General features: G+C 51.5%; 54 protein-coding genes (1 of these 54 only partly in view). 26 read left to right on the top strand and 28 right to left on the bottom strand.

Features of this window, described 5'->3' with window-relative positions; genetic code table 11:
* Positions 1-849, top strand: the 3' portion of a protein-coding gene (hemN, locus tag PsWM33_RS22855; protein ID WP_063295656.1) for an oxygen-independent coproporphyrinogen III oxidase. The gene continues 501 nt to the left of window position 1, outside the view; 849 of the gene's 1,350 nt are visible here — the last part of the coding sequence; its start codon lies off the left edge, out of view; its stop codon occupies positions 847-849.
* A gap of 151 nt (positions 850-1,000) precedes the next feature.
* Here the strand turns inward: hemN and PsWM33_RS22850 are convergent, their stop codons facing one another.
* From PsWM33_RS22850 to PsWM33_RS22830, 5 genes are all read right to left on the bottom strand, one after another.
* Complete coding sequence (locus PsWM33_RS22850; RefSeq protein ID WP_063287338.1) at positions 1,001-1,720, bottom strand: Crp/Fnr family transcriptional regulator; 720 nt, start codon at positions 1,718-1,720, stop codon at positions 1,001-1,003.
* A gap of 235 nt (positions 1,721-1,955) precedes the next feature.
* Positions 1,956-2,291 carry a response regulator gene (locus PsWM33_RS22845; protein WP_063295744.1) on the bottom strand — a complete coding sequence of 112 codons (336 nt, stop codon included), beginning with the start codon at positions 2,289-2,291 and terminating at the stop codon, positions 1,956-1,958.
* A gap of 172 nt (positions 2,292-2,463) precedes the next feature.
* The gene (locus PsWM33_RS22840) at positions 2,464-3,066 is read right to left on the bottom strand and encodes a response regulator transcription factor (RefSeq protein WP_181952038.1); all 603 of its coding nucleotides are present in this window, start codon (positions 3,064-3,066) and stop codon (positions 2,464-2,466) included.
* A 52-nt stretch (positions 3,067-3,118) separates the two neighbouring features.
* Positions 3,119-4,225 (bottom strand): two-component system sensor histidine kinase NtrB, encoded by a 1,107-nt coding sequence (locus PsWM33_RS22835; RefSeq protein WP_063295655.1) that lies wholly within the window; start codon positions 4,223-4,225, stop codon positions 3,119-3,121.
* 533 nt (positions 4,226-4,758) lie between these two features.
* On the bottom strand, positions 4,759-5,484 hold the full coding sequence (locus tag PsWM33_RS22830) for a hypothetical protein (protein ID WP_063301744.1): 726 nt from the start codon (positions 5,482-5,484) through the stop codon (positions 4,759-4,761).
* Between the two features lie 159 nt (positions 5,485-5,643).
* Between PsWM33_RS22830 and PsWM33_RS22825 the strand changes: the two genes are divergently transcribed.
* Positions 5,644-9,177, top strand: a complete 3,534-nt coding sequence (locus tag PsWM33_RS22825; protein WP_208994714.1) for a PAS domain-containing hybrid sensor histidine kinase/response regulator — start codon at positions 5,644-5,646, stop codon at positions 9,175-9,177.
* A gap of 85 nt (positions 9,178-9,262) precedes the next feature.
* Here PsWM33_RS22825 and PsWM33_RS22820 read toward each other — a convergent pair whose 3' ends face one another.
* A complete protein-coding gene (locus PsWM33_RS22820; RefSeq protein WP_014284470.1) occupies positions 9,263-9,937 on the bottom strand; it encodes a response regulator in 675 nt (224 codons plus the stop codon).
* Between the two features lie 473 nt (positions 9,938-10,410).
* On the opposite strand from PsWM33_RS22820, the gene PsWM33_RS22815 reads away from it, so the two are divergent.
* The 3 genes from PsWM33_RS22815 to PsWM33_RS22805 all read left to right on the top strand — a co-directional run bounded on the left by PsWM33_RS22815 (position 10,411) and on the right by PsWM33_RS22805 (position 12,926).
* Positions 10,411-10,707: a hypothetical protein gene (locus PsWM33_RS22815; protein ID WP_208991760.1), complete on the top strand. Its 297-nt coding sequence runs from the start codon at positions 10,411-10,413 to the stop codon at positions 10,705-10,707.
* Positions 10,704-12,416, top strand: a complete 1,713-nt coding sequence (locus tag PsWM33_RS22810) for a sodium:solute symporter family transporter (protein ID WP_063301743.1) — start codon at positions 10,704-10,706, stop codon at positions 12,414-12,416. The genes PsWM33_RS22815 and PsWM33_RS22810 overlap by 4 nt, the downstream gene beginning before the upstream one ends.
* A 147-nt stretch (positions 12,417-12,563) precedes the next feature.
* Positions 12,564-12,926 (top strand): hypothetical protein, encoded by a 363-nt coding sequence (locus PsWM33_RS22805; RefSeq protein ID WP_063301742.1) that lies wholly within the window; start codon positions 12,564-12,566, stop codon positions 12,924-12,926.
* A gap of 13 nt (positions 12,927-12,939) precedes the next feature.
* On the opposite strand, the gene PsWM33_RS22800 is transcribed toward PsWM33_RS22805, so the two are convergent.
* Positions 12,940-13,344 (bottom strand): secondary thiamine-phosphate synthase enzyme YjbQ, encoded by a 405-nt coding sequence (locus PsWM33_RS22800; protein ID WP_200962363.1) that lies wholly within the window; start codon positions 13,342-13,344, stop codon positions 12,940-12,942.
* Between the two features lie 204 nt (positions 13,345-13,548).
* Here PsWM33_RS22800 and PsWM33_RS22795 point away from each other — a divergent pair, with 204 nt between their 5' ends.
* Positions 13,549-14,514 carry an alpha/beta hydrolase gene (locus tag PsWM33_RS22795; RefSeq protein WP_063301741.1) on the top strand — a complete coding sequence of 322 codons (966 nt, stop codon included), beginning with the start codon at positions 13,549-13,551 and terminating at the stop codon, positions 14,512-14,514.
* Positions 14,515-14,583: 69 nt separating this feature from the next.
* Complete coding sequence (locus tag PsWM33_RS22790; protein WP_063301740.1) at positions 14,584-15,453, top strand: acyl-CoA thioesterase; 870 nt, start codon at positions 14,584-14,586, stop codon at positions 15,451-15,453.
* 62 nt (positions 15,454-15,515) lie between these two features.
* Here PsWM33_RS22790 and PsWM33_RS22785 read toward each other — a convergent pair whose 3' ends face one another.
* The 3 genes from PsWM33_RS22785 to PsWM33_RS22775 all read right to left on the bottom strand — a co-directional run bounded on the left by PsWM33_RS22785 (position 15,516) and on the right by PsWM33_RS22775 (position 17,500).
* On the bottom strand, positions 15,516-16,040 hold the full coding sequence (locus tag PsWM33_RS22785) for a hypothetical protein (protein ID WP_063301739.1): 525 nt from the start codon (positions 16,038-16,040) through the stop codon (positions 15,516-15,518).
* A gap of 143 nt (positions 16,041-16,183) precedes the next feature.
* On the bottom strand, positions 16,184-16,807 hold the full coding sequence (locus tag PsWM33_RS22780) for a 2-hydroxychromene-2-carboxylate isomerase (RefSeq protein ID WP_063295648.1): 624 nt from the start codon (positions 16,805-16,807) through the stop codon (positions 16,184-16,186).
* Positions 16,808-17,107: 300 nt separating this feature from the next.
* Positions 17,108-17,500, bottom strand: a complete 393-nt coding sequence (locus PsWM33_RS22775; protein ID WP_057464953.1) for a DUF4440 domain-containing protein — start codon at positions 17,498-17,500, stop codon at positions 17,108-17,110.
* A gap of 350 nt (positions 17,501-17,850) precedes the next feature.
* On the opposite strand from PsWM33_RS22775, the gene PsWM33_RS22770 reads away from it, so the two are divergent.
* Complete coding sequence (locus PsWM33_RS22770; protein ID WP_063301738.1) at positions 17,851-20,379, top strand: ligase-associated DNA damage response DEXH box helicase; 2,529 nt, start codon at positions 17,851-17,853, stop codon at positions 20,377-20,379.
* A 68-nt stretch (positions 20,380-20,447) separates the two neighbouring features.
* Complete coding sequence (pdeM, locus tag PsWM33_RS22765) at positions 20,448-21,119, top strand: ligase-associated DNA damage response endonuclease PdeM (RefSeq protein ID WP_193778452.1); 672 nt, start codon at positions 20,448-20,450, stop codon at positions 21,117-21,119.
* 65 nt (positions 21,120-21,184) lie between these two features.
* On the opposite strand, the gene PsWM33_RS22760 is transcribed toward pdeM, so the two are convergent.
* The 3 genes from PsWM33_RS22760 to PsWM33_RS22750 form a co-directional block, all read right to left on the bottom strand.
* Positions 21,185-21,970: a TIGR02186 family protein gene (locus PsWM33_RS22760; RefSeq protein WP_063287329.1), complete on the bottom strand. Its 786-nt coding sequence runs from the start codon at positions 21,968-21,970 to the stop codon at positions 21,185-21,187.
* Positions 21,967-22,896 carry a sulfite exporter TauE/SafE family protein gene (locus PsWM33_RS22755; protein ID WP_057465030.1) on the bottom strand — a complete coding sequence of 310 codons (930 nt, stop codon included), beginning with the start codon at positions 22,894-22,896 and terminating at the stop codon, positions 21,967-21,969. Before PsWM33_RS22755 ends, PsWM33_RS22760 begins: the two co-directional genes overlap by 4 nt.
* Positions 22,897-23,053: 157 nt before the next feature.
* Positions 23,054-27,637, bottom strand: coding sequence for a peptidoglycan-binding protein (locus tag PsWM33_RS22750; RefSeq protein WP_063301737.1), 4,584 nt, complete (start codon positions 27,635-27,637; stop codon positions 23,054-23,056).
* A gap of 477 nt (positions 27,638-28,114) precedes the next feature.
* On the opposite strand from PsWM33_RS22750, the gene PsWM33_RS22745 reads away from it, so the two are divergent.
* Positions 28,115-28,561 carry a MerR family transcriptional regulator gene (locus PsWM33_RS22745; RefSeq protein WP_057464950.1) on the top strand — a complete coding sequence of 149 codons (447 nt, stop codon included), beginning with the start codon at positions 28,115-28,117 and terminating at the stop codon, positions 28,559-28,561.
* A gap of 139 nt (positions 28,562-28,700) precedes the next feature.
* Here PsWM33_RS22745 and PsWM33_RS22740 read toward each other — a convergent pair whose 3' ends face one another.
* Positions 28,701-29,009, bottom strand: a complete 309-nt coding sequence (locus PsWM33_RS22740) for an antibiotic biosynthesis monooxygenase family protein (RefSeq protein WP_063287327.1) — start codon at positions 29,007-29,009, stop codon at positions 28,701-28,703.
* Between the two features lie 29 nt (positions 29,010-29,038).
* Positions 29,039-29,359 (bottom strand): NIPSNAP family protein, encoded by a 321-nt coding sequence (locus tag PsWM33_RS22735; protein ID WP_063287326.1) that lies wholly within the window; start codon positions 29,357-29,359, stop codon positions 29,039-29,041.
* 135 nt (positions 29,360-29,494) lie between these two features.
* Between PsWM33_RS22735 and PsWM33_RS22730 the strand changes: the two genes are divergently transcribed.
* The 7 genes from PsWM33_RS22730 to PsWM33_RS22700 all read left to right on the top strand — a co-directional run bounded on the left by PsWM33_RS22730 (position 29,495) and on the right by PsWM33_RS22700 (position 37,496).
* Complete coding sequence (locus PsWM33_RS22730) at positions 29,495-30,175, top strand: ArsR/SmtB family transcription factor (RefSeq protein ID WP_063301736.1); 681 nt, start codon at positions 29,495-29,497, stop codon at positions 30,173-30,175.
* 245 nt (positions 30,176-30,420) lie between these two features.
* Positions 30,421-32,217 (top strand): acyl-CoA dehydrogenase C-terminal domain-containing protein, encoded by a 1,797-nt coding sequence (locus PsWM33_RS22725; protein ID WP_063301735.1) that lies wholly within the window; start codon positions 30,421-30,423, stop codon positions 32,215-32,217.
* Positions 32,218-32,317: 100 nt separating this feature from the next.
* Positions 32,318-32,956, top strand: coding sequence for a glutathione S-transferase family protein (locus PsWM33_RS22720; RefSeq protein ID WP_057464945.1), 639 nt, complete (start codon positions 32,318-32,320; stop codon positions 32,954-32,956).
* A gap of 21 nt (positions 32,957-32,977) precedes the next feature.
* The gene (locus tag PsWM33_RS22715) at positions 32,978-34,186 is read left to right on the top strand and encodes an acetyl-CoA C-acetyltransferase (protein ID WP_063301734.1); all 1,209 of its coding nucleotides are present in this window, start codon (positions 32,978-32,980) and stop codon (positions 34,184-34,186) included.
* Between the two features lie 14 nt (positions 34,187-34,200).
* Positions 34,201-36,414 (top strand): 3-hydroxyacyl-CoA dehydrogenase NAD-binding domain-containing protein, encoded by a 2,214-nt coding sequence (locus PsWM33_RS22710; RefSeq protein WP_063301733.1) that lies wholly within the window; start codon positions 34,201-34,203, stop codon positions 36,412-36,414.
* A 238-nt stretch (positions 36,415-36,652) separates the two neighbouring features.
* Positions 36,653-36,985, top strand: coding sequence for a plasmid mobilization protein (locus PsWM33_RS22705; RefSeq protein WP_063301732.1), 333 nt, complete (start codon positions 36,653-36,655; stop codon positions 36,983-36,985).
* A 16-nt stretch (positions 36,986-37,001) separates the two neighbouring features.
* On the top strand, positions 37,002-37,496 hold the full coding sequence (locus PsWM33_RS22700; protein ID WP_063301731.1) for a GNAT family N-acetyltransferase: 495 nt from the start codon (positions 37,002-37,004) through the stop codon (positions 37,494-37,496).
* Here PsWM33_RS22700 and PsWM33_RS22695 read toward each other — a convergent pair.
* A complete protein-coding gene (locus PsWM33_RS22695) occupies positions 37,462-38,004 on the bottom strand; it encodes a GNAT family N-acetyltransferase (protein ID WP_063301777.1) in 543 nt (180 codons plus the stop codon). The two genes, PsWM33_RS22700 and PsWM33_RS22695, sit on opposite strands and share 35 nt — an antisense overlap.
* Positions 38,005-38,121: 117 nt before the next feature.
* On the opposite strand from PsWM33_RS22695, the gene PsWM33_RS28180 reads away from it, so the two are divergent.
* Together PsWM33_RS28180 and PsWM33_RS28175 are read left to right on the top strand one after the other, a co-directional pair.
* Positions 38,122-38,436, top strand: a complete 315-nt coding sequence (locus PsWM33_RS28180) for a hypothetical protein (protein WP_208994713.1) — start codon at positions 38,122-38,124, stop codon at positions 38,434-38,436.
* A 45-nt stretch (positions 38,437-38,481) separates the two neighbouring features.
* Positions 38,482-38,928: a hypothetical protein gene (locus PsWM33_RS28175; protein ID WP_208994712.1), complete on the top strand. Its 447-nt coding sequence runs from the start codon at positions 38,482-38,484 to the stop codon at positions 38,926-38,928.
* 9 nt (positions 38,929-38,937) lie between these two features.
* Here PsWM33_RS28175 and PsWM33_RS22685 read toward each other — a convergent pair whose 3' ends face one another.
* The gene (locus PsWM33_RS22685; RefSeq protein WP_208994711.1) at positions 38,938-40,740 is read right to left on the bottom strand and encodes a GNAT family N-acetyltransferase; all 1,803 of its coding nucleotides are present in this window, start codon (positions 40,738-40,740) and stop codon (positions 38,938-38,940) included.
* 209 nt (positions 40,741-40,949) lie between these two features.
* Here PsWM33_RS22685 and PsWM33_RS22675 point away from each other — a divergent pair, with 209 nt between their 5' ends.
* Positions 40,950-41,222 carry a DUF6460 domain-containing protein gene (locus tag PsWM33_RS22675; RefSeq protein WP_063301730.1) on the top strand — a complete coding sequence of 91 codons (273 nt, stop codon included), beginning with the start codon at positions 40,950-40,952 and terminating at the stop codon, positions 41,220-41,222.
* Between the two features lie 26 nt (positions 41,223-41,248).
* Here the strand turns inward: PsWM33_RS22675 and PsWM33_RS22670 are convergent, their stop codons facing one another.
* Together PsWM33_RS22670 and PsWM33_RS22665 are read right to left on the bottom strand one after the other, a co-directional pair.
* A complete protein-coding gene (locus tag PsWM33_RS22670; RefSeq protein WP_063301729.1) occupies positions 41,249-41,812 on the bottom strand; it encodes a TetR/AcrR family transcriptional regulator in 564 nt (187 codons plus the stop codon).
* A gap of 157 nt (positions 41,813-41,969) precedes the next feature.
* A complete protein-coding gene (locus PsWM33_RS22665; RefSeq protein WP_063301775.1) occupies positions 41,970-42,809 on the bottom strand; it encodes a histone deacetylase family protein in 840 nt (279 codons plus the stop codon).
* 282 nt (positions 42,810-43,091) lie between these two features.
* Here PsWM33_RS22665 and PsWM33_RS22660 point away from each other — a divergent pair, with 282 nt between their 5' ends.
* Positions 43,092-44,423, top strand: a complete 1,332-nt coding sequence (locus tag PsWM33_RS22660; protein WP_063295635.1) for an MATE family efflux transporter — start codon at positions 43,092-43,094, stop codon at positions 44,421-44,423.
* A gap of 73 nt (positions 44,424-44,496) precedes the next feature.
* Here the strand turns inward: PsWM33_RS22660 and PsWM33_RS22655 are convergent, their stop codons facing one another.
* The 4 genes from PsWM33_RS22655 to PsWM33_RS22640 form a co-directional block, all read right to left on the bottom strand.
* Positions 44,497-45,534, bottom strand: coding sequence for a zinc-dependent alcohol dehydrogenase family protein (locus tag PsWM33_RS22655; protein ID WP_063301728.1), 1,038 nt, complete (start codon positions 45,532-45,534; stop codon positions 44,497-44,499).
* A 127-nt stretch (positions 45,535-45,661) separates the two neighbouring features.
* Positions 45,662-46,261, bottom strand: a complete 600-nt coding sequence (gene wrbA / locus PsWM33_RS22650) for an NAD(P)H:quinone oxidoreductase (RefSeq protein ID WP_063295633.1) — start codon at positions 46,259-46,261, stop codon at positions 45,662-45,664.
* 214 nt (positions 46,262-46,475) lie between these two features.
* Complete coding sequence (locus PsWM33_RS22645) at positions 46,476-47,582, bottom strand: quinone-dependent dihydroorotate dehydrogenase (protein ID WP_063301727.1); 1,107 nt, start codon at positions 47,580-47,582, stop codon at positions 46,476-46,478.
* Positions 47,583-47,924, bottom strand: coding sequence for a DUF952 domain-containing protein (locus tag PsWM33_RS22640; RefSeq protein ID WP_063301726.1), 342 nt, complete (start codon positions 47,922-47,924; stop codon positions 47,583-47,585). It abuts the gene before it with no gap.
* Positions 47,925-48,136: 212 nt separating this feature from the next.
* Between PsWM33_RS22640 and PsWM33_RS22635 the strand changes: the two genes are divergently transcribed.
* The 3 genes from PsWM33_RS22635 to PsWM33_RS22625 are packed head-to-tail and all read left to right on the top strand — an operon-like array spanning position 48,137 to position 50,899.
* Positions 48,137-48,781 carry a S24 family peptidase gene (locus tag PsWM33_RS22635; RefSeq protein ID WP_063301774.1) on the top strand — a complete coding sequence of 215 codons (645 nt, stop codon included), beginning with the start codon at positions 48,137-48,139 and terminating at the stop codon, positions 48,779-48,781.
* A gap of 15 nt (positions 48,782-48,796) precedes the next feature.
* Positions 48,797-49,693, top strand: a complete 897-nt coding sequence (locus tag PsWM33_RS22630; protein ID WP_063301725.1) for a thermonuclease family protein — start codon at positions 48,797-48,799, stop codon at positions 49,691-49,693.
* 36 nt (positions 49,694-49,729) lie between these two features.
* Positions 49,730-50,899, top strand: a complete 1,170-nt coding sequence (locus tag PsWM33_RS22625) for a calcium:proton antiporter (RefSeq protein WP_063295629.1) — start codon at positions 49,730-49,732, stop codon at positions 50,897-50,899.
* Here PsWM33_RS22625 and PsWM33_RS22620 read toward each other — a convergent pair.
* Together PsWM33_RS22620 and PsWM33_RS22615 are read right to left on the bottom strand one after the other, a co-directional pair.
* Positions 50,837-51,613, bottom strand: coding sequence for an SGNH/GDSL hydrolase family protein (locus PsWM33_RS22620; RefSeq protein WP_063295628.1), 777 nt, complete (start codon positions 51,611-51,613; stop codon positions 50,837-50,839). The two genes, PsWM33_RS22625 and PsWM33_RS22620, sit on opposite strands and share 63 nt — an antisense overlap.
* A 34-nt stretch (positions 51,614-51,647) precedes the next feature.
* Entirely contained in the window at positions 51,648-53,309 is a 1,662-nt protein-coding gene (locus PsWM33_RS22615) for a lysine--tRNA ligase (protein ID WP_063301724.1), read from the bottom strand.
* 257 nt (positions 53,310-53,566) lie between these two features.
* Between PsWM33_RS22615 and PsWM33_RS22610 the strand changes: the two genes are divergently transcribed.
* On the top strand, positions 53,567-53,989 hold the full coding sequence (locus tag PsWM33_RS22610) for a TerB family tellurite resistance protein (RefSeq protein WP_206599027.1): 423 nt from the start codon (positions 53,567-53,569) through the stop codon (positions 53,987-53,989).
* 78 nt (positions 53,990-54,067) lie between these two features.
* Here PsWM33_RS22610 and apaG read toward each other — a convergent pair whose 3' ends face one another.
* The 3 genes from apaG to PsWM33_RS22595 all read right to left on the bottom strand — a co-directional run bounded on the left by apaG (position 54,068) and on the right by PsWM33_RS22595 (position 56,149).
* Positions 54,068-54,460: a Co2+/Mg2+ efflux protein ApaG gene (gene apaG, locus PsWM33_RS22605; RefSeq protein ID WP_057465027.1), complete on the bottom strand. Its 393-nt coding sequence runs from the start codon at positions 54,458-54,460 to the stop codon at positions 54,068-54,070.
* Positions 54,461-54,568: 108 nt separating this feature from the next.
* The gene (locus PsWM33_RS22600) at positions 54,569-55,195 is read right to left on the bottom strand and encodes a CDP-alcohol phosphatidyltransferase family protein (RefSeq protein WP_057464930.1); all 627 of its coding nucleotides are present in this window, start codon (positions 55,193-55,195) and stop codon (positions 54,569-54,571) included.
* Between the two features lie 153 nt (positions 55,196-55,348).
* The gene (locus tag PsWM33_RS22595; protein WP_063301723.1) at positions 55,349-56,149 is read right to left on the bottom strand and encodes an ion transporter; all 801 of its coding nucleotides are present in this window, start codon (positions 56,147-56,149) and stop codon (positions 55,349-55,351) included.
* Positions 56,150-56,554: 405 nt separating this feature from the next.
* Here PsWM33_RS22595 and PsWM33_RS27465 point away from each other — a divergent pair, with 405 nt between their 5' ends.
* Positions 56,555-56,710, top strand: a complete 156-nt coding sequence (locus PsWM33_RS27465) for a hypothetical protein (RefSeq protein WP_193778450.1) — start codon at positions 56,555-56,557, stop codon at positions 56,708-56,710.
* Positions 56,711-56,763: the final 53 nt, after the last annotated feature.

The following is a 56,763-nucleotide window of genomic DNA, read 5'->3' as shown; positions in this document are numbered from 1 at the left end:
GACTTTGATGAAGACGTTCAGAAACAGATTGGCCGCATTCAGCCCTACAAAACAGTGATGAAGGCTGTTACCGCTCTTCGTAATGTTGGATTGAACGATATCAACTTTGACTTGATGTACGGGTTGCCGGGACAATCTGAGCAGACAATTCGCGAGACAGTTGAGTACACCAAAGAACTTGCGCCGGGCCGTGTTGCTCTGTTCGGTTACGCGCACGTGCCTTGGTTCAAGAAGCACCAGCAGTTGATCAAGGAAGAGAACCTGCCGGGCGCGAACGAGCGTATCCGCCTTTCTGACGTTTCTCGCGATGCTCTTGTCGATGCAGGCTATGAAGTGATCGGTCTTGACCACTTTGCTCTGCCAACGGATGAGATGGCAATCGCTTTGAAGGAAGGCCGCCTACGCCGGAACTTCCAAGGTTACACCACCGACACAGCTGATACCTTGATCGGCTTCGGTTGCAGCTCCATCGGCTTCTTGCCACAGGGCTATGTGCAAACGACACCATCAGCTCGCGAATGGGAGCGTATGGTTGTTGATGATGTACTGCCGATCAAGAAAGGCATTGCCGTTGATCAGGTTGATCTGTGTCGTGCTGAAATCATCATGCAGCTAATGACCTACTATGAGGTCGATTACGCAGCCACTGCAGAAAAGCACGGATTGCCAGTTAGTGAGTTTGACAGCATTCCAGCTGACATGCAGGATATGATCGATGATGGCGTTGCGACCCTTGAGGGAACGGTTGTTACGGTGACTGATGCAGGCCGACGCTATGTTCGCGTCGTGGCAGCGGCGTTTGATACTTACCTTGCAACTCAGCAAGCACGGCACTCTGTCGCGGTTTAATCCCGATCGGATCCAAAGATGAAAGAAGCGGCCTTTATGGGTCGCTTTTCTTTTATCCGGACAACAAAAAAGGCGCTGAGTTTTCAGCGCCAGTTTCATTCATGTACTGCGGATGCCTTAGTCGGACAACTTCAATCTTACAGTGAGCTTCTTAGTGCATGCCAGTCAGCTGACAGATGCCACAGATGTTGGTGATGTGGATGCTGTCCTGCTTTTCAACCTTGATCAGACCGCGACGCTTCAACTGAGAAATCACGCGACTTACGGTTTCAATGGTCAGACCTAGATAGTCGGCAATTTCCTGACGGGTCATGGACAGAGCAACAGTCTTGGTATCTGGTCGACCCTCTTCATTCGGGCCTGAGCAGCCGTGTCCACCACGATTTGGCACCAAGCTCATCAGGAAGGTAGAAACGCGCTCTAGTGCGGATTTACGGCCCAGCAGAACTGTATGTTCGTGAAGGATCTCCATCTGGGAGAGCAAGCAACGATTTACATAATGCTGCATCATCGGAGAAGTAGAGATCTCGCGGCTTTCAAAAACCTGCAGCTCAACTTCGGTCAGCGCTTCAGCTGTGCAGTCAAAGAAGTCACGGTTGGAGAAACCGAGCATATCGCCTTCACGCAGAATATAGACCACTTGGCGACGACCATCCGGAAGCAGCTTGTAGAGCATCATAACCCCACGCACGACTTCATAGAGGCGCTCTGCCTTATCACCTTCATAGAAAAGCACGTCATGCGCAGACAAACGCTGCTTACGACCAAGATGCTTTCCCGCGGCTTCTGGTTGCTTGAAGTTTTCCTGACAACCGTTGAATGGTGCCTGGCCATCAAGGTCGCTAAGCTTTGTCAATGTGGCCGATACCATAATCCCTCCTCGCGGACATCTCCGCAAACATCGTGCCTGGGCAAGTAGCGAGAACTATTCGTCTATTCTCTAAATGCCTCTTGGCCATGGCAAACATCCGTCATTGTTTGCCTGACCTGTTGATGCAGATTTACTGATTAGAATGCAACGTCAAAATACGCATTAAAACTTATGGAGCAGGTTCATATCTCAGTAATTTGATCTGAAACAATCGAATTTTTGCGTTAGATCAAGTTTATACGTACACCAATAAATCCTGTTCTTTCAATGGCTTACGAACAACAGGCGTTGTGGTGATTTTTGGTAAATCGCGCGTGATCTTCCAGAGAGGCTGGCCGCTGATTGCGACAATTTGTGGCGCCTCATCCAAAGCAGCAACCTTCTCAATCAGATCAGATCCTGCCAATCCGGGAAGATGCAGATCAACAAAGACAGTGTCATCTATACGAGGTGAAGCATCTGAGAGAAACGATTCTCCATCTGCAAAAGCGGTGCATGAGAGTTCGAGACTCTCAAACATCCTAGCAATTGCATCTCGCACAGATACATCATCTTCGACAATATAGATCACAACAAACCCCAGCGTTGTTCTCGTAGCTCATGAGACAAAGCACAAAGGTGCAGCACTTTGTCTCACCAGTCACCATAACCAAGCGCCGGGGTCTTGTAATGCGTAGTAACACTCGGGAATAACAAGATTGGCCGAAAGTATAGCCAGTCATTCCCTATGAAGTTGCGCTACATCAAGCAGCTGGTGGCTCACCCGTGAGGACGATACGGACGAGATCCGCAGCATTACGTGCACCAAGTTTTTCCATGATGCGCGCGCGATGAACTTCAACAGTACGTGGAGAGATCTTGAGGTTTCTACCAGCTTCCTTGTTGGAGGAACCGGCAGTGATCTCAGTCAACACCTGACGTTCGCGTGGCGTTAAAGTTTCTGCGCCTGGGAATGTCAGCGTATTTGCACCACTCGCCTGAGCGTTTCTGGAAACAGCTTCACGCACACGGGAGATGATGGATTCAACGTCAAATGGCTTTTCAATGAAGTCGTAAGCGCCAGATTTGATCGCTTCAACAGCCATTGGGATATCGCCCTGACCGGAAATGATAAAGATTGGTGCAGGGAAATTCTCACCATTCAGGCTTTTCAGAATATCAATGCCTGAGCGTCCTGGCATATGAACGTCAAGAAGAACACAGTTCGGTGTTTCTTCTTCTACCCCACCAAGAAACTCTTCAGCATTCGCAAAGGATTTTACGCGAAACCCTTCTGTTTCAAACAGCAGAGAAAGCGCGTCGCGAACCGCTGGGTCATCGTCAACAATATGGATCACAGACGGCATGGTCATGATTGCTCAGGTCCTTATTCTTGTTGTTCTAAGCAACAGCTTCAGCTTAGCTCGTTGCTTTTGAGTTTACCGGGAGCCTCAAAGTGAAGGTTGCACCTTTACCTTCCTCATATGGCTCTACAAGTAAATCGCCACCATGGTTTTGGGCTATACTCCGAGAAATCGCAAGTCCAATACCTAAACCGCGCCGCTTTGTCCCAGTAAAGGCCTTGAAAAGGTGCGACACTGCTTCCTCATCCAGCCCTGGTCCGGTGTCCATAACCTTAACAAACACATTGTCATCGTCGCGTTCGACAGAAACAACTACTTGCTTAACAGGTTGATCCTTTACGGCTTCGCCTGCATTTCGGATCAAGTTTACAAGAATCTGTTGTATTTGTACGGAGTCCAACTCAAGCTGGTAGTTATAGTCCACGAAAGTAGAGATGAACTCGACATCATCCGCTTCGTGCCCTACCCGAACAAGCTCAAGGCAATCATCAATGAGTGTTGCAAGGCCGGTTCCGATGCATTGCGGAGCCTGTCGTTCGACAAAGTTACGCATCCGCTGGATGATCTGACCAGCACGTTCAGCTTCCACCACAGCCTTATCCATCAGGCTGATCATGGGATCATCTGGCTGATCGGCAGCTCTTGCACGGCGCGCTGCCGTTTGCAGATAGAGCATCAGAGCCGTGAGTGGCTGATTAACTTCGTGAGCAATCGCTGCGCCCATTTCGTCCAACGCGTTCACGCGGGTCATCGTCACCAGGTTAGATTGCAGCACACGAAGGCGTTCTTCATATTCCTTGGTTGCCCTAAGATCTTTCAGGACGCCAATGAACTGATGACCGCTTTCTGTCTGAGCTTCGCCAACGGACAGTTCTATTGGAATTTCGGTTCCGTCTTTATGGCGACCGACAACTTCGCGGCCAATGCCGACAACTTTCGGGTCTCCGGATTTCAGATAGTTCCGAATGAACTGGTCATGCTGCTTAGCAATGGCGCTCGGCATCAATGTGTTGACATTCTTGCCAACGACTTCGGCGCTCTTATAGCCAAACATGTTCTCGCAAGCACGGTTATAGATCAGGATAGTTCCGTTATCATCTATGACGATGATGCCATTAACGGCTGTATCCAGAACACTGTGCAAGCATGAAGAGGAGACCATAGTAGTTTCCTAGTTGTTGTAGGCGTACCCGTACGCTTATCTAAACGGGTATCAGATGGGTATTTTGACTAATCAGCTATCCCATGGCCTGAGCTAGGTCAATCACCTAGCCTGCGACTGATTTAACGATTAATTTCCGCTAATTCATTGATATATTATGTAGGAGACAAGCGTTCTCTAAACCTGAGCGTGTAAGTTTGAAGTGTGAAGACATTGAAAGCGAGGCTGATCCCCGGCTGGATAATGCATTTACTTATTGTAAAACCCAGAGAACCCTTAGGTTAGTTTATATATAATATTATTTTACAAGTTTCGGGTCGCAACGCAAAATCATTGCGTAATTTGGAATAAGACTAAGTAGAGCAAACCAAAAGTAGTAAGCGTGTTCACCTATACGGCGCGTATATGTCGCAGGATATATCATACTCTGAGCCCAGGTTTTCCACCGAAGCACAACGTTTCTGGCTCTTTTCGTCCGGTATTGAAGTCTCCTCCTTGAGTCGCGTGCGGCAATTGAAATTTTATTTCGCCACTCACAAATCGGGGTCAGGAGATCGGGTCTGATGGTTTTGTGCCAGTTCTGTAAGTGCTTTGAAGTTGGCACGTATTGAAAACTCATGCTGCAGTTGCAAAAGGTTCAAGCGCAATCCGTTGAGAAGCAACAGCTCATCATGACCATGCAGGCGTTTGTGAACCGGTAAGCTACAAAAGATCTTCGAGACTTGTGTAGCCGCAATGTCTACAACACTGCGGGCTGGCACTAAAGCATCCGTGCGCATTTTGGTTGACATGTTCTGAGCTAATGCATTCCATTCCTGCGCCGAACAAACGGAAGCGTCCTGATGTTCGACCAGGATTTCCTTAAGCAGTTGCCCGATCATGCCAGCAAGATCCTGCGGGTCCATTCTCGTTTTTTGCCGCAACACAATGAGAGCCATTTCGCCGACGAGCTCAACAGTGATGGAGAAGGAGCTCCAGCGGGAGGCTTCCAGAGCCTGCTGAAAATCTTCCTCGCCAAGCAATGCATTCCAATGGACTCCAGCCCGAGAGCGGGAATATTCCTGCACATTCTTATAAGTCAGATACGCCGCACTGCGCCCAAGATACACCTTCAGCTTAACAAGGGTATCCAAGTCAGATCTATAAAAGAAGAAAGCATAGATGCGCTTCAGCCAGCTTGGACTGTCGAGAGATACATTCTCGATGTTTTCAAAGGCACCCAGCAGGTTCTCTTTGGTGGAATTGCGCTGCTGTCCCAACTTATAGCCTTTCGTCGTGGTCGGAAAAATCTACAGTTACAAAGACGCAATAACTCGTATTGAACTCTTGCCTTTCATAAAAGATCGGTCAACTGTGCAACATTGAGAGACAAAAAACACTTAATGGAAGTAACGGACTACCAGTCCGGCGGGGGAAGCATGCTTCAAGGTTGGATCGTAGTCCTTGTCGCTTTGGCATATATACTGCTCTTATTTGTTATCGCGAGTTACGGTGACAAAGTCGCCAAGAACCGCGTTAAGAAGACAAGAGGGCGGCCACTCATCTATGCCCTCTCACTCTCCGTTTACTGTACATCATGGACATTTTTTGGATCTGTCGGATCTGCCTCGAGAAATGGTTTCGAGTTTATTGCCATTTACCTCGGACCGATCCTTGTGTTCGCTTTTGGGTTTCCGCTGATCCTGCGGGTGATCCAACTTGCGAAGGCAGAAAAGATTACATCCGTTGCCGACTTTATTGCTGCACGCTATGGCAAAAACCCTATGGTTGGTGCGATTGTTACGTTGATCGCCTTTATCGGCATGATCCCTTACATCGCGCTTCAACTGAAGGCACTGGATCTGTCTGTCGGTACGATTGTGCTGCATCCCTTATTGTCGCTTGATGATGCAGAGATTTCGATCTTCGGTGATGAGACACTGATGATCGCCATTTTCATGGCCGTGTTTACATGGTTATTCGGCACCCGTCATATTGATGCGACAGAGCACCAAGAAGGCTTGATGCTGTCCATCGCGACTGAAGCCGTTGTTAAGCTCGTTGCTTTTCTCGCGATCGGCATTTGGGTTACCTTCATGCTGTTTGATGGGCCATGGGATCTCCTGCACGCTTCATTTGCCAACACCAACAGCTCACAGGACCTGTTCACGAATATCAATGCCAGCAAGTGGGCGGTTATCACCCTCCTGTCTTTATTCTCGATTGTGCTTCTGCCGCGCCAGTTCCATGTGACTGTGACGGAATACAACAGTGAAGCTGAGTTGAAACGGGCGACATGGTTGTTTCCAAGTTACCTGATCGCCATTAATCTATTCGTCGTGCCCATTGCTCTTGCAGGTATGACCATTTTGGGCAACACGGTCGACCCAGACATGTTCGTGCTGGCGCTGCCTCGTGCTTATGATGCTGACTGGTTGACCCTGCTGGTGTTTATTGGTGGTCTTTCTGCAGCAACTGCCATGGTGATTGTGACCACCGTTGCACTTTCCATCATGGTTTCCAATGATCTGGTGATGCCGATTATTCTGCGCCGGCGTAGTGAGGACGAGATCATTTCGACTTCAGGCGAAGACATGAGCCAATTGGTGCTGGGCATTCGGCGCATGTCGATCTTCCTCGTCATTCTGGGAAGTTATGTCTACTACCGCGTTGCGGGTGATAGCGCGGCTCTTTCGAGCATCGGCCTTCTCTCTTTTGCAGCAATTGCGCAGTTCGCTCCTGCCTTTATCGGCGGCTTAATCTGGCGCAGAGCGACGGCGCGCGGCGCGATTGCCAGTATGACAGCTGGATTTGCAGTCTGGTTCTACACTCTGCTGCTTCCAGTCTTTGCGCGGGAGAGTATCTTTGGCTCAAACATCCTTAGTAACGGCCCGTTCGGCATAGAGTTCCTGAAGCCTGAAGCACTGCTGTATCTTGATATGGACCCGTTTGTGCACGGTGTGCTCTGGAGCCTTTTGTCGGGACTGCTGTTTTACGTGGTCTTCTCACTCACGCGCCAACCAACTGCGATTGAGCGCATTCAGGCCAACACCTTTGTGCCCACTGGGATTGCACAGGCCCCTGCCCTGCGGAAGCTGCGAACAACAGTGACGATCGGAGATCTACAAGCAACGATTTCTCGTTATGTTGGAGAAGAGCGGACACAACGCTCCTTTGATACTTATGCTGCGGAGCATCGCATCACGATTGACAGCAGTGAAGAAGCCGATGCCGTGATCCTGCGTTTTTCCGAGCAACTGCTTGCCAGTGCAATCGGATCAGCATCCGCACGACTGGTGCTTTCTCTTCTCCTCAAACGGCGGGACCCGGGCACTCAGGAAGCCATCAAACTGCTGGATGATGCGACCGAGGCCATCCAATATAACCGCGACCTTTTGCAGATCGCGCTGGACCAAGTGCGGCAGGGTATCTCCGTTTATGACAAGGATCTGCGTCTGATCTGCTGGAACCGGCAGTATCGCGAAATGCTTATGTTGCCGGCCAAGTTTGGACAAGTTGGCACTTCGCTTGAGGAGATGATCCGCCATATTGCAGAAGCAGGCGAGTTTGGTGATGGCGACGTGGACGAGATTGTCGGCCTGCGCATGCACAATTTCATCAATCGCCAAGAGACCTATCAGGAGCATCTGGTCAGCACCGGAACAGTGTTGGAAGTGCGTACCAGCCCAATGCCTTATGGTGGCCTGGTTACCAGTTACACCGATATTACTGAGCGTGTTTTTGCAGAGGAAGCTCTTGCCCGCGCCAATGAGAATTTGGAGCAGCGTGTTCGTGATCGGACCGAAGAGCTGACGAAGGTGAATGAGCAGCTCGAGGCTGCCAAGAAGACAGCAGAGCTGGCTTATCAGGACAAAACGCGGTTCCTGGCTGCTGCAAGCCATGACATTTTGCAGCCGTTGAATGCAGCGCGACTTTACTCCTCTACCCTGACCGACCGTTTCATGGACGGAGACCCGGAAGACCGCAAACTGGTTAGCAATATCGAAGCATCGCTGGAGTCTGTGGAAGAGATCATTGGTGCCGTACTCGATATTTCCCGTCTGGATACCCGAGCGTTCAAGGCAGAGATTTCGACATTCCGCCTTGATGATATTCTCAATCCATTACGCGTAGAGTTTACTCCAATTGCTAAGGAAAAAGGGCTCAAGCTCACAATCCGCAGCACTGATGTTTGCGTGCGCTCAGATCGACGTCTTTTGCGGCGTTTGCTGCAGAACCTCATTTCAAATGGGCTGAAGTACACCACAAAAGGTGGCGTCGTAGTTGGTGTTCGCAAGACGAAGAACAACATGGCGAATATTGAGATCTACGATAGCGGGATCGGCATTCCAGAAAAGCAGCAGGAGCTGATTTTCAAGGAATTCCGCCGCCTTGATGATGGCGCACGCATCGCCTCCGGGCTTGGGCTGGGCCTTTCTATCGTGGAACGCATTAGTAAGGTGTTGGCGCTCAACGTGGCACTCAAGTCTCAGGATGGGAAAGGCTCTCGCTTCTCTCTTGCCATTAAAGAAGCCATGAGTGTACCGGTTGCTGCAAAACAAGCTCAGCCTAGTGCTATCGTCAGTCAACTGGCTGGTCTCAATGTGCTGGCTATCGATAATGAACCGCAGATTCTGGAGGGCATGGAGTCTTTGTTGCGTACATGGAAATGTAACGTGCTGACGGCTCCAAATGCGCAGGATGCTGCCAAGGCAATCTATGCCAGCAAGACACAACCAGACATCATTCTGGCAGATTACCATCTGGATCAGGGGACTGGCATTGAAGCCGTTGTGCACCTGCGCTGGAAGTTTGGCGTACACTTCCCTGCTATGCTTATTACTGCAGACCGAACAGCTGAGGTTCGAGCAGAGGCCTTTGATAAAGATATGGAGATGATCCATAAACCACTGAAGCCAGCTGTGCTCAGAGCACATCTGATGCGTTGTAAGGCAGCTTTTGGGGATACGTGATCTTTCAGGAGACATTTATTTGGCATTGCCAACAAAAAAGGCGCTCCAAAGAGCGCCTTTTTTCGTAGATCATCTCGAAGAATGCCTAGCCAGCGATGCTTTGCCACTGACCAGCTTCGATTTTTGCCGCTGCAATGACTGCCTGTGTCCGACTTTCAACGCCCAGCTTCTGCAAAATAGCAGAAACGTGCGCCTTTACAGTCGCTTCCGATACAGACAACTCATAGGCGATCTGCTTATTCAGCAAACCTTGCGAAAGCATCATCAACACACGCACTTGCTGCGGTGTTAAAGACGCGAGACGCTGAGCCATTTTGGTTGCTTCATCAACGGTGTTCAGGTCAATGTCTGGTGGAATCCAAACGCCTCCCTCCAGAACTACTGAAACACCATCCTGAATGACATCAATACCAAGTGACTTTGGAATATACCCGGACGCGCCAAACTCAATGGCACTGCGAATTGTAGTCGGATCTTCTGTTCCGGAAACGACAACAATTGGCACACCCACATATTGAGCACGCAAGTACATTAATCCAGAGAACCCTCGCATGCCCGGCATGGACAGATCCAGAAGGATCATGTCTACGTCTTCCTCCCGATCGAGAGCAGCGGTGACTTCATCAAGGCTCCCAGCCTCGATAATCTTTACCGATGCGAACTGTTTCTCGATTGTTTGACGCATTGCACCACGGAACAGCGGGTGGTCATCAGCGATAATAAAGCGGTGGACCGCGTTGTGCACGCTGTGCTCCTCCATTTCTTGTCGTGGACTGCCTCCAATGATCTTCGATCCGTCTCGTCGAAATAAGATCATCAGATTTGCAGTTTTCGACGCCTCGGGAGCATAAACGAGAATTTCGCAGCTCTCCCAAAACGCCACGATAGATATTTTACAACCTTAGAACTCCGCGGAGTTTCAACCGGTCGCATCCCCCTATACAAAAGCATTATGCGAAACAGGGAGGTGCTGGCAAGCATGAAGTTGATTGTTTTCACTCATCTCACGTACTTTTACCACAAAACCGTCAGTAATCATTAAGATATTGCAAGAAGGCATGCAGAGAACTCAAGAGTTGCTCCCAAAGTATGGGCTACCTAAATCGGGCGTTTTTCTGTTTTGGGCACTTCGAGGATTGGGGATTAGTATTAGGTAGTAGAATTTTAGTCTAGCGGTTCGCTTAGGGGACTGTAGAGTATGTATACGTTGGGTAATCATTACTGGAGGTGGGAGTGCGTACACCAAATAGAGTCGCCTACTGGACCAAAACACGTGCGCTCATGGCTGCAACGCTCATTCTCTGGCTCATCTTCTTTGGCGTCGCTGTCTTTTATGGAGCACCCGGCTCTGATCCCAATGCCCCTCAAAATGGATTGAGTGGGCTTTTCGGTTCTCTGTCAAACAGTTATGTGTGGGGATGCCTCCTGTTTTTCGTCGCCAGTATCCTGATCTCATGGTTTTGCGGTGCACAGGACAGGCTTGATGAAGGCAGCACTGGTTCATCTCAGCGACGGGGGAGCTCATCATGACACTCTCCAGTCTCGATCCTCATCCTTCGCAATACAAAGGCCTTCCACTAGCGCTTTCTCTGTTTACGCTCGCACTCTTTTTGCTGACTGGCTTACTTGCCGTTATGGAGAAAGCCGGTGTTGTTGTCGTGCTCATCGAAGCGTTGATGGCTTTGCTGCCATTGCTGGTATTCGCCATGGTGGGCGTTCTGGCACGGACCATGAAGCTCTCCGAGTATCATTGGGGCGGTAAGAGCGTGCCTGCTGGTTTGACAGGTGTGACCTTGGCTGCATGCTTTGTTGGCGGCAGCTTCTTTCCGCTGTTTCTCTCTGTCATTTTCCTGCCAGAATACATCAGTTTCCCAATTGTTTTGGGATGGGTGAGCAGTCTTGTCTTGTGTGCAGTGCTATTTGCCTCCCCTCTCCGGAAATTTGGTTCAGCGACGATTCCTGAGTTTTTGGGTGTCCGTTTGCAGAGTAATTTGGTTCGGTTGATTGCCAGCGGATTGGTTATTCTTGTTGGCATTCCTTTCCTATGCACCGAGATGTTGATTGGCGGTCAGGTACTGGCAACATCTCTCAGCGCGACCTCGACAACGGGTATTCTGCTCTTTTCTATCGTGTTGCTCATTTCTGTTGTGCTTGGCGGTGTCAGCAGTGCTGTGTGGACCCAGGCTCTGCAAGGCGTGCTGATGGTGTTTGCCTGTCTTTCTCCAGTCGTCTTGCTTGGGTTAGACCAGCTGACATCACCTATGATCTCTGAAAATGCCGGTTTCACCAGCGTTGTCAGCACCTCGCTCACAGAGCAACTCACTGCAATCATTGATCTTGAGAATACCAGTATCGGTTGGTTCTTAATGCAAGGTCCATATGCTGGTGGGCTCTGGCCGTTGATTGGAACAGCTCTTTTCTTTGCCATTGGCATGGCTAGCCTTCCCCACCTTCTCAGCAAATTTTTGGGTACTGGGAGTTCGTCGTCTTCTCGTCGTGCAGCCGGGTATTCTCTTTCCTTCCTTTTACTCCTGATGGTCGTTGGTTCGGCTTATTTCCTGTTGCTGGCAGATGAGCGGCTTCAGAGTTTGCTTGGGCCGAACGCATTGGATCAAGGTCATCAAAGCGGTCTCATTGCCGCGCTGATCAGGTCCGGGATTGTTGCAGCAGCACTTGCGGCAAGTTCGGCCCTCTTAATGGCACTTTCAACAAGCGTTTCGCGAGATCTCATTGAAGTTTTGGTGCTGCCGCGTGCTTCACTCAACCAGAAGATCGTGCTGGCACGTGTTGTGGTGCTGCTGATTTGTGCCTTTGTCACGTACCTGGCCTATAGCGAGAGCTTGTTGTTTCTGGACATGCTGACATTGTCGCTCTCCCTTGCAGCAGCTGCATTCTTTCCTGTACTTGTACTTTCATGCTGGTGGAGCAGGTTTCACGCAACTGCGGCTTACAGCACAATGCTTGCAGGCAGCTTAGCGACCTTGTTTTACGCTGTTGCGGTGACCAGTGGCTCTACCGGTTTCTGGTTTGGGTTTCCTGCGGAGATGGGCGGGCTGCTCGGTGTGTTCCTTGGGTTTGCCGTCGGAATTTCACTTTCGTACGTTACTTTTTCCGAGGATGAGCGGCATTTTCATCTGGCAAGTCTACTAGAGCAACCAGGTGAACGTGATCTCTCGGTAGATCCACCTGATACTTCTGACAAGGATGAACCAGAAGAACTCATAGAGATTAAGACGTAATTTTCAGAAAGTTGTAAGTAAACTCTTACAAACACTGAAGGTCGTTTGCAGTCCATTTACGCCGATTCAAATTTACAACTTCCGCTAAGTCGAATTCAATAGAGCTGCGTCTATAGTTTATCTCCAATAGAAGCCTAGGAGAAACCTATGGACGCTTTACAACGTGCTGCTCGTGCCAGCGTTGCTCGTATCTGCGGATTTTATTGCCTCGGCGTGCTCCTCATTATGGCAGCGCTCAGCTTTGATCCGGCCAGTTCCTTTCGCACAGGTGCCATGCTCGCAATCGCTCTGAGTGCTATGCTTGTTTACAAGGCCTGGATCATGCCAAACGGTAAGCATGACGGCGATGATGCGTGGGCCTTGATCAAGGGGCAGGACAGCAGCGGGCAAGACCCAAACAGAATGCAAAGCGACGCGCTACGCACCGCCTATCATGAGTATTCCAAGCGGGCGATGGTTGTCGCTCTGGGGCTCTGGTTCGTAAGCGTTGTGGCTAGTATTTCTGACTGACTGCTGTCAGTGGTCAGGAACCAAGATAATGCAGGGTCATGGAGCGTCGATGCGGCGCTCTTCTATGCTCGATCAAATAAATACCCTGCCAGGTCCCCAAATCCAACTCCCCGTCGACCACCGGTATTTGCAGAGATACTCCTGTGAGCATGGTTTTGATGTGCGCAGGCATATCGTCCGGGCCTTCATAGGAATGGAGCCACCCACCATTTTCAGGCGCGAGATTTGTCAGGGCCTTTTGCAGGTCCTGCAAAACAGTCGGATCAGCATTTTCCTGTATGGTGACAGAGGCCGAAGTGTGGCGAACGAATAATGTGAGCAATCCATCTTTTAATTGGAGCGACTTGGCCCATTCCCGGATCTCTTTGGTAACTTCATAAAAGCCCAACCCCTCCGTCATGAACACTAGTCGTCCCATGGACTGAGAAAGCTGCGTCTGACCACTATCAATGGTCCAGACTTCACAGCTGTTCTTCGTTTTTGACCAACCCGACATGCTGGAAATCCATCCCCTTATTATTCGTTAATTAAGATCGTGTCGTTGTCATTGACGCGAGATTGCGCAACAATTTCTATAACAAACATATTGGCAACATTTTATTGTCGCTTCCGGAGAAACTACATGTCCGAGAATTTCGCTCCTCTGTCGATAAGTCAAGAGGCCGTCGCTGAAGCAAAGGCATTTAACAAGAAAATGACGGAGCAGCTGCGCGCGCTTCCTGATCCATGGAGTTTCCCCCCTACTGTCACCCGTGAACGCCGGTTACAGGGGCTTGGTGCGTTTCCTATCCCCACCTACTCGGAGCAGGCTGAGGACCTGGAGATTGAAGGGCAGCATGGTTCTATTCCCCTACGGCTCTTCAAAGCTGATAAAAACTCATCAAATGGTGTGATTATTCATTTCCATGGTGGAGGCTTTGTGTTCGGCTCTGCCTCCTTTCAGGATCCTTACCTAGAGAGCATGGCGAAGACTACAGGGTTAGATGTAATTTCAGTTGAGTACCGGCTTGCTCCAGAACATCCTTTTCCGCAAGGGCCTGATGATTGTGAGGCGGCTTGCCATTGGGTTCTGAATGAAGGCGCGGGCCAATATGGCTGGAATGCCTTTGCTCTGACCGGGGAAAGTGCTGGTGCAACATTGGCTCTGACAACCGCCTTGCGCCTGCGTGACAAGCATGGGATGATCCCTTTTAAGGCATTGGTTTTGTTATCAGGTTGGTATGACATCGGGCTTACGCCATCTGCCCGCCTTTGGGGTGAAGAGGTGCTTTTTCCGACAACCCGTGACCTTCAGATGTTCGGGAGGCATTTTCTGCTTGGAGAGGAAAACGCGGAAGATCCAGCTGTTTCTCCTTTGTATGCCCGGCTGGAAGGATTGCCACCAACACTGCTAAGTGTAGGTACAGAAGATCCACTACTGGATGATACTTGTTTTCTCGCGTCCAAGTTGAAATCTGCTGAAGTGGAGACTTCACTTGAGGTTTATCCCCATGGATGTCATGTTTTTCAAAGTTTTGATCTTGCTCTTGCCAAGCTGAGCACCCAAAGGATAGATAGTTTTTTTCGGACGAAATTCGGTTCGACCTGACCTAATTATTAATAATTAGTGGGTTATCGCAGTAGCGCTTATGGACCGAGGCTGCACAAAGGGTTGGATATGGCAAGCTTAGAAACACTTCTCTCGTTTGTGAATACATGGGAATGCGACGAGAACGACCATTTGAACGTGCAGTTTTACTTCTCCAAATTTGAAGAAGCTGACCGTCAATTCAGAATGATGACCGGATTTAGCGAAGCACTGGTTGGTGCGCGGCGTGTTCGACACGTGCGTTACCATGCAGAGCTGGTTGCTGCATCCCTGATTACCGTGAAGTCTTATGTGGCCTTTGACGGGCCGCACATGCTCTCTGTTGTGCATGAAATGATTGAAGGCTCCACCGGGGAGATCTGCGCAACTGCGATTGATGGCTATACGCCAAATCCTAGTTCTGCAAAGCAGTTGCGGGCGCGCTTCAAAGATGTTGAGGAGAATATCTCCAAGCCAGCGGTTCCACGTGGCATCTCTCCAAGCCCGTTCTCTGGCAAACCAACCATTGATGATTTGCTCAAGAGCGGTGCGCAGATTACTGGCCGCTCAACAGTTCTGCCACGGAATCTGAATGCTGAACAGAAAGCTGAAGACGCATTTGCACTTGCCTGCTTCTCTGATGCAGCAGCGCATGTGTGGGAGCGGACTCCGATGAACACGGCGTGGTTGGATGAGAATGAATATGGCCGGGTTGCGCTGGAGCAGAAGCTTTCCTGGATCAGCCCGCTGAAGCTGGGGGATATGGCGCTGGTGATTTCTACGCTGACCAGCGTTCAGGAAAACACCTTCACAATCCGCCATCATCTGTTTGAATCTCGTACCAAGCGTTTGGCGGCGGTGTGTGATCAGGTGTCTATCAGCATGGATCTGAACAGCCGTAAGACTGTTCCTCTGACAGCAGATTTCCGCACAGCACTGGTGGCTTTACAAACACAGTAAGCTTTGCGATCAACGCGTTAAGAACCGCCTTCCTTTGAAGGCGGTTTTTTTATGCCCGCTTGTTACTGCGCTGGCTGTTCGTTTTCACCCTTCTGGAAATCGTCTTTCATTTCTTCGACAACAGAGAAGAAACGGCGCATGGCGTTTTCGGTGAACTCCAGTGCTTCTTCCAGTTTTTGTTCTTCTTCATCGCCGAACCAGCCTTCTTCCTGTTGTTTGACGATGGAAAGGTCGAGGCCTGCTTCGGGTTTGATTGCGGCGATACTGGCGTCTTCGGTCAGGGTAGCAAGTGCCTCTGAGATGCGTCTAAGTTCCTGACGCATCTTGTCATTTTCTGCTTCCAGACGGGTAATTTCGTCCTCGTAGACCATGATGCCGTCAAGGGAAGGCTGGCAGACGAGTTTTTCGGCCTTGGTGGCGCAGAGTGAGACTATCCCCGTGCGGGTATCGAGGCGAACCAGCCCTTTATCCGTCTGCTGCATTTCAAAGCGAACGGGCACATCCTGCTCAGTTTGAGCAAATGCGCCTTGTCCGCTCATCGCAAAGATGACCGCGAGAATTCCACTGGCCAGATAAGACTGTTTCACGATTTCTTCCCATCTCTGTTTCAAATCAATGACTTAAAGCGGTTGGAGATTGCAGCGCCATACCTGCTGGCAGATATGGCTTTCAGTTTAGCAGCAATCAGAGCGCCTTGACCATCTGATCAGACATAGGCGTGAAATGGGGACTACTCGAGGCTTTGATAAGGGCTGCGGCCACTTTTCAACGCATCTTCCAGAAGATCGAGGCGGTCTTGTCCCCAAAATGGTTCGGAGTTGAGCAGATAGGTTGGTGAACCGACCGCATTTGCCGTTTCAGCCATGCGGGAGTTGACAGTGTAAGCTTCCAGCATCTCATCAGACTTTCCAGCTGCGATGAGGTTATCCGCGTCCAGACCGAGCTCATTCAAGATGGCTGTCAGGACATTTTCATCGGCTGCGTTGAGGTCTTTTTGCCAGACAGCTTCAAAGACTTTCTGGGAATAAGTGCCAACCGGACCGCCCTGCTCCTGCAGACGAATTGCGATGGAATCTGCCAGTGCGATGTCCGTCGGGAAATAGGCTGGCTTGTAGTTCATTGAAACGCCGCGCTTTTCTGCCCAGCGCTGGAGCTCAATAAAACGATACTTCTGGCGGGCCGGATGGCGTTTGCCCAGAGGCAGGCCGCCTGTCAGCGGGAATAAGACAGCGAGATTGACTGGCCGAAAGGTTACTGTGACATCATAGTTTTCCGCGATGCGCAGAAATTCCTGATGGCCCAGATACGCCCATGGTGAAAGGTGCGTATAGAAGTAATCGATCTGTGCAGTCATGATTGTTCCCCAATGTAAACACTCAGCCTATCCTGTTGCAAAAACAGACCGATTTCAATGAGAAAGCCCTGTGCTGGCGTTCACAAAAACGCGCAGACCGTATGAGCAGCTGTAGAGTTTTGTTTTTACGGCTGTTTATCTGAAAACCGGTCACATTGGAGTCGGATACACATCAGAAACCAGCTTTGCGTTCTTATGTGCGTTGGTTTGCGTTAAAGGCGTTTTTTGTGCGTTGGTTACAAAAAAGCCCCCAAACTTCGCAGTCGGGAGCTTCATTCTTCATTGCTGAGCCGAGTTCAATCAGGCAGGCTCGTTCACAATGCTTGCGATCTTCCACCGGCCTTCAATGTTGATAAGCAGGTAGTGGCAAGTGAAATCGAAGACTGCTTCGCCTTCGTCATCTTCCTGCTGCCAGTCGAGGCTGACGCTCGCGGTGGAGCCGGAGATGTGAGAGGACACCACTTCGTAGATGGAAGAGGTTACATAATGCTCGCGGTGCACTTCCAAGAGTGCTTCGATGTTCTCGCAAAGCTCAGCCTTGTCGTTGAAGACATGGCCTTCTTCCAACTGCCAGATTACACAGGGAAACGCAAAGCAATCTGCAATCAGCCCGGCGTCATAATCCTCATAGGCATCTGCATAGCTATCAAACAACTCGGAGAGCATTAGTTCTGTTTCGTCCTGAACACTCATAGTGACTGCCCCTTTTCCCAGCTTATTGATGTGCCAGCATTTTTCACGAAGGTAAGGCTTCTGGAGCCCGTTTTCCCTTATATGCCGTGGATAGGGCTCAGTTTGCCAGTCCTTTTTTCAGAAGGAAACAAATTTCATGGGTATTTTCCGCTTTTTATGCCGATATCCCGACCACCTCACAGAATAAATCTCATGGTTTGACACCAATGGGATGAGTGAGATCGGTTTATCCCCCTCCCTTCTCTTCTTTGCTAAAATGTTCTTGGTTTGCCCCATTTCTGATTGGCACATGTGATCATTGGTGGCAAAGTGCGCTCAACTGTTTTCAGGATCGGACCTTTTCGTCGTTTATGACAGACACCTCTCACCTTCCCTCAGTCTTTAACAACTGGTTTGGCAGCCGTGGTTGGGCACCGCGTGCTCACCAGCTGGAGCTGTTTGACAAGGTGACTGCTGGCAACTCCGCCCTTCTGATCGCTCCTACTGGTGGCGGTAAGACACTGGCGGGCTTTTTGCCGTCACTGGTGGATCTGCATCACAAACGTCAGGCAGACAAGCGCAAGGCCGGAGAAGCAAAAGCTGCTGGGACAGGCGGTCTGCACACGCTTTACATGTCTCCCCTTAAAGCTCTGGCGACAGATATTCACCGTAACCTTGAGGTGCCAATTGAAGAGATGGGGCTCTCCATCAAGCTGGAGACCCGTTCCGGCGATACGCCCAGCCACAAGAAGCAGCGACAGAAACGTCTTCCACCAGATATTTTGCTAACCACGCCGGAACAGATCTCGCTTCTGCTTTCTGACAAGAACGCAGAGCGGCTGTTTGCTGATCTGCACTATGTCATTTTGGATGAGTTGCACGAGCTGGTGACCTCTAAGCGCGGGGACCTGCTCGCTCTGGCTCTGACCCGTTTGCGCAAGCTGGCTCCTAACTTGCGCTGTATCGGGCTTTCAGCCACCATTGCGCACCCTGATGATCTGCGTGCCTATCTGGTAGAACAACCTTTGTCGCAAGACGTTCACCATGCTGAAATTGTACAGGCCAAAGGTGGAGCCAAGCCGCATATCAGCATTCTGGAAACGCAGGAGCGTCTTCCGTGGTCTGGTCATTCCTGCATCTATGCTTTGCCGGAGATCTATGAGGAGATTAAAGCCCACACCACCACACTGGTGTTTGTAAACACGCGCTCGCAGGCGGAGCGACTGTTTCAGGAGCTTTGGCGTATCAATGAGGACACTCTGCCCATTGCGCTTCACCATGGCTCGCTGGATGTAGGCCAGCGCCGCAAAGTGGAAGCCCATATGGCGGCGGGTCAGCTGAAGGCTGTGGTGTGTACCTCCTCGTTGGATCTGGGTATCGACTGGGGTGATATCGATCTGGTGATCAATGTGGGTGCGCCTAAAGGAGCAAGCCGACTGGCACAGCGTATTGGACGCGCCAATCACCGCATGAATGAAGCCTCCAAGGCCATTTTAGTGCCCTCCAACCGGTTTGAAGTGTTGGAATGTCAGGCTGCTCTGGAAGCCTCTGAAGCAGGAGAGCAAGATACCCCTCCTCTTCGCGAGGGCGGATTGGATGTTTTGGCCCAGCACATTATGTGCGTTGCCTGTGCTGCGCCGTTTGAGCCTGAGCAGCTTTATGAAGAGGTGATCAGCAGTCAATCCTACAGGCATCTGGATTATGATCTGTTTGTGAAGGCTGTGGAGTTTGTGGCAACAGGTGGCTATGCGCTGAAAGCCTATGACAGATACGCCAAGTTGCGCCCAACCAAAGAGGGATTGTTTCGCGTTTCCCACCCGCAATTTGCCCAGCAATATCGCCTCAACTCCGGCACAATTTTGGACGCGGCAACGCTCAAAGTACGGCAGGTGAAACCACGCGGAGCCAACAGCAAGCGGCCTCTTGGGTTTGGCGGCAAGATGCTGGGGGAGATTGAAGAGTGGTTTATTGAGCAGCTTGCTGTTGGTGACACCTTTGTGTTTGCCGGTCAGGTGTTGAAGTTTGAGGGCCTTAAGGAGAGCGAGGCCTATGTGTCCCGCAGTGCTTCGCAAGACCCGAAGATCCCGAGTTATCAGGGCGGCAAGTTTCCGCTCAGCACCTATCTTGCAGAGGGCGTGCGCAACTTTGCCTCTGATCCTAACAGTTGGTCTTCTTTGCCAGGTCAGGTTCGTGAATGGTTGGAATTACAAAAAGAGAAATCACAGTTACCAGATTATGAACGTCTTCTGGTAGAGACCTTTCCGCGGAACGATAAGCACTACCTTGTGTGCTACCCGTTTGAAGGCAGATTGGCTCACCAAACGCTGGGAATGCTGCTGACACGCCGTCTTGAGCGCGCTGGTCTGCATCCTCTGGGGTTTGTGGCAACTGAGTATTCACTGGCCCTGTGGGGGCTGACAGATTTGGGCGCTGCCATAAAAAGCGGGCGTTTGACGCTGGATGACCTATTTGAAGAAGATATGCTTGGTGATGACCTTGAAGCGTGGCTTGCTGAAAGTAGTTTGATGAAACGAACCTTTAGAAATTGCGCTATGATCTCAGGTCTCGTAGAACGACGGCACCCTGGCAAAGAGAAAACCGGGCGGCAGATAACTATAAATACGGATCTTATTTATAACGTACTGCACGAACACGAGCCCGATCACCTGCTTTTACAAGCAACCTGGACGGATGCCGCTACAGGACTTCTGGATATCTCTCGTTTAGGTCACTTTCTTTCTCGTATCGACAAAAGAATCACGCATAGTGCTTTGGGTCGCGTTTCTCCTTTGGCTATTCCGGTTCTTCTTGAAATTGGGAAAGAGCCTATCTTTGGAAGTGCGACAGAAGAGCTGCTGGCGGACGCAGCAGATGATTTATTACTGGAGGCCCAATTGTGAGACTTAACAGTCAGTTGCAGCCACGAGTAGAACCGAGTTATCGTCAACCTATTCCTGTATGCCACGACTTGTCTCTCGCAAGAGAACTTGTTGGCCTTCACGACAGTGGAGCCTTGTGGTGGCCAGAAGAGCGGACCCTTGTGGTGTCTGATCTCCATCTGGAAAAAGCAGCCAGCATTGCCAAGAGCAAGGGCCTGATGCTGCCTCCTTATGATACAGCTGCCACACTGGAAAAGCTCTCCGCCCTGATCGATCTGTTCGATCCGCGCCGCGTGATCTGCCTTGGTGACAGTTTCCATGACTGCGAAAGCTCCGAGCGCATGCCTGCGGCGTATCTCGCCATGCTGGCAACCATGCAACTGGGACGGGAGTGGATCTGGATCACCGGCAACCACGACCCTGAGATTGCCCGGCACATATGCGGTGAGCGTTATCAAGAGCTCTCCATCAAATCCCTCAGTTTCCGGCATGAGCCGAATGAACAGGCCGAGCGCGGCGAGATTTGCGGGCATCTGCATCCAGCCGCCAAAGTGCGCCGGATGGGCCGTACCATTCGCAGAGCCTGCTTTGCGACCAACGGCAACCGCCTTGTATTGCCAGCCTTTGGTGCGCTGACAGGTGGCCTGAATGTGATGGACAGAGCTTTTTCTGATGTTTTTGCCGAGAAGCGGTTCTCGGTGTTCATGCTGGGCAACGGGCGATTGTTCCCATTCACTGCCTCCAAGCTCCTCAGCGAATAATAAAAAAGGCCCTTCTGATTTGAGGGCCTTTTCTTTTGTCTACCATCGCTGAACGCTTTCGCTTCCTAATCTTTCTTGAAGATCACGCCTGCGAGCCAGCCGGTGAACAGGGCCAGAATAATGGCCAGTGCGCCGTAGACTGCCGGATGTTGCCGGGACAGGTTGAACGTCACCTGCTCAAAGCCTGTTTTCGCCACGGTCAGGACTTGCTCCTGCTGGTCCAGCAATACGCCTCCGCTGAAGAGGAAGGTCGTGACTTTGTAGTCCCCTGTCGGGATGGTGGCTGGCAGGTCCACTGTGGTGGAGAACAGGGTCGGGCTCAGGAAGTTGATGGACTTGGACATCTGCGAATAAAGGCCGTGCTGGACACGGGAGCGCAGAAACGCTGCCTTGAACGCATTGCGCTCCAACGCTGGCGCACGGGTGCCCAAGGCTGCAAGCGGCAGGTGTTCCAAACCAATGCGGTACTGTTTGAGCCAGTCGTCTGATGCGATGTTGCGCAGGTCATCCGTTGCATGGACGGCGTAGAAGCTTGGAACAGCGATGTAGGTTTGCGAAGTGGCGTTGATCCAAAGGCCGACGATACGATCCTTACGCCATGTGGTGACGCGCTCCAGCGGGCCTTCCACAACGACGACCACATCCTGATTGCCGGTTCTGGAGACGGTTTCTGCGTCTCTGGCGATCTCTCCGTAAACGAGGATCTGCGTTCCGGTGAAGTTGGAGGTGATGGCCACGTGAGAGGAAGAGACGGCAGACACGAGCTTTTCAGCCAGAGCGGGTGCGCCAGAGATGAGTGCCAGAAAGAGAACTGTCAGCAGTGTTGTGAGTGAGTGGAGCGCTCGTCTCATTTGACTGGCTCCTCAATCACGCTGACGGAATAGAGGTCTTCCGGTTCCACAATCAGATTGAACGCGAAGCGCAGGCCGACGAGCAGCACCAGCAGGCCGAGGCCGAGGCGCAGGTGTTCACCGCGCATGCCCTGCCCCACCTGAGCGCCGAATTGAGCGCCAATCACGCCGCCGATCATGAGCGTCAGGGCGAGCACGATATCAACGGACTGGGTGTTGATGGCATGCAGGAACGTTGCCACGGCCATGGTGCCGAGGATCTGTAGCAGTGAGGTGCCGATGACGATGTTGGCCGGTACGCGCAGCAGGTAAATGAGCGCTGGCACCATCATAAAGCCGCCGCCGATGCCAAGAACGGACCCGAGGAAACCGATGGAACTGCCGATACCGAAGATTGGGATGACGCTCACATACAGTTTGGACCGGCGGAAGCGAACCTTGAACGGCAGGCCATGCACCCAGTTGTGTTGTCCGGGTTTGCGGCCAGCAGGTGCTTTCCCGCTTTTGCGGCGCATGATGGCCTTCATGGATTCACCCAGCATCAGCACGCCGATGGTGCCGAGGAAGGTGACGTAGGCCAGTGAGATCACCAGATCCAACTGCCCGAGGCTGCGCAGAATGCCGAAGATCCAGACGCCGATTGCCGAGCCGACGATACCCGAACACAGCAGAACTCCGGCGAGTTTGAAGTCAATGCCCGCTTTGCGCCAGTACGACAGAACGCCGGAAGCCGAAGAGGCAACGATCTGTGTGGTGACGGTTGCAACAGAGACCGCTGGCGGAATTCCGGAGAAAATGAGCAGTGGCGTGAGCAGGAAGCCGCCGCCAATGCCGAAAAGCCCTGAGAGGAACCCGACGGTTCCGCCCATGGCGAAGATCATAAAGACATTAATCGGTAGTTCTGCAATGGGTAGATAGATCTGCAAAATGGCACCGCGGGTCACTCAGGTGACCTGACAGTGCGCCCCGAGTCACCTTTTATCCAACAACATTGTAGAGTGTTAAGCGCCATTCCAGACGCCCTGTCAATCTACGCGGAGCAGCAAGTGCAAATCTAACCAGAAATCCCCTAGTAACGTGAAATTATATGGTCTGAGAGGCCAGCGCCGTCATCAGACGCCGGTCAGGTTCACCCGTTGCTTCCATTCCCAGGCGCGCTTGCAAACTCTTGATTGCGCGCCGTGTATTAGGTCCCATTACACCATCTGGGTTGCCTGGATCATACCCCATATCGAGCAAGGCTTGCTGTATTTTTTTCACAGATGGAGAACCGGCCTGTGAAACTGTGGTTTTCGGCTTGCCGGACCACTTGGTGTCGATCATGACCTTGTTGGCTGCTGGATCAACCGGCTTCATCTGATAGGTCGCTACTGCTTCCAGAGCCTGTCCGTGCTGGCGCTTGGTCAGGCTGGCGGCGACTTCGTCGCGTTTTCCGGCGGCGTCATCGTCCCCTTGCAGGGCTGCGAGGGCGAACCACTTGTAGCTTTCAACCAGATCCTGCTTCATGCCAAGGCCACGCGCTGCGAGGATGGCAAGGTTGAACTTGCTGTCTGCTACGCCATGATCAGCAGCGATGCGGAACCATTTGACGGCGGAGGTGTAATCCGGTTTGCCATCGATGCCCTCTACGAAGAGAACAGCGAGGTTGTGCATGGCTTTGATGTTGCCTTGCGCGGCTGCCAGAGAATACCAGTCCCGTGCCTGTGCCAGATCCTTTTCAACACCGCGGCCTTTTTCATAGAAGCTGCCGAGGCGGTATTGCGCTGGCGCCAGACCTTGCGCTGCTGCTTTGCGGTACCAGTCCGCTGCTGCACCCAGATTGGCCGGAACCAGATTGCCTTCGGTGTAGCGACGGGCCACTTCGAACTGGGCGGCGGCTTCGCCAGTCGCGGCGGCTGTTCGCAGATCAATCGGACCGATTGCATACGGCAGATCGTAAGCTGACTGTTTTGGCGCAACTTGCTGAACTGGCTGCCGCGGAATGAATGGTGTCACCTGCTCGCCAAAGCCAGAGGCTGTTGCCTGTGTGGTAGGAACGCTGGCCGTTGTGATTGGATCAGCGGCCACATTGGAAGCAACTTTTTGAGCTGGCTGTGCTTTGCTATTTCCCCCGCCAATGTCGGTTGCCTGACCAAAGATCAACTCTTTGGTTGGTTCGGACGGTGCGGTGGCGGAGCCAGACTGCCAGATGCTTGTGGAGCTGACGGGTGATGGTAACTCTGCCCCAGAAGGCATGGAGGATACGCGGCTGATAACATCAGGTGCTGCAATTGCGTCTACACCACCGCTCAGCAGGGAGGAGTTGTCTTTGCCTGGCATTGGTGCATCTGGCGCCATGATGCTTGGCATTGTGTCAGATCCTGCAGTGTCAACGCCGTCTGAACTGGAGAACAGACCTGTGTCGAACACCCGCAACGCGCCGATGGTCAGAAGAAGAGCCGCTGCTGCCAGCATGATTGCACGGCGGCGGTTGGATTTGCTTTCCTTCTTCTTGCCTTTTGTTTCTGTTTCAACTTTGCCCAGCTCAACAGGTGCAGCAGACAGATTGATCGGCTCTTTCACCGCAGTCTCTGTCTCGCTTACTATATCTTCTGAGCTTAAGGAAATAGGCTCTTCGGCTACCTGAAGTTTGCTGAGAACCTCAGCCGTTGCAGCTGCCTTTTTGGCGCGCAGGTTTTCAGGAACCTCAACATTTTTGGTCCGGTTCGGGCTGATGTAGTCACGCAGACGGCGTGCCCGTTCTGGTGCTTTGCTCGTGCCGGATGCTGGCTTTTCTTCTTCCTGCTTGGCTGTCTTCACTTCTTTGGCAGCCGCTTTTGCAGCACGGCGAGCCGCTGCTATGAAGTCTGCTTTACGGTTACGTGGACCTTCCGGTTCCGCCGCGGCAGAAGCCTGTTCCGCTGAGTTTCCTTTGCGCCCCATATTGAAGGCGCCCAGAATGCTGCTGATCTGCGTGTCGCCAACCAGTTTCTGGTGTTCGTTGGAAATCTCTGTGTTGCCGATGGCGTTGCGGATGCTTTCCAGATTTTCCAGGCGATGGGAAATGGTACCCAGCACATCGCGCACATCTTGCAGCGCATGCTGGTCTACATCGTCTTTCTGGCCGGATGCTTCCAGCAGGGACTGCAGGTCGAGACGCAGCGCAGAAATGGCAGCTTCAACAGCCTCACCCTGCTCCGCGCCATTGCCCAGAGCCAGATTGTCTGTTGCAGCCTTTACTGCATCCTGTGCGATCTGCTGCGCCTTATCCACCATGTCGGTGTGAAGGCCTTTGATCTCTTGCTCGATGGTGCCGAAGCTGTTTTCCAGATTGCCGATCGCACCAAACTGGGTTTGAGACATATCCAGTTTTTGAGAAAGGTCTGCAATCTGCTGTTCCAGACGATCGATCTCAACATCAGAGGACAGACCAGACGGGCTGGAGATGGTTGCAGCCAGCTCCTGCAGTTGGGATTCAATGTCGCCGGAAGTTGCCAATGCACCGATGTGGCCGCGTAGTTCTGCGATCTCGGCGCGGATCATGGACATTGCTTTGTCGGAGGAACCAGCATGGGCACTGTCTTCAACCATCTGGGTCAGCGTCATCACACGCTGTTCAAGACGGGCAAGAGCCGCACTTTCGTTCTCGTTCAAAACAACCTCGAAGGAGGTTTCCGCCAGACGGACTTCGATGCCATCCACTTTATTGCAGAGATGGTCGAGGCGTCCTTCGATGGAAGAGAAAGCCTGATCGAAGCCAGTTGAGGCCTCCGGGCTTTTCTCCATACGGTCCAGCTTCTGGCCGATATCAGAAAGGCGATCTTCCAAGCGGTTCAGCTGATCGTTGTTGCCTGCTTTTTCCGGGCCTTCAGCCAGAATGTTGGAGATGGAGTCCAAACGGCCATGCAGACGGTCAATCACTTCACCATCCGGCATGCGTGTTTCAACGCTGCTGAGGCGGGACTGGATATCGCGCTGAATTGCAGAGAAATGGTCCAGCTCATCCATGCGGGCTGTCAGGAACCGGATGCGCTGATCCACATCATGGATCATGCGGCCTGAATCCAGACGATCAATAACTTGTCTCAGCTGAGCAACTTCATCGCGGACAACTTCCAGGCCAGCGGTACCGGAGCGAAGCAAAACATCTTCCAGACGGTCGCCCATGGAGGACAGACGGTTTTCCAGCGAGTTGAGCTGATCAACACGAGGCAGCTGGCGGATTTGGTTTTCCACCTCGGCCATCCGCTCAGACAGGCTCTCGTAAATCGCCGGATCAACATTCTTTTCTGCCAGTTCCTGCAAGCGAGACTGGATGGATGAATGCGCCATGCCCAGAGCATTGAGGCTGTCCTCAATGTCAGAGCGGGACAGCGCAGACTTCATCTGCTCCAGTTCGTGGCGCAGTTCTTTGAGCAGCAGGCCGTTGCCCTCTTCATCGCGCAGGCGCCCAATAATCTCGGAGAGCTGCGAGCGATTGTCAGAGGTACGATCCATCATTTCGTCGCGCAGGCTGTTGAGCTGTGTCTGCATGCCATCGTGCAGTTGCTCAAAGCGTGCTTCATCTGGCTCACGCAATGTATCCAGTTGACTGGCCAGCTGCTTGAAGTGGCCATCAATCATTGTGTTGAGCTCAGAATATTCCGCAGTTTGTGCTGGCTGCGGTGCTGCTGGTCTCTGGCTTTGCCGTGCTTCTACACCGTGTGGCATTGCGCCTGCGTTGAAGCGAGGCTCCATCTGCGTGACCGGCGGACGAGCATAATCTTGCGCGGCGGGTGCCCAGTTCTGCTCTACAGGAGCTGGTTTCGGCTCCTGCATAGGCGCAGTATTTTCAGCTTTTGGCGGAACACCCTTCCCTTTTTCATTTTCGTTATGAGCAAGGGAGTTCAAGCGTTCATCCAGGGCGTTCAAGGCATCAAGCACGGAGCTGATGCGCTTTACCTTAGAATTCTCCGCGTTTGGATCTTCGTCCTGTCTGGCCACTGGTGCAGCCCATTCCTGATTTTCCGGCTGCATAGGGGCAGCAGGATGAGCAGATGGCTGGTGCGCACGCGGCTGCATTGGTGCAGGCTCAGCGTATTGCTGGGCACGACGCTGCGGCGCATAAGCTTCAGGTGCCTGTGGTAAAGGAGCCTGTTCCTGTCTGCGCATAACTGGCGGGCGCGGATGCAGGAGCGGATCACGAGAAATACCAGCGCGTGCATACAGGTGCTGGTCGGCAGACGGATCGTACTGATCCTCATAGGCATGTGGGCTTGTTGACTGGTCGAGACCGGACCTCAGATCAGAGCGGCGCCATGGATCACGATTTTGGGGATCACGAGTATGTGGGTCGCGAACATGAGGATCACGCGCATGCGGCGCATGCATGTGTTGATCACGTGCACGTGGCTGCGGTTCTGCATGAGCGAGGGGGGTACGGCCTTCAGACTGCATCAGGCGGCTTAGTGCCTGCGCAACTTCGTTCATCGCCGCTTCCTGAGACGTGGGATGAGGTTGTCCGTAAGGTTGCTGCGCCGCTGCACCAAATTCATCAGAATAGGGAGAATGGGCCGCATGCCTTGCTGCTGCAGGATTATGTTGCGCCATTCGACTTTCCTCCAACCACTTTACGTGGTCTGCATCCAGCCCTTCACCAAAGGACTTGTCTGAAGCGGATTTTCCAAATTCTGGTTTATTCCAAGACATGCCTGAAGGGCCTCATAAAACTGTCCGGACCGCGCCATGTCGTCCTTCCCTGCCCAAATCACATTATAAAAATAAACGTCAACCACTTTACGTGGTTTGTGAGTGGGTCAAGAAACGAATCACTTTGCGGTTTTGCACCGGTCTTAAAACTCGTAGGACTAGTTTTTTACTCGTTAGGGTAAATAGCGGGTTAATAGCTCGAATTCTGCGTGAAGAGCCCTTAAGGAATGTGAATTACGGCGGTTATCATGCAGATACCCTGCTATTTCAGGGAGTACGGAACAAACTCATGAAAATAATTCGTGTCCCGATTTACTCGAATTAAGGGTTATCAAGCCGCGCACGCTGGACCTACGTGTTCTTGCCAATGTATAAACTTGATGGAAATTGCGCGGTGCATCATTTAGCATGTACTTAAGTACGGATATCGTACATTAGAGGCAGTGTCGTGAGAGCAAAGAAGAACAGGTCAAGCAGATGAGCGAAGCCCTACATATCAATGAGATGATTGTTGATGTTGTTGCCAATGAGCTGGGTAAGGGAAAGAAGACACAGTTTACCATTGGCGACCTGGCAAAAGAATTTGATGTTACCCTCCGTACTCTTCGATTTTACGAGGACAAGGGCCTCCTGAATCCTAAGCGTGACGGGCTTAATCGCATTTACAACCGTCGGGATCGTGCGCGTTTGAAGCTGGTTCTGATGGGAAAACGTGTTGGTTTTTCTCTCACTGAAATCCGCAGTATGCTGGATCTTTATGATCTGCGTGACGGTCAGGTCACCCAGCTTGAGGTGGCACTGAGCCGCTTTCAGGAGCAGATTAAAGTGCTTGAAGGTCAGCGCGCCAATATTGATGAAGCGATTGAAGACCTGCAGAGAACCGTCACGATTGTTGAAGGTATGCTGCGCGAAAAAAGAGGCTGATTTTCAGTCTGGTCAGGTGGGGCTTTTACCCCACCTTTTTGATTTATAGCCACTTATAGGTGCCTGAATTTATTCATGAAGAATACGTTCAATATTTTTCACCTATAAAATACCGGCTTATCTCCCGAACTTTCTTAATTTAATTGTTATCCAAGCCATAATCTCGCAAAACGCTTGCCACACGGATGCGATACTTCTGGAAATATTCATTTTTTCCCAGTTGCTGCGCCTCCTGATGCTTTTCCTGAGTGCGCCAGCGTTTCACGGCTTCCTCATCCTCAAAAAATGACAGTGACAAAATTTTCTCAGGATTGGTGAGACTCTGAAATCGCTCAACAGAGATAAACCCCGGGATTTTCTCCAGTTCAGGCTTAATTGAGGCGGCCACATCCAGATAACTGGCTTTGTGGTCTGCGAAGGGTTCAACTTCAAAAATAACGGCAATCATGCTGGGAACTTTCACGGCTTGTTTGGCGATTACGGCTTTGCATGCGGCGTTGATGCAAGAGTGAGAAACGTTCTGTCTTCTTTCAGGATGAACTTTTCTCTCATAGCGAACTCATAGTTTTCGCGCCCGAGCGGGTCATTTGCAAGAGTGGCTCTGTATTCTTCATAGTGAGCCAAGCTTTGCACATTGTAGATGCCATAGGCCAATGTGGTGGAACCTTCATGAGGGGCATAGTAGCCAATCAAGTCTGCCCCACAACGCGGGATCGCCTGCCCCCAATTGCGCGCGTATTGTTGGAATTCTGCCTTTTTCGTCGGGTCTATCTGGTAGCGGATGACACAGGTGAGCATCACAAATCTCCGGTTCAGTTCATCAATTCCCCCGGTGTAGCAAGCTAGCCTGCGCTGTTGTTTCGATCGTGATCGAACTATCAATTTTGCGTGTGTGCTATAGTCATCGGACAGAATTCAAGAATGGAGCCCCACATGAAAGAAGGTCCGAATATTGCCGGGATTGCCGCGCTCATTGGAGACCCGGCACGGGCGAACATGTTGCAGGCTCTTATGACCGGCGTGGCGTTGACGGCCAGTGAGCTGGCTCAGGAGGCTGGTGTCACGCCTCAGACCTCCAGTTTTCATCTGGGACGACTGGCGGAGGCCGGTTTGGTTACCCTGCGCAGACAAGGACGGCACAAGTATTACAATCTGGCAGATGCTGATGTTGCGGCTTTGCTGGAAGCTATGAGCGGGATTGCCATGCGCGCTGGTATGACCCGTGTGCGGACTGGACCGAAGGAGCCTGCCCTGCGCAAAGCCCGAGTTTGCTACAACCATCTGGCTGGAGAATACGGGGTGCAGGCCTATGACAGTCTGCTGGCGCGAGAGTTTTTGGTGGAGGACGGCGAGCAGCTTCATCTGACCGGCGACGGGCGATCCTTCCTCAGTGAACTGGGCGTGGTGCTACCGGACAAAGAGAACAAGCGCCGCCCTTTGTGCAAATCCTGTCTGGACTGGAGTGCTCGGCGCTCGCATCTGGCAGGAATTGCGGGCACCTCCCTGCTCTCGTTTTTTCTGGAGCAAGGCTGGGCCAAGCGTGTGGACGGAAGCCGCATTATCGAGTTTTCCAAAAGCGGCGATTCTCACTTTCACGCCATATTCTCCCTTTAAAATTGAGGGGCAGACAAAGCTTACACGTCACTTTCATAGTGCCAGAGGCAGGGCACACTAAGATTTCACAGGGAAGTTATCAGGTACAAACCCGCGGGATTCCGCGGATACGTACCTACCCCTAAGAAATTACACTTGGGTATAACTTGCCGCAGGCGCGAGGGCGCTCTATATTCCGTCACAAGTTGACGTTTACGCAAACGTTAAAGCCATGCCTCTAGGGTTGGTCGGAAGGAAAAATTGCTATGCCGAGTTATAGTGCTCCCGTAGAAGACACTCTCTTTTTGCTCAAAGATGTTTTGGGTTACGAAAAACATTCCAACTTGCCCGGGTTCTCCGAGGCGACGCCGGATCTGGTTGAAGCCATCTTGAAAGAAGGCGCAAAGTTCTCTGAGGAGATCGTGCAGCCGCTGAACCATTCTGGCGATAAAGCTGGTTGTATCCGCCATGATGATGGCTCTGTGACAACGCCTCCAGGCTTTAAAGAAGCCTACAACGCCTATGTTGAAGCTGGTTGGGGTGGTCTGTCCGTTCCTGAGCAGTATGGTGGTCAGGGCCTTCCGTCCATCTTCTCCGGCATTGTGAATGAGTACATCTGTTCGGCCAACATGGCGTTTGCCATGTATCCGGGCCTGACAGCTGGCGCGATGGCTGCTCTGCATACGCATGCAAGTGATGAGATCAAGGACACTTACCTGCCTAAGATGGCAACGGGTGAGTGGACTGGCACCATGAACCTGACCGAGCCGCATTGTGGTACGGATCTGGGCATGCTGCGCACCAAGGCTGTTCCGCAAGCGGATGGCTCCTACAAGATTTCCGGCACAAAGATCTTCATCTCTGCAGGTGACAACGATCTTTCCGAGAACATCATTCACCTCGTTCTGGCTCGTATCGAAGGCGCTCCTGCCGGCACCAAGGGTATTTCCCTGTTTGTTGTGCCGAAGAAAAAGCTCGATGCAGACGGCAATCCGGGTGAAATGAACGGCGTTTCCTGTGGTTCCATTGAAGAGAAGATGGGCATCCACGGCAATGCAACCTGTGTCATGAACTATGACGATGCGATTGGTTTCCTCGTTGGTGAGGAAAACAAAGGCCTGCGCGCCATGTTCGTGATGATGAACGAAGCGCGTCTTGGCGTTGGTATTCAGGGTCTGTCCCAGTCCGAAGTGGCTTACCAGAACGCAGTTATCTACGCGAAGGATCGCTTGCAGGGTCGCTCCCTGACCGGACCTAAGGCACCAGATAAACCAGCTGACCCAATCATTGTGCACCCGGATGTGCGCCGCGTGTTGATGACCATCCGCTCCTTTAATGAGGCAGCACGTGCTCTTTACATGTGGACTGGCCTGCATGGTGATGTCTCTCATCTTTCCGAGGATGAAGCTGAAAGACAGTCTTCTGACGACATCATGGGTCTCCTGACCCCAGTGATCAAAGGCGTTATCACCGATAAGGGCTTTGACAACGCTGTGATGGCTCAGCAGATTTATGGAGGTCATGGTTACATTCAGGAATGGGGTATGGAGCAGTTCGTTCGCGACGCTCGTATCGCCATGATCTATGAAGGTGCCAATGGCATTCAGGCGCTTGACCTTGTTGGCCGTAAGCTGCCAGCAAATGGTGGCCGCGCTATTCAGGCATGGTTCAAAGAAGTTGGCGCACTTGTAAAAGAGCATGAAGGCGACGAAGAGCTGAGCGTTTACACCACGGCGCTGAAGCAGTCTTTGAAGGACCTTCAGGCCGCGACCATGTGGTTTATGCAGAACGCAATGAAGAACCCAGACAATGCGGGTGCCGGATCCAACGACTACATGCACCTGTTTGGCCTTGTTGCCCTTGGTTACATGTGGACCAAGATTGCGATTGCAGCAAAAGGTAAAATTGCTGAAGGCGCAAACGGCAAGGAAGACTGGCTGAACACCAAATTGACCCTTGGTACCTTCTTCATGGAGCGTATCATGCCGGAATCTTCTGCTCATCTGGCTCGCATCTCCACTGGTGCGGACACAATGATGAGCCTGGACGCAGAAGCGTTCTAATCACATTACCGTAACTCAAGGGCCCGGGACCTATCCCGGGCTCTTGTCCTGCCCTATTCTCAATCTGATATATTAAGCTGACAGATTTTAGGAGTGCGATATGGCGGAATATGAACTTCAGTGTTTTGCGCAAAGCGGCAATGCCTACAAGGTTGCGCTGATGCTGGAGCTTTCCCAGGCATCATGGACCCCGACTTGGGTTGATTTTTTCAATGGTGCGACCCGCGATCCTGAGTTCCGCAGTGAGCAGAACGAGATGGGGGAAATTCCCGTGCTGATCCACGGGGAAACACGGCTGACCCAGTCTGCCGTGATATTGGAATACCTTTCCCAGCAGCTTGGCACATTTGGCTGGGAGAGCGAGGAAGAACGCCGGGAAATCCTGCGCTGGCTTTTCTGGGACAACCACAAGCTGACCAGCTATGTGGCAACCCTGCGCTATATGCGAGCCATGGTGAAGACCGGTGAAACCGATGTGACCCGCTTTTTTGAAGGCCGGACCATCGCCACTTTGAAGGTGCTGGACCAGCGCCTTGCAAACAGTGACTTCCTTGTTGGAAATCGCCCGACAATCGCAGACCTTTCGGTGTGCGGATACCTGTTTTGGCCAGAAGAGATTGGTGTGGACTTCGGCCCTTATTCAAATGTGAATGCATGGCTTGAGCGGATTAAGGCCCTGCCCCATTGGGTAGCCCCTTATGACCTGATGCCCGGCCACCCCTTGCCTACACCAGCCTGACCAATTTTTGCGGAGGACAATATGGCAGACGCCCTTATATTCGATCATGTGCGCACCCCACGCGGGCGCGGCAAGAAAGACGGCTCCTTGCATGAAGTTTCGACAGCGCGCCTTGCGGCGAACGCTCTTGAAGCCATCAGAGACCGTAATGAGCTTGATACGAAGCTTGTAGACGACGTTGTGCTTGGCTGTGTTGACCCTGTGGGTGACGCAGGCTCTGACATTGCACGTGCTGCTGTCTTCGCAGCAGACTATGACCGCTCAGTCCCTGGTATGCAGATCAACCGCTTTTGTGCCTCTGGTCTGGATGCTGTGAACATGGGTGCCTCCCAGATCATGTCAGGTCAGAACCAGCTGGTTATTTCTGGCGGTGTTGAAGCCATGAGCCGTGTAGGTCTTGGTGCATCGGGCGGTCCTTGGCCTGCAGACCCGCAGGTGGCTATTCCTGCCTACTTCATGCCGCAGGGCGTTTCTGCTGACCTGATCTCCACCAAATATGGTTTCTCCCGTGATGACGTGGATGCATACTCCGTGGAAAGCCAGCGCCGTGCAAAACAGGCATGGGATGAAGGCCGCTTCAAGAACTCAGTTGTTCCTGTACGCGACATCAATGGCCTGACCATTCTGGACCGTGACGAGCACATGCGTCCTGAAACAAACATGCAGTCTCTTGCTGGCCTGAACCCATCCTTTGAGATGATGGGCAGTATGGGTGGCTTTAACGCTGTTGGTATTCAGGCCCATCCTGAGATCGAAAAAATCAGCCACATGCACCATGCTGGTAACTCCTCCGGTATCGTGGATGGTGCTGCTGCTGTGCTGATGGGTACTAAAGAGGCTGGCGAGGCTTACGGCCTGAAAGCACGCGCACGCATTAAAGCGTTTGCAAACATTGGTTCTGATCCGGCACTCATGCTGACAGGTCCGGTTGATGTGACAGAGAAGCTTTTGAAAAACGCTGGCATGGAAATTGGCGACATCGACCTGTTTGAGCTGAACGAAGCCTTTGCGGCTGTTGTTCTGCGTTACATGCAGGCGTTTGAGATTGACCACGCCAACATAAACGTAAACGGCGGTGCAATTGCAATGGGTCACCCACTTGGTGCAACTGGCGCAATGATCCTTGGTACAGTTCTTGATGAGCTGGAGCGCCAGGACAAGAACACTGCTCTTGTTACGCTGTGTATTGGCGCTGGCATGGGCACAGCAACCATCATTGAGCGCGTTTAAGGGGAGAGACGAACATGACTTACACACACTTTACCCTTGAAACCGATGCGGACGGCTTTGCAGTTCTGAAATGGGACTCGCCAGAAAAGCCGATGAACGTGTTTGACGAGAGCGTCATTCTTGAGCTGGACAAAGTCGTCGATGACATTTCCGCTGATGATGCGATCAAGGGCGTTATTGTTGCTTCTGGCAAAAAAGCATTCTCTGCTGGCGCTGATCTGAGCATGATCGGCAAGCTGCTTGCTACTTTCAAAAAACGTCAGGCTGTTGATGCAGAAGGGGCTGCGAAGGACCTGTTTGACGGTTCTCGCAAACTGTCTCAAGTGTTCCGCAAACTGGAAACCTCAGGCAAGCCCTATGTAGCTGCTGTGAACGGCGTTTGTATGGGCGGCGGTACAGAGCTGGCACTGGCCTGTCATAAACGGATCGGTGCTGAAGAGAGCCTGAAAATGGCTCTGCCTGAAGTGAAAGTCGGCCTGTTCCCAGGTGGCGGTGGTACGCAGCGTGTTATGCGTATGGTTGGCGATCTGCAGGGTGGCTTGCAGTTCCTGCTGTTGGGGCAAACCCTTGATGCCAAGAAGGCCATGCGCCTGAAGTTGATTGAAGCTGTTGCGCCTGAAGCTGAGCTGATTGCCGCTGCCAAGAAGATGTTGGCAGATGGCGTTGACGCTGCCCAACCTTGGGACAAAAAGGGCTTCAAAATCCCAACCGGTAAGGTTTACTCCCCATCCGGAATGCAGTTCTGGCCTGCTGCGAACGCGATCTACCGTCAGAACACCTATGACAACTATCCGGGCGCACGCTACATGCTGCACTCTGTTGTTGAAGGCCTGATGGTACCAATGGACACTGGCCTGACCATTGAGAGCCGCTACTTTGCCCATGTTCTGCAGAGCAAGGAAGCTGCCGCTATGGTTCGCTCTCTGTTTGGCTCCATGCAGGAGCTGAACAAAGGGGCTCGCCGCCCAGCTGGTGTGCCTAAGACACAACTGAAGAAGATTGGTGTGCTTGGTGCTGGCATGATGGGTGCAGGCATTGCTTACGTGACAGCAAAAGCTGGCCTTGAGGTTGTTCTGATCGACCAGTCTCAGGAAGCTGCTGACAAAGGTAAGGCTTACTCTGAAGGCCTTTTGGACAAAGCTATCAAGCGCAGCAAGTCTACTCCTGAGAAAAAAGAGAAGCTGCTGAGCCTGATCACTGCGACGACTGACTACAACGCCCTGAGCGATGTGGATCTGGTAATCGAAGCTGTGTTCGAAGACCGCGAAGTGAAGCGCATTGTGACCGAGAAAGCAGAAGCAGCAATGCCAGCTTCCGCAGTTTATGCGTCCAACACCTCTACTCTTCCGATCACATCACTGGCAGAAGCGTCTTCCCGTCCAGCTGACTTCATCGGCATTCACTTCTTCTCTCCAGTCGACAAGATGATGCTTGTTGAGATCATTTTGGGTGAGAAGACCGAGGACAAGGCAACAGCTGTTGCTCTGGACTACGTGAAAGCAATCAAGAAGACCCCGATTGTTGTGAATGACAGCCGAGGCTTTTACACCTCCCGCGTGGTTGGCACTTATGTTCGTGAAGGCATCATGATGCTTTCCGACGGTGTTCCAGCTGCGATGATCGAGAATGCTGGCAAGATGGCAGGCATGCCTGTTGGTCCGCTGTCTCTAGGTGATGAAGTTGCACTGGACCTTGCCTGGAAGATTAAGGAAGCGACCAAGAAAGACCTTGGCGATGCTTATCCTAACAGCGGTTTTGACACCATTTTGGATGCAATGGTTGTTAAGAATGAGCGCTTTGGCCGTAAGAACACCAAGGGCTTTTACGACTACAAAGGCAAGGACAAGGCTCTGTGGCCTGGCATTACTGACATCACAGGCCCATCCAAATCTGCCGATGAGTTCGACGTTGAAGAACTGAAGGACCGTCTGCTCGGCATTCAGGCTCTTGAAACCGCACGCGTGTTTGAAGAGAACTGCCTGACAGACGTTCGTGAAGCAGACGTTGGCTCTATCCTCGGCTTCGGCTTTGCACCATTCTCCGGTGGCACGCTGTCCTACATCGACGGCATTGGCACCAAAGAGTTCGTAGAGCGCTGTGACAAGCTAGCTGCAAAATGGGGCGACCGCTTCGCACCAAACAAACAGCTGCGCGCAATGGCCGACGCTGGCGAGACCTACTACGGTAAGTTCTCCCCTGCAGAGGCTGTCGCAGAAGCTGCTGAGTAAGTCAGGTCAGGCTGGGCTTTATTGCTCAGCCGTCTGGTTTGAGATTGAAGCGCCGGTGAGGGAAATCTCATCGGCGTTTTTTGTTTACCACACTTTGTACGTACATAATTGACATTTCTGTACGTACAAAGTACAGTCATATCCGATAGCCAGATAGCCAGATAGCCAGATAGCCAGATAGCCAGATAGATAGATAGATAGATAGATAGATAGATAGATAGATAGAGATGAGAGAGAAATGAATGCAACTCAAGAGATGTCAACTGAAAAAGTAACCTTAGGAAAAAATAGAAGAACAGAAAGAGCAAATATTAGACTTTCAGAATTTGAAAAAGAGACACTAACCAAAGCCGCTGAACTGTCAGGATTAAACTTAAGTTCCTTCCTGATACGAGCAGCAATGGATGTCGCAGCACGAATACAAGACACCGGCGAAATTCCCATAATGAGAGTATCCAACACAGATGCTGAGTTTATTCGTAGGGAAAACGCTAAGACAGGAACAGTGAACCGCAAGCTGGTTCAAAGAGCACACTCAGCTATGCAGGCAAGGAAGAAAGCTGCCTCATGAGTTAGTCAGGAGACCCATGCGCAATACTTTAGAAGATATTCGCAAAGACCATGATCGTGGAACATTTGATTGTGGCAACAAGTTATTGAATAGCTACATCGCTAAAAGTGCCCGGCAGTATAACAATCCGCCGAGACAACAGACATTGATCCTTGAAGATATCAATGACCCGCAAAAAGTCATTGGCTTCATAACCATTGTGCAAGACACACTAAACGCACATCCCTCAATGCTGCTGGCGCGTCTTGCTGTTGACAAAGCCCATCAAAACAGTGGGAATGGTAGCCTGTTGCTCATTGAAGCTATGCGCTTGGCTGTTGACTATTTACAACCCTTGCCTGCTCCAGCTGGTTTGGTCGTGGATGCGAAGGATGAGGAGATAGCTGCGTTTTACGTTTCCTGGGGCGCACAGCGTTTGCCAGAGGCTTCCCTCAAACTTCTGTTTTCGATGAGTTCCATGACAGCGACATTGGAAGCTATGGAATTTGAGCAGGAGCCCAGCTCTCCATAAGTTGCGCAATCACACAAGACTTCCACTCATACACCTTCTCCTCTTCCCTCTCCTCAATCAGCTCAAACCCATGACGTAGGTAGAATGCGTTGGCGCGGCTTTGGGGGAGGACTTCGAGGCGGATGGGTTTGTTTTGGGCGGTGGCTTGTTGTTTCAGGATATTCAGGATGTCTGCTCCAATGCCTCGGCCCTGGGCCTTTGGGTGGAAGTAGAGGCGTTCGAGGTAAAGGTGATCCTGTTTGTTCCAGAGGACGTAGAAGCCGAGGACTTCGCTTTCTTCAATGATCTTCCAGGTTGAGGCCGGATCGAAGCTGTCTTTGAAAGACTGCCGGTAAAGCGCATGGTCGAACAGACCGTTGGCTTCCATATTGTCTTTCATAGCTTGCTGACGGATATCTGCGACCAGGTCAAAGTCAGCGGAGTTTGCAGGTTCTAAGCGCCATGAGGGGCGCTTTAAAAGAGCCTGCTGGTCCTTACCGTGTTTGCCAATCTCATCCTGTTTCATCATACGCCCCATCCGGTGATGAAATTACACCTGCCCCTTGCGATGTGCTGAAGGACACTCGCGAAGCCTGTCAAATCCTATACCAGAGGTTGATGATAATAATGTAGCAAAGATCTCGCGATGCCTATCAATACCCAGAGCCTCACTAATGTTCAGTCCACACATCCGTTGCAATCGGCAGCTGGTGCACAAAACGTGCAAAGCGCTAATAAAGCTGTCGAGGTTGGGCAGTCCTGGAAAGGAAGCCTCAACTGGCAATCAGGGGCGACGCCACTTGAAGACAACTCCCACTTTCGCGATCACCTGACCAATCATGCAGCTTTGCTACAGCCCACTGCGCACAGCTGCATGAACTGCAAGGAAGCTGTTCTTCTGATGGGGCTTAAGGCTTATGCGGACACACCGGAGAGCAACCGGGTCATTCGCGAGCTGTAGGACTATCTCAACTACGACATTGGCTATAATGAAATTCTGGATGACGTGGTCGGATATAACGACAGTGAGCCTGCGACTTCGTTCGAAGCGGGCGATGTGGTCTTCTTTTTTGCGGATACTCATGTGGCACTGGGAGCAGAAGACGGCAAGGTGCTGAGCCTGTGGTTTGGACCGGGCGATAGCAGCAATCTCCAGGAGGCTGGCCCGGAAGAGCTTTTTCAGCTGACAAAAGAAAATCCTGAGACCTACTATCAGGCCGCTAAAGGCTGGTTCAATGTAGAATCCGGCGATTATGAAATTGAACTCCAGTTTCTGGAGGTTAAGTCTCAGCTACAGGATGCGTTGGAAGAGAGCGGGACACTTTCAGACACCCAGCGGTATGAGTTCAGAGATAAAATTGACGGACTGCTCCGACAAGCTGGCGCTGATCCCAACAACGCCTGGGAGTTTATCACCGTCGCTAAGCAGCCTCTGGAAGTCCTTGGGTCGTAAAGACCAGTTTCATGCCTCACTTACTTCGAGAGAGCATTCTGGGGCATACTCATAGTAGTTGTTAACGCCCTCAGAATGCGTGAGGTGGAAGCCGTGGTGCTGGTAGAAGGCGTTGGCGCGGCTGATGCGGAGGGCGTCAAGGCGGATGGGTTTGTTTTGCTCATCCGCTTGTGTCTTGATCTGTTGCAGGATCTTCGAGCCGATGCCTAGGCCTTGCGCTTCAGGTAGCAGGTAGAACATATCCAGATACAGGTGATCAGGGTGGTTCAGGACTACATAGAAGCCGATGGTTTTGCCGTTCCTCAGGATTTTCCGGGTCTTCTCAGGGACATACTCGCTTAGGAAGATCTCGCGGGCTTTGTCGTGCTGAAACAACCCATTGGCTTCCGCGCTTTCCTTCATGGCCGTATAGCGAATGTGCTGAAGTTCTTCGAAGTCTCCCTGAGAAGTCGTTTCGAGCTGGAAGGCCGGTTCCGGCGTGAACTCGTAAATGTTCTCATAGCCTTCCGAATGGATCACTGAGAAACCATGGGTCTGATAGAATTCGTTGGAGCGACTGATCCGAAGCGCATCAAGCCGGATTGGTTTGCCTGCTTTGACGGCAATATCTTTCAGTTGACGGAGTATTCGGGAGCCAATCCCCTTTCCTTGCGCAGAAGGATGCAGGAACAGCATGTCCAGATAGAAATGGTCTGGATAGGAATGGAATGCATAGAACCCGCAGAGTTTTTTATCTTGCAAAATCTGTGAGGTTACCTGCGGCTTGAAATCATCAAAAAAATGGCTGCGAGCAAGATGGTAATCAGTCAAACCATTGGCAGCCCACTCATCCTTCATGGCCTCATGTCGTAGATCCGCCAACTGTTCAGCATCGGCCTGTTCAGCTGGTTTCAAGAGGAACGAAGGCCTCGCTTGCACAATATTGTTGGGCGTGAACTCGTAGTAGTTGTTGAACTCCACATTATGCGTGAAGTTGAAGCCTTGTGCCTGATAGAACTTATTGGAGTTGCTGACACGAAGCGCACCCAAGCGGATTGGTTTGCCCACCTGAGCTGCGTGCTGTTTGATGTTTGCAACAATCTGTGCACCTATGCCCTGTCCTTGTGCCTTCGGGTGCAGGTAGATCATGTCGAGATGGATGTAGTCCTGATATTCATGCACAGCTGTGAAGCCGAGCAATTCTCCGTCTAGCACAATCTTTAGTGTGGCTTCCGGTTTGTAGTCTTCAAAGAAATGTCTGCGGGCAAGGGCGCACTCCGTCAGACCGTTGGCTGCCCATTCGTCCTTCATTGCCTCATGTCGCAGGTTTGCAAGCTGTTCGATATCTTCCGGTTCGGCACGTTTCAGAATGAAAACTGGCGTGCATGGCTCGATGCTTTCCAGCGGGAGTTCGTAGTAGTTGTCGAAGTCTTCGCTGTGGGTATGCTGGAAACCGTGACGTTGGTAAAAGGCGTTGGCTTTGCTTTGTTTCAACGCACCAAGGCGGATGGGCTTTCCGTTTGAAACCGCATGTGCCTTGATCCGGGCGATTACTGCAGCTCCGATGCCAGTGCCTTGAGCGCTTGGGTGGACATAGAGATGGTCCAGCCAGATGTGGTCTGGCCGGTCCCGCAGAACATAAAACCCAAGTATCTGCTGTCCGCTCACGAGCTTGAAAGTGTCTTCGCAGGCAAAGCTTTTCAGGAAACGCTCACGCGCTCTTTCAGGGTCGAAACGACCCAGCGCTTCAAGGCTTTCGCGCATGGCCTGAACACGAATGTTTGCGAGGAGATCTGCGTCGTGTGGTTCCGCAGCGTAGACAATAAACGACACACCAATAACTTTCAGCACTAACCTGAGCGTACAATTTGGATTTGCATCTATGCAATATCCCTCAGGCTTCCTATATAGAAATCAATGTTAAGCAGTATGCACTAAACTTAGAACAGTCAAACTGCTTTAGCCTTTGATTTCAGCGCCTATCCTTATTCCAAAACCGGCTTTGGCTTTTGCGGTGCGCTTTAAAATTTGCGGAGATTTTGATGTCAAACGATAAGTTCAACCGTTTTCTGGGAGACACGCCGGGGCGCGTTCTCATTCGGCTGATTTTTCTATCTTTGATTGTCGGGATTGTTTTGGCTGCGCTGGACTTTTCACCGCTGAGCCTGATCTATTCTGTGCAGGATTTCTTTGTCAGGATCTGGAATATGGGCTTCTCAGCGATTGAACGCTTTGGCTCCTACTTCTTCCTTGGAGCCATCGTCGTCGTGCCACTGTGGTTCATTACTCGCCTTATGAACTGGCGCGGGCGTTAACCGCGCCTGCTCCGGCAGAGAAACCACTACTGCATACAGATGTTGTGTATGTTGGTTGACAGGTTGTCGAAGATCTCCGGATCTTCGCTTGTGTTGCCAATCAAAACGGCGACTTCCAGTGCTGCAAGCACGAAATCAGATTTCACCAGCGCTTCTTCAGAGGACCAGCTGCCACTGTATTCCAACAGGTCCGCCAACCAGACACGATTGCGGCGCGCGAATGTCGCGGCAAGTTCCTGAAGCTCATCCGGCAGTTCTTCGTCCTTATCGCCCAGCACTGCTGAGAGGAACAGCTCACCACCGTCTGCCATGCCTGCCTGAAAGGCGGCAATGTAGGTATCCAGCGCTCTGCGGAAGTGAAGGGTTTGCGTGGAAGGATCACCCAGGATCTGCAGGAAGCGGTCGATGTACCTTTGCAGCACGGCATGCTCTACCCCCTTATTGGAAGAGAACATTTTCGAGATATCCTGCTCGCTTGTTCCAGTACTGCTGACAAGCTGATCGACATTCAAGCCCAACAGCCCGCTTTCCCGGATCATGTAATCCGCAGTATCCAGTACAACGCTTCTATTGGTGACCACAACACCCATACGTGTCTCCTAGCCTTCCGAGGCATTTTATTTGCACTTTACGGAGGGGATACTGCGCATTTTTCATAAAATGGCAAGACACATTTACTTATTCAGTTCTTAAAGGTGGAATATTACATTTTACTAAAATTTTATATAAATAGGACTTGTTTTTGAATCATAAGTACTTCGCTGCCACTCGGTACAGATTAGAATGCCGGTTAATCAATAGTCTAAGATTATACGAATAACCACCTCCCAGCACACCTGCAAGTGGAAGTCCCTCATTTCTTACCAGTTTAAAGACCAGTTCTTCTCGTTTTCTCAGCCCCTCATCAGAGAGTGCAAGGCGCCCTAAGCGATCATCATGATGAGGGTCAACACCCGCATTGAAGAACACCAGATCGGCTTTGAAGGTGTTGAGAACCTGCTTGAGCGTGTCCTCCAGGATCTCAAGATATTCGTCATCCTCCATGCCATCAATCAGAGGCACATCCAATGTGGAGGCTTTCTTTCGGACGGGATAGTTCTTTTCTGAATGGAGGGAGAGTGTGAAGACGCTGGTGTCATGGGCGAAGATATCAGCCGTCCCATCTCCCTGATGAACATCCAGATCAATAATGAGCACGCGGCGTGCCATGCGCATGGCCTGTACCGCCCTCACCGCGACGGCTACATCGTTGAACACGCAAAACCCCGCTCCTTGCGCAATACGGGCGTGATGCGACCCACCGGCAGTGTTGCAAGCGACACCATGTTCCAGAGCCAACATTGCCGTGAGCAAAGACCCACCTGTTGCGCATTGCGCTCGAAAGGAAACGCTTTGGGTCATGGGAAAGCCGATTTCACGCGCGATGGCGTGAGGAACATTACAGCTGAGGACCTGATCTACATAGTCTTTTGCGTGCACCCGCAGCAGGTCTTGTCTGGAGATTGGTTCCGGCTCGTGGAAATCATAGAGTGCACCGTCTGGATCAGTTTGCTTCAACCACTGAGCTACTTCCGCATATTTGCGCATTGGAAACCGATGGTTTTCCGGAATGTCTGCCGTGTAAGCAGGATGGTGCACAATTGGGAGCTTCACAGGGGCAGTACCTTCTTAGAATTCGCTTTTACTTTCTCGTTTCCTTATCCGAAAACCGGTTCCCACGTTTCGGAGATACATTCTTATCTATAGCAGTTCTGCGCAATATGGTATGGACAAACGCAGAACAAACAAATATGCAAATGATACTTTGATTATCCAATCCATTTTGAGCTGCTTGCTGGTGCTGCACTCGTGCGTTTGAAGGTCTCCTGCGTGTCTACAAGTTTCAAGGTGACGAACCGCTCTTTCCTTGCGCTCGCCGTGCCTATGACACTGGCGTATATCTCCACTCCTTTATTGGGGCTGGTTGATACCGCGGTGATTGGACAGTTGCATGATGCTGCCCTTTTGGGTGGTCTGGCTGTTGGTACGATCCTTTTTGATGTGATTGGCGCTTTCTTCTATTTCTTGCGAGCCGGAACGACAGGCCTTGCCGCACAGGCTCTTGGTGCCAACAATGGCAATGAACTACGTGCAGTGCTCGCCCGTGCCCTTCTGCTTGGGATCATTGGCGGCATTGTCGTCATCTTTTTACAGTGGCCGCTTCTAAGGTTTGGCTTACCTATTATTGGCGGGACAGATGCGGTGCAGGAAGCCGCGGCAACATACTTTGCGATCCGTGCGTTTTCAGCACCGTTCGTACTTGCCAACTATTCCATTCTTGGCTGGTATCTGGGCCTCAGCAAAGCTGGTATTGGGCTGCTCATTCAAACCTTCCTGAATGTCATCAATATGGTGCTTTCTGTTGTGTTTGTGCTCGGGTTTGACTGGGGTATTCCCGGTGTCGCTGTGGCAACCTTTATTGCAGAGATGCTTACATTTGGCCTCGGTCTTTTTCTAATCAAGCGCGAACTCCGCGGCGCACGCCTGCCTTCGTTTTCTCAGATCATCATTTGGGAGAAACTGAAGCCGATGCTGGCACTGAACCGGGACATCATGATCCGCTCCATGGTGATGCTGTTTGCTTTCGGCTTCTTTACCTCTCGCAGTGCTGCTCAGGGAGAAGTAGTGCTTGCCGCCAATGCTGTGCTTGAGAAGTTCATTCTGATTGCGGCATTCTTTCTTGATGGTACGGCATCAGCTGCAGAACAGGTAATAGGGCAAGCAATCGGGGCCAAACAGCGGACTGCCTTCCGCAAAGCACTGCGGCTCTCCATCGGTTGGGGCTTTGGGCTTTCCTTTGGTGCGGCGGTTGTGTTGTGGGTGGCTGGCGGACCGGTTATTGACCTGCTGACAACGCATACAGAGGTGCGAGAAACAGCGCGTACCTATATGATCTGGGCTGTACTGACGCCGATCATTGGCACACTGGCCTTCCAGATGGATGGTGTATTTATTGGCGCAACATGGTCTCAGGATATGAGAAACTCTGTTGTGGTCTCCACCATCCTGTTTCTTGCCAGCTATTACTTGTTCTATCCGCTCTACGGAAACCACGGCCTGTGGTTCTCATTGCTGGTGTTCTTCGGGGCGCGTGGTTTGACCCTTAGCTATCTCTGTGTGGTTCGCGAACGCCAGTATTTTGGAGCTCTCCAAAAGGCATAATTTCAGGACTTCCTCAGCTGAAAGCAGCTTGTCTTGCCCGATATGCATACCCGGGCAAGACGCAAGTCACATGCTAAGCAATGTCGATGGTGACTTTGCCCATGTGCTGTGCCTGATCCATGTAGGCATAGGCTTCGTCGATCTGGGACATGGAGAAAGATTTGTATATGAGCGGTTTGATCTGGTGCTTGGAGACAAACGCACACAGGTTCTCAAAATAAGCGCGGGAGCCGACCAGAACACCTGACAGCGACGAGTTATTCAGGACAAGCTGGCTGATATTCTCAGGGGCGTGTGCCCAACCAGTCAGAACACCCACTTGTGTAATCAGGCCATGTGCGGCAACGGCACGTATGGATCGCTCTAGTGTTTCCTTCCCGCCAAGGTCCAGAACCACATCAGCGCCGTGCCCATCTGTCAGTTCTCTCAGTTCGACGTCCCAATCTGGTGTTGTTTTATAGTTGATGGTGATGTCTGCTCCCCTCTCCTTTGCTTTCTCCAGCTTTTCATCTGAGGAGCTGATGAGAACAACGCGGGCTCCAAACGCTTTGGCGAGTTGCAGAGCGAAGATGGCAACACCACCCGTGCCTTGTATCAGGACGGTGTCTTCTGGTCGCAAAGCCCGGTGTTGCTCAAAAAGGGCATGCCATGCTGTGACGCCAGCACAAGGGAGTGTCGCTGCTTCCTGAAAGCTCATATGATCTGGCACACCCACAAGAGTATCCTGATGAAACTGCGCTTGCTCTCTTAAAACGCCCGGCTGATCAGCTGAGCTGATTGCGGAAGATAATGCACTTGGCTGGAATGAGCCTTCAAGCCAGTCCTGAAAGAAGGTTGGCATGACACGGTCGCCAACAGACCATTTTGTGACTTGCTCACCTACAGCAATGACTTCCCCTGCCCCGTCGGACAAAGGCACAAGATCCGCTGGCATTTCACCGTACTGGCCTTTTCGGATCATCTGATCTCGTGCATTCAGGCTTGCGGACTGCAGAGCAATCTTTACTTCGAATGGTCCAAGCGGTTCTGCAGGGAACTTATGGGAGCTGAATGTATTTCCGTTTAAAACAATACCCTGATGATGATTTTGCGCGTGATTAGGAACGGTCATTGAATGATCTCTTAATGAAATATATGAGGCAGGCCTTGGCAGCCTTGAAGGTTTTGTTGAGTTGATGCGCCTGATCACACAACGCAGGCAACGTGCTGCTTGATGTGATCAGGCGTGGCACTTGCTTTTAGCTGGCGAGTTTGCTTGCAATTGTTGCGACGTGGCGCCCCTGGTCACGGGCCAGTTTCAACTCATCCTCACTTGGCTGGCGAGAGCCATCCGGGCCTGCAATGGTGCTGGCGCCATATGGGGAACCGCCGCGCACTTCGGTGATATTGAAGAGTTCCGGACTTGAGTACGGCAGGCCAACAATCATCATGCCGTGGTGCGCCAGTGTCGACCAGAAGCTGGTGATGGTTGTCTCGTTACCACCACCTGTTCCAGTGGATGTAAACACCGAGCCGACTTTACCAATCAGCTTACCACCAGCCCACAACCCTCCGGTTTGATCCAGAAAGTTACGCATCTGCGATGCCATGTTGCCGAAGCGTGTTGGGGTACCAAAGATGATGGCGTCATAATCTGCCAGCTCACCCGGCTGCGCAATCGGCGCCTGTTGATCCAGCTTGAAGTGACCGTTTACAGCAACTTCTTCCGGCACAAGTTCCGGCACGCGCTTTACAACCACAGTCGTTCCGGCGACGTCTTCTGCCCCCTCACGGATGGCCTCTGCCATGGTTTCGATGTGGCCGTAGCTTGAATAATATAAAACGAGAACTTTGGTCATGGGTCTTCCTTCATGTTGCTCTTACAGTGAAGGTAAAGCACCGACATAAATGAACAATATTACATTAAATAGAATGTCTGTTCATTATATATTGACAGTTGTAGAGATTTTCGTGCCACTCAGCGGACGGCGGATATCTTTGACTGGTGTTCTCACAAAGAAAAAGGCCAGACTTCCTGCGAAGCCCGGCCTCATTTATCGATAGGTGTGAGCCTCAGTTCTCCAGCGATTTATCGACCCAGATGTCATTGTCGATGCCGACAAGTTCCTGCAAGTTGGCAACACCGCGAGCGGCGACCAGACGGGACAGATGGTGGTTGATCTTCTTCACCAGCGTTTGTCCCTCATAAACCATGCCAGAATAAAGTTGAATCTGGTTTGCGCCTGCAAAGATCTTTGCTGCGGCTTTTTCTGGTGTATCTACACCACCGACGCCAAAAAGCGGCAGATCCGGACCGACTGCGCGTCGGGTTTTCGCCAATGCAATGGTGGCTCGTTCAAACAGCGGTGCGCCTGACAACCCGCCTGCTTCTTTGGCCTGCAGCTGATCCTTCAGCGTGGCTGGACGGGCAATGGTGGTGTTGGAGACAATCATGCCATCAACCTTGCTGGTCAGGACGACTTCTGCGATTTCCTTGAGCGCCTCGTCTGTCACGTCTGGGGCGATTTTGAGCATGACAGGCACCTTACGGCCCAGACGGTCTTCCTGCTCGTTACGCGCTTCCATGATGGCTGTGAGCAAATGGCCCAGCGCATCCTTTTCCTGCAAGTCTCGCAAGCCCGGTGTGTTGGGAGAGGAAATGTTGGCCGTCAGATAGTCCGCCAGTTCTGCAAAGCGCTTTACGCCCAGAACATAGTCCGCAACACGATCCTCTGAGAGCTTGTTGGCACCAACGTTGATGCCAAGCACTCCTGGTGTGCGGCCTGCTTTGCGGATGCGCTCGTAGACGACATCGTGGCCGTCATTGTTGAAGCCATAGCGATTGATTACGGCGCGGTCAGCACTCAGGCGGAAATTCCTAGGCTTTGAATTACCTTCCTGCGGCAGAGGAGTGACCGTTCCCACTTCAACATGGCCAAAGCCAAGTTTCATCAGCGGCGTGATTACTTCGGCATTTTTGTCAAAGCCTGCTGCCATGCCCACTGGGTTCTTAAAAGTCAAATCACCCCACCTATATTCAAGAGCCTTGTCCTCGATCTGGCCGAATGTGGGTGCGAGACCTGAGGCAAGCATCTTGATGGTTGCGTTGTGGGAGGTCTCCGGGTCCAGACAATGCAGTGCCCGGATACCGACTTTGTTTATGAGGTTTTCAATCGACATTTACAGCTCCTGAAACTCGTGATTGCCATTTGCATCCAATGGTAAAGGTTTGACCCATATAGCTTTGAAGGCGGGAAACTTGCCATACAGATGTGGAAAGAGCGTTCCACCCCGGGAGGCTTCCCACTTCATTTGCTCTTCAGGGAAATCTTCGCTTTCGACGGCAATCAGCAGCAAGTCAGTTTGTCCCGCAAAGTACAGCGCTGCTGTTTCTTTCACGGTTTCGGCGCTGGAAAAGTGGATATAATCATCGGCCAGATCGATCGGTTCACCCGCAAAGAAACCGGCTGCTTCAGCTTCTTGCCAAAGCGCCTTGGGGGCGATCTTGAATATGAGGGACATGGGACTTGCCTTTCAGGAGAGACGTCTACTCAACTGAAGTCATGCTCTTACATCCACAAATCAGTGGCTGGCAACCCCTCTCTTTCGTCTAGAGCTTGCAATAGGATTTTATTCACCACATACAAGATTTCTTTGAGATGCAGGCGCAGTTAGTTTTTCTGATCATATCTGCGTTTGTTTCAGGTAACGCCCTTGCTATCGCTGGAGGATATATGCTGGATCACGAACACCTTTGGGCCGCACTTGATAAGCTGGCTGAGCAGCATCAATTGACGCCTTCAGGATTGGCACGCAGAGCTGGGCTTGATCCGACCTCTTTCAATCCTTCCAAGCGGTTCGCTGCAGATGGTCGTCCGCGCTGGCCTTCCACCGAGTCACTTGCCAAGGTGCTGGAAGTCACTCAGATGCCTTTCCCGGACTTTGCCGCTTTGCTGCAAGATAAAGCAGAGATCTCAAGTACACATTTCAGGTCTTTTCCAGCATATCTGTGCACGAGTGATGAGTTACGGGATGTAGATCTGGAGCAGCTGACCGATTTTCAGTTGGATAAATTCTGCGATAGCTTCATTTTTCCCAGTTCTCAGAATGAGAAATTCTTCGCGCTTGAAGTTTCGAGTAATAGTTTTGAACCATACTACCGGGAAGGACAAATTCTAATCGTCTCTCCCGAGACTTCATTGCGGCGTCATGATCATGTTTTGATAGCAACTAAATCCGGAGATTTTCATTGCGGTGCTTTGCAACGGCAAACAAACGAGCGCATTGAATTTCGGCGGGATACCCCTGACGATAACCCAAGGGTGGTTCAGGTTGCAGATCTGGTTTGGACAGCAAGAGTTTCATGGGTGAGCCAATAAGCAAGCAGGGCGCTTATGCGGATTACCAAGACCACAAGTATTCTTTTTGGAGCTTTGCTTCTTGGCGCCGGGTTTTATGCGCTGACAGAGTACAATGCAGCAACAACCCTACGTGGGAATGCGCGCACATTGTACCGCCCTTCTTCGTTTCCTGTTGAGCATAAGCCGACAGCAGAAGAGAAGCAGCGGAAGCTGGCTGCGCTTGAAGCTGCGCGTGTTGCAGCTGAGGCGAAAATTCCCAAGACACCGCCCAAGCATCCTCAAACACTTCGCAATGTTGGCGGCAGTCGCACGCCCCCTCCTCCCGTAACGACGCAACTCCAACGCGTTGCACACGTGAAAGTACCTCGTAAATCCAAACAGCCTCCTCCGAAAGAACTCGTGCTGTATCGCCCTGTTGCCGTTGACGGTGCAACTCTAAGTGATAAAAAGAAGAGAATATCCCTTCATCACATTCAGCCTGTACCGCTCAGCACAACATGCCCCAGTGAAGATGGTGAAAGATGGCCGTGCGGTATCAGAGCACGGACGGCTTTGCGTGCTTTTATCCGCCAAAAGCGTGTCACCTGCTCAGACATAAAATCAGTGCAAACAGATGAATATGCTGCTTCCTGCAGTGTGGGCAAACATGATCTTGCCACTTGGTTGATTGAAAATGGTTGGGCCAAGGCTGAACGGAATGCACCAGATTCACTAAAAGAGATCGCGGCACGGGCTCGGCGGTCTGAGCAGGGTATCTGGCGTTCCAAGCTGGTTCAGCTGAGCGAGGATGAAACCGCAACGCTGGTAAACTCCTGGGAGGAGCTGGATGATGACAGCACCTCAACCACACCGCTGGTGATGGAAGGAGAGCCTGCAATAATCTGGCGTCCACGCAACAGCGCGACTGCGGAGACGTCTGCCACCGAATAACTTATTTTTTACAGGGCCTTGGAGAATAAAAATATAATGTCAGGGTTTTGGAATACACTTAAACGAGAGGCCTGCTTTCTTGCAGGTGCTGCAACCACAGCCTTCTTCTTTCTGGCTGGGGCGGATCTGTTACTGCCGACCTCCGGTCTCCTTGTGCAGATGTTCTGCTTTATCTGGCTTTTCGGTGTCATGCTGTGGTGCGCCTTTGGTGTGGTGCGCCATGCAGATTGTCTGGCAGTCATTCTTGGCGAGCCCTACGGAACGCTGATCCTGACACTCTCAGTGATCGGCATTGAGGTCTCGCTGATCGTTTCCATTATGCTGACAGGTGGGACAAACGAGCCTCTGGCCCGGGATACGATGCTAGCGGTGCTCAACATCGTGCTGAATGGCATGGTGGGCATCAGTCTGCTTCTGGGAGGGCTAAAGTACGGGGAGCAGCCTTTCAACACACAGGGCGCCCGTTCTTTCCTTTCAGTCCTCATTCCGCTCGCTACTTTTTCTCTGATCCTTCCCCGCTATACGACCTCAACGGCTGACCCTTCCCTTTCGACGGGACAGCAGATCTCGTTTGCGGTGATGATCAGCCTGCTTTATGCGATCTTCCTTGCCACCCAGAGCATCCGGCATAAGTCTTTCTTCATTCAGCCCAAACCACACTCCGGTGTGGCACTGTCCTTCCTGATGGCGAAGGATGAGGTGGAAGACGACAAGCATGCTCATGATGAGGATGATCATCACGATCTGGAGATCTATTCAACCGGCTATCACGCCACGTTCCTGATCCTGACCATGCTGCCGATTGTGCTGCTTTCCAAGAAATTCGCTGTGCTGGTGGATTTTGGCATAGCAAGCTTTCATATGCCCGCTGCATTTGGCGGTGTTCTTGTTGCGCTTCTGGTTCTGACACCTGAAGGTTTGGGCAGTTTCCGTGCAGCGTTGTCGAACAGGTTACAACGCTCCGTCAACATCTGTCTTGGATCAGCTCTGGCGACCATCGGTTTGACAGTTCCGGCTGTTCTGATCGCAGCCGGGATCTTTGACATTCATATTGTGCTGGGTGTGAAGGATACGGACATGATCCTGCTCCTCCTGACACTCATTTTGAGTATGATCACCTTTACCGGCAGCCGAACGAACGCCCTACAGGGCGCCGTCCATCTGGTCTTGTTTATCTTCTACTTCATCCTGATCTTCCAGCCCTAGCAGGTTGCCCTGCATCAACTCGTTGACCACATGATCCACCCAGTGCTGATTACCAATCGGCTCTGCGTGGATTCCGTCCTCACAAAAGCCTTCTGGCGTTATTCCCGGTGTTACAGAGATAGCAATGGCACCGCGCTCATGGCACAGCTGTGTGCCGACACGATTGATCATCTGCCGGCGAGGTTCCAGAACGGCGCCTAGTCCCCACGAGAGCGCAGGCACATTCATTGGTGACATGAGGTTAGACCAGTAAATCCGTGCATGAGGGTATTTGGTACGCAATGCATAAATCAACTCACCAAACCCTTTCTTCCATGCTTTGCCAGTACGGAAGTTCTTCAGGTCGTTAAAACCGATGCTGATGTAAATGTGCGTATAATCGGCATGCGGTAGATTGGGGACTACTACATCGCGGATTTGGCTGGAGGTTGCAGAATTACTACCAGCAGCCCGCCATTTAACAGGCCGTCCAGATACCTCTGCGATTTTGTGGGCCATCTTGCAGGTCAAGCCATTTGTCGTGTGGTCCAGCCCTACTCCGGCAACGGAGGAATCGCCAATAACAAGCAGATTGATCGACTGGCCCTGACCGGGAACGGTACCAAATTGCGGTCCTGGTGCGGGTGACAGCCTTAGTGAGTTGGCCCGAGCACGTAAGCCTTCGAAAATGTAGACGGGTAAAAGTGCCCAAGTTAGCCAGCTGGGAAAAGACATAAAAAAAGCCCCCTCGTTTGAGGGGGCTAATTCATCACGCTGCAAGTTCTCCTGCAAGTGCTTTTGCAATCAAACTACGAGTTTCCGGAATACCGTAGAGGGCGATAAAAGAACCAAAGCGTGGACCTTTCTCCTGCCCCAGAAGTACTTGATAAATCGCAGAGAAAAAGCTTTGCGCGACACCAGGACGACCATCAGGACCCGGCTTTGCAGTGTTCTGGTAACGCTCAATATTACGACCAATGTCGTAAATTGCGTTTTGGATATCGCCGCCGTCAGTCTCTGCTGGCAGGCCAGCGAGCACTTCATCCAGCTTGGTGAGCATTTCTGTCTCAACTTCATCAGCTGCTTTGAACTTCTTCGTTGGTTTCACGAAGTCGTCGTAGTAGCGGATGGCGTAGCCAACCAACTCATCCAACATCTTATGTGTTGCAGCAGAAGAACCCGGTGCATAGCGGGAGATGAACGCCCACAGCACGTCCTTGTTCTCTGCGTTAGATGCAGACACCAGGTTGAGCAGCATTGCGAAGGAGATCGGCATCTCTTCTTTCGGCGGTGTGCCGTAGTGGATGTGCCAGACCGGGTTCATCAGCTTCTGCGCTGCATCCATGTTGTCGAACTTGGACAGGAAGGTGCAGTACTCATCAACCGCTTTCGGGATGACGTCAAAATACAGCTTCTTCGCAGTTTTCGGCTTCTGGAAGTTGAACAGGGACAGGCTTTCCTGATTGGCGTACTGGAGCCACTCTTCCATGGTCAGGCCGTTGCCTTTGGACTTGGAGATTTTCTGGCCTTTGTCGTCCAGGAAGAGCTCGTAGTTGAAGCCTTCCGGAGCAGGACCGCCCAGAGCTTTACAGATCTTGCCAGACAGATTCACGCTGTCGATCAGATCCTTACCAGCCATTTCATAGTCGATACCCAGAGCGTACCAACGCAGCGCCCAGTCAGCTTTCCACTGACATTTGACGTTGCCGCCTGTCACCAGAACTTCAACACGCTCTTCAGTCTCAGGGTCAATGTAAGTCACAGTGCCTTTTTCGACATTGCGATCCACCATTGGCACCTGTAGCACAATACCTGTGCGCGGGCAGAGTGGAAGAAATGGAGAGTACGTGGCCTGACGCTCTTCACCCAATGTTGGCAGAATGATCGCCATGATCTTGTCGTAGACTTCCAGCATGCGCAGGAGCGCTTTATCAAACACACCAGACTTGTAGTAGTCGGTGGAAGACACAAAGTCATACTCGAAGCCGAATTTATCCAAAAACGCCATGAGTTTTGCGTTGTTGGCCGCTGCAAAGCTTGGGTATTCGTTGGAGAATGGGTCTGGCACGCTGGTCAGTGGCTTGCCAAGAAATGACGCCATCATCTCCTGATTAGGCACGTTGGTTGGCACTTTGCGGAAGCCGTCCATATCATCTGAAAAGCAGATCAGCTTGGTCGGGATCTTGTCTTCTGTCAGCACACGAAAAGCGGTGCGCACCATGGTGGTGCGTGCAACTTCGCCAAAGGTGCCCATGTGCGGCAGACCAGATGGACCATAGCCGGTCTCGAACAAGACCGGCCCGGTCTTGGGTTTCTTCTCCAACCGTTTGACCAGTTTGCGTGCTTCTTCAAACGGCCAGGCTTTAGATACCTGTGCCGCCTCGATAAGTTCTGGGCTGAGATCGAGTTGAGGCAAACTGTTCATAGACATGGATTTTGAGATCCGTATTTGGAGATTAAATTGTAACTGAGTTTCGCTTTCTTCAGCAGGATTTAATGCCGGAAAGCTGGGCGAACTTATGTAAAACTAGCGCCCGCGTCAATGACAGTTCTCGGGTTTTCGGCTCTACCCCCTTGTATGAGGCCGGAAGCCCCCTTACCTTTGCAGTCATTAGCCGCCGCCAGACAATTTGGCAGAGCGAAAAACTAAAGCAAACCAAGAGGCAAAGCTTTTCGCTTTGGGGAGATATGGGTACAATAGAAAGATTACTGAGCGTAGAAGAAGCTCTCATTCATGTGATGGTGATGGTTTCCGCCGCAGATAGCGCGATGAGCGACGCAGAGCTGCGCCAGCTTGGAGATATTGTGGGCATTCTCCCTGTCTTCAAAGATTTTGACGACAATAACCTGATCAAGATTACCCAGCAGTGCGCTGAGCGTCTTTCCGGTGAAAACGGCATGAACGCAACACTGGCGCTTGTGGCAGAGTCATTGCCAACCAAATTGCATGACACTGCTTATGCTCTTGGTGTGGAGATTGCTGCGGCAGATTTGCGGGTAAGCCCTGAAGAAGTGCGTATGTTGCAGTTGCTGCGTGACCACCTGAAGCTGGACAAGCTGACGATGGCAGCGATTGAGCGCGGCGCTCAGGCCCGCTTCCGCACGCAATAACTCAGTTCAATCTGATTGGCGGGCAGCACGACTGCCCGCAATCCTGCTCTTTGCGCTGCAAAATATTGTTTGCAGCTGTTAATGCACGGTCTTGACCATATCCGGCAGATCCAGCGAGAAAGCTGGAATTTTCACCGCAAAGGACTCCCCTTTTTCAGTTTGCATACGGTAGTTGCCCGTCATGATGCCTGAAGGGGTATTGAGTGGACAGCCTGAGGTGTACTGAAACGACCCACCGGGTTCAATGACTGGCTCTTCACCAACCACACCTGCCCCGTTGACTTCCTGCGTGTTGCCGTTGGCGTCGATGATATGCCAGTGACGAGACCGCAGTTGGATAGTATCAGAACTCAGGTTCTCAATTGAGACCGTATAGGCCCAGAAGAACTGCTCATCTTCGGGAGTGGACTCCTCAGCAAGATAATACGGTTCGACAGTGATCTGTATATTTCGGGTAACGGCACGATACATAGCACAACCCATTTCTAAGGAAAATTCCACTGCAAATACAACAGCAGTACGCATCCTATTTTTAATAAGTCTAGCCTTTTCACCCCGATCTTCGCAAGAGCAGCGATCTCACACCGAAGGATCTGGGTGGTTCAAAACCATATGTCGAACCATAAAAACGCGAGAAATGGCCGAAAGTGTGCAGATCGCAGCAAAAGTCCATGCAACCCATGAGAAGTAAGTGGGGAACAAGCAAAATGCGACGAAGACACCAATGGTTTCAAAGCCTTCAGCGAGCCCTCCCAGATAATAGAAGGACTTCTTGCCTCGTAATGAGGTTTGCATGCCCAACTTCTGTGCCAGAGTTGCGAATGCAAGGAAAGTGGAACCGTTAATGTAAAAGCTGAAAAGTAGGGCTGCCGCAGCAAGAGCGTTCTGCTCCGGCGCGACAAATGCAAAGGCCAGTGGAATTGCACCATAAAAGATGAAGTCGAATGTGATGTCGTAAAACCCACCGAGATGTGTTGATCCCGCCGCTCTGGCGATGGCACCATCCAACCCGTCTGCAAAGCGATTGAGCAGGATAAACAGCAGAGCTGTGTTAAATTGCCCAGCGGCTACCGCCGCCCCCGCAGCTAGGCCAAACCCAAGCCCGACCAAGGTCACTGCATTTGCAGTAATCCCCAGATCTGCCAGCGCTTTTCCCATTCTATTGAGAGGTGGGTCTATATAGCCGCGGAGCTTTGCATCAAACATATCGTATCCTATCAGATATGCTTTTCGTCTTAGGGCTTTTTTTCCAAGGTGCCTATAACAGTCCGCTCGCAATCCACACGCGCGGTGATCAAGATTACTTCATCAGAACTTGATCACGATCTTCAGCATAAGTAGTTCTGCTGGTGGGTAACCTTACTCGCGGTTTTTCCGCAATTTTTCCAGCTCAACCATCAGATCAAGTTTCAGGTCTTTTAGTTCATTCAAGACAACCTTGGTCTCTTCATGCACGTTGATACGATCTTGCTCAATATCCTTATCGTGCTCCTGCTGCATTGCTGCAACGATTATACCGATAAACAAGTTCAGGACGGTGAAGGCCGTGCATAATATGAAGGGAATGAAGAACAGCCATGCATTGGGAAAGACCTCCATAACCGGCCGAACGATCCCCATACTCCAGCTTTCCAGTGTCATGATCTGGAACAACGAATAGGCAGATGCTCCAATTGAGCCGAACCATTCAGGAAATACCAAGCCGTACAAGCGAGTGGCCATTACGGAGAAGACATAAAAGACAAGAGCCATGAGCAGGACGATTGAGCCCATGCCCGGAAGTGCGAGGATCAACCCACCAATGACACTTCGCAGAGAAGGGACAACCGAAATAAGCCTCAAAATCCTCAGAATCCTGAGAGATCGCAGAATGGTTGCCGGACCCGTTGCCGGGATGACTGCAATCGTGATGATGAAGAAATCAAAGAGGTTCCATGGCCCCTTAAAGAAACCCGGACCAAACGCGATGATACGCAGTGTCAGTTCAACAACAAAAATTATAAGGATCAACTCATCAAGAAAGCGCAGTATGGGGCCATACTTGGCAATAAGCATCTGGCTTGTGTCCAAGCCAAGAACAACAGCGTTCAACGCGATTATACTTATGATTGTGAATTCCCATTGGCGGCTTTCAATGATGGATCGCAACTTCGCCCGCATTTCGGCACTTGACCTCACATTTCGAATTTGGGCCCACCCTAAGTAATTATCTGATGGTTTCAAGTTGAAAGGGGCCAGCAAAATAGTGACTGGTATAGATGAAGAAATAGCCAAGAACTTCAGGTAGTAAAATCAAAACAACACTACCAAATTTAACTTATAGTTTCCATAGGCTTGATCATTTCCACAAGAGCTAACAAAAAATTACATAAACTCTGTAGAAATCGTGGGTATCGCTCGACACCAGAGCAAAAACCTCCTGAATGTATGCTCTGAAGAATAAGAGGCTGAGTTTAACACCCGTCGAATGCACCCGGCTTGAACCCCGCAATTGCGGTTTCCCCCTCTCCTCATACCGCTTGGGTACAATGAATGATGTTGCTAGGGCACTCTCTGCAACTCAAAATGCTCTGTATTCCTATTGGCAGATACAACCTAAGCTATTCCAAGAAGGGGCAGAGACGCTTCCTGAAGGACAGCGCACCAAGTGCCGGTGTTGGTGTTGGTGTCGGTGCGCTGATGTGCTTCCGTGCTGCACAAATACCATCGCCCACGTCCTGAGAATGCTCTCTAGTGGACTGACCTAAAGAAAATGGAGAGCCTCTGTCTCACTA

The organism is Pseudovibrio sp. WM33, from assembly GCF_001623165.1.
GTDB lineage: Bacteria > Pseudomonadota > Alphaproteobacteria > Rhizobiales > Stappiaceae > Pseudovibrio.
Note: the sequence above shows the minus strand (reverse complement) of the source record. Positions and strands in the feature narration are given on the sequence as shown.

Excerpts from the sequence above, each read along its gene's own strand:
- PsWM33_RS22850 (WP_063287338.1), bottom strand. The coding sequence starts at position 1,720 with ATGGTATCGGCCACATTGACAAAGCTTAGCGACCTTGATGGCCAGGCA.
- PsWM33_RS22840 (WP_181952038.1), bottom strand. The coding sequence starts at position 3,066 with ATGCCGTCTGTGATCCATATTGTTGACGATGACCCAGCGGTTCGCGAC.
- PsWM33_RS22835 (WP_063295655.1), bottom strand. The coding sequence starts at position 4,225 with ATGGTCTCCTCTTCATGCTTGCACAGTGTTCTGGATACAGCCGTTAAT.
- PsWM33_RS22825 (WP_208994714.1), top strand. The coding sequence starts at position 5,644 with ATGCTTCAAGGTTGGATCGTAGTCCTTGTCGCTTTGGCATATATACTG.
- PsWM33_RS22820 (WP_014284470.1), bottom strand. The coding sequence starts at position 9,937 with ATGGAGGAGCACAGCGTGCACAACGCGGTCCACCGCTTTATTATCGCT.
- PsWM33_RS22810 (WP_063301743.1), top strand. The coding sequence starts at position 10,704 with ATGACACTCTCCAGTCTCGATCCTCATCCTTCGCAATACAAAGGCCTT.
- PsWM33_RS22805 (WP_063301742.1), top strand. The coding sequence starts at position 12,564 with ATGGACGCTTTACAACGTGCTGCTCGTGCCAGCGTTGCTCGTATCTGC.
- PsWM33_RS22800 (WP_200962363.1), bottom strand. The coding sequence starts at position 13,344 with ATGGGACGACTAGTGTTCATGACGGAGGGGTTGGGCTTTTATGAAGTT.
- PsWM33_RS22795 (WP_063301741.1), top strand. The coding sequence starts at position 13,549 with ATGTCCGAGAATTTCGCTCCTCTGTCGATAAGTCAAGAGGCCGTCGCT.
- PsWM33_RS22790 (WP_063301740.1), top strand. The coding sequence starts at position 14,584 with ATGGCAAGCTTAGAAACACTTCTCTCGTTTGTGAATACATGGGAATGC.
- PsWM33_RS22780 (WP_063295648.1), bottom strand. The coding sequence starts at position 16,807 with ATGACTGCACAGATCGATTACTTCTATACGCACCTTTCACCATGGGCG.
- PsWM33_RS22775 (WP_057464953.1), bottom strand. The coding sequence starts at position 17,500 with ATGAGTGTTCAGGACGAAACAGAACTAATGCTCTCCGAGTTGTTTGAT.
- PsWM33_RS22770 (WP_063301738.1), top strand. The coding sequence starts at position 17,851 with ATGACAGACACCTCTCACCTTCCCTCAGTCTTTAACAACTGGTTTGGC.
- PsWM33_RS22760 (WP_063287329.1), bottom strand. The coding sequence starts at position 21,970 with ATGAGACGAGCGCTCCACTCACTCACAACACTGCTGACAGTTCTCTTT.
- PsWM33_RS22750 (WP_063301737.1), bottom strand. The coding sequence starts at position 27,637 with ATGTCTTGGAATAAACCAGAATTTGGAAAATCCGCTTCAGACAAGTCC.
- PsWM33_RS22745 (WP_057464950.1), top strand. The coding sequence starts at position 28,115 with ATGAGCGAAGCCCTACATATCAATGAGATGATTGTTGATGTTGTTGCC.
- PsWM33_RS22740 (WP_063287327.1), bottom strand. The coding sequence starts at position 29,009 with ATGATTGCCGTTATTTTTGAAGTTGAACCCTTCGCAGACCACAAAGCC.
- PsWM33_RS22735 (WP_063287326.1), bottom strand. The coding sequence starts at position 29,359 with ATGCTCACCTGTGTCATCCGCTACCAGATAGACCCGACGAAAAAGGCA.
- PsWM33_RS22730 (WP_063301736.1), top strand. The coding sequence starts at position 29,495 with ATGAAAGAAGGTCCGAATATTGCCGGGATTGCCGCGCTCATTGGAGAC.
- PsWM33_RS22725 (WP_063301735.1), top strand. The coding sequence starts at position 30,421 with ATGCCGAGTTATAGTGCTCCCGTAGAAGACACTCTCTTTTTGCTCAAA.
- PsWM33_RS22720 (WP_057464945.1), top strand. The coding sequence starts at position 32,318 with ATGGCGGAATATGAACTTCAGTGTTTTGCGCAAAGCGGCAATGCCTAC.
- PsWM33_RS22715 (WP_063301734.1), top strand. The coding sequence starts at position 32,978 with ATGGCAGACGCCCTTATATTCGATCATGTGCGCACCCCACGCGGGCGC.
- PsWM33_RS22710 (WP_063301733.1), top strand. The coding sequence starts at position 34,201 with ATGACTTACACACACTTTACCCTTGAAACCGATGCGGACGGCTTTGCA.
- PsWM33_RS22705 (WP_063301732.1), top strand. The coding sequence starts at position 36,653 with ATGAATGCAACTCAAGAGATGTCAACTGAAAAAGTAACCTTAGGAAAA.
- PsWM33_RS22700 (WP_063301731.1), top strand. The coding sequence starts at position 37,002 with ATGCGCAATACTTTAGAAGATATTCGCAAAGACCATGATCGTGGAACA.
- PsWM33_RS22695 (WP_063301777.1), bottom strand. The coding sequence starts at position 38,004 with ATGATGAAACAGGATGAGATTGGCAAACACGGTAAGGACCAGCAGGCT.
- PsWM33_RS28180 (WP_208994713.1), top strand. The coding sequence starts at position 38,122 with ATGCCTATCAATACCCAGAGCCTCACTAATGTTCAGTCCACACATCCG.
- PsWM33_RS22675 (WP_063301730.1), top strand. The coding sequence starts at position 40,950 with ATGTCAAACGATAAGTTCAACCGTTTTCTGGGAGACACGCCGGGGCGC.
- PsWM33_RS22670 (WP_063301729.1), bottom strand. The coding sequence starts at position 41,812 with ATGGGTGTTGTGGTCACCAATAGAAGCGTTGTACTGGATACTGCGGAT.
- PsWM33_RS22665 (WP_063301775.1), bottom strand. The coding sequence starts at position 42,809 with ATGCGCAAATATGCGGAAGTAGCTCAGTGGTTGAAGCAAACTGATCCA.
- PsWM33_RS22655 (WP_063301728.1), bottom strand. The coding sequence starts at position 45,534 with ATGACCGTTCCTAATCACGCGCAAAATCATCATCAGGGTATTGTTTTA.
- wrbA (WP_063295633.1), bottom strand. The coding sequence starts at position 46,261 with ATGACCAAAGTTCTCGTTTTATATTATTCAAGCTACGGCCACATCGAA.
- PsWM33_RS22645 (WP_063301727.1), bottom strand. The coding sequence starts at position 47,582 with ATGTCGATTGAAAACCTCATAAACAAAGTCGGTATCCGGGCACTGCAT.
- PsWM33_RS22640 (WP_063301726.1), bottom strand. The coding sequence starts at position 47,924 with ATGTCCCTCATATTCAAGATCGCCCCCAAGGCGCTTTGGCAAGAAGCT.
- PsWM33_RS22635 (WP_063301774.1), top strand. The coding sequence starts at position 48,137 with ATGCTGGATCACGAACACCTTTGGGCCGCACTTGATAAGCTGGCTGAG.
- PsWM33_RS22630 (WP_063301725.1), top strand. The coding sequence starts at position 48,797 with ATGCGGATTACCAAGACCACAAGTATTCTTTTTGGAGCTTTGCTTCTT.
- PsWM33_RS22625 (WP_063295629.1), top strand. The coding sequence starts at position 49,730 with ATGTCAGGGTTTTGGAATACACTTAAACGAGAGGCCTGCTTTCTTGCA.
- PsWM33_RS22620 (WP_063295628.1), bottom strand. The coding sequence starts at position 51,613 with ATGTCTTTTCCCAGCTGGCTAACTTGGGCACTTTTACCCGTCTACATT.
- PsWM33_RS22615 (WP_063301724.1), bottom strand. The coding sequence starts at position 53,309 with ATGTCTATGAACAGTTTGCCTCAACTCGATCTCAGCCCAGAACTTATC.
- PsWM33_RS22610 (WP_206599027.1), top strand. The coding sequence starts at position 53,567 with ATGGGTACAATAGAAAGATTACTGAGCGTAGAAGAAGCTCTCATTCAT.
- apaG (WP_057465027.1), bottom strand. The coding sequence starts at position 54,460 with ATGTATCGTGCCGTTACCCGAAATATACAGATCACTGTCGAACCGTAT.
- PsWM33_RS22600 (WP_057464930.1), bottom strand. The coding sequence starts at position 55,195 with ATGTTTGATGCAAAGCTCCGCGGCTATATAGACCCACCTCTCAATAGA.
- PsWM33_RS22595 (WP_063301723.1), bottom strand. The coding sequence starts at position 56,149 with ATGCGGGCGAAGTTGCGATCCATCATTGAAAGCCGCCAATGGGAATTC.
- PsWM33_RS27465 (WP_193778450.1), top strand. The coding sequence starts at position 56,555 with ATGCTCTGTATTCCTATTGGCAGATACAACCTAAGCTATTCCAAGAAG.